At 49.2% G+C, this 57,671-nt stretch carries 44 protein-coding genes (1 of these 44 only partly in view); 14 read left to right on the top strand and 30 right to left on the bottom strand.

All coding sequences use genetic code 11. The features are described 5' to 3' along the window. Positions 1–300: 300 nt before the first annotated feature. Genes WC600_12925 through WC600_12890 form a run of 8 tightly spaced genes read left to right on the top strand, consistent with a single transcriptional unit; the run spans position 301 to position 10,405 of the window. Positions 301–1,599, top strand: a complete 1,299-nt coding sequence (locus tag WC600_12925; protein ID MFA4903632.1) for a pyridoxal phosphate-dependent aminotransferase family protein — start codon at positions 301–303, stop codon at positions 1,597–1,599. Between the two features lie 57 nt (positions 1,600–1,656). Further along, a complete protein-coding gene (locus WC600_12920; GenBank protein ID MFA4903631.1) occupies positions 1,657–2,802 on the top strand; it encodes an ABC transporter permease in 1,146 nt (381 codons plus the stop codon). Next, entirely contained in the window at positions 2,795–3,502 is a 708-nt protein-coding gene (locus WC600_12915) for an ABC transporter ATP-binding protein (protein MFA4903630.1), read from the top strand. Before WC600_12920 ends, WC600_12915 begins: the two co-directional genes overlap by 8 nt. After that, positions 3,499–4,980, top strand: coding sequence for a TolC family protein (locus tag WC600_12910; GenBank protein ID MFA4903629.1), 1,482 nt, complete (start codon positions 3,499–3,501; stop codon positions 4,978–4,980). The genes WC600_12915 and WC600_12910 overlap by 4 nt, the downstream gene beginning before the upstream one ends. 58 nt (positions 4,981–5,038) lie before the next feature. Next, entirely contained in the window at positions 5,039–5,929 is an 891-nt protein-coding gene (locus tag WC600_12905) for an efflux RND transporter periplasmic adaptor subunit (protein MFA4903628.1), read from the top strand. A 10-nt stretch (positions 5,930–5,939) separates the two neighbouring features. After that, the gene (locus tag WC600_12900; GenBank protein ID MFA4903627.1) at positions 5,940–7,076 is read left to right on the top strand and encodes a GNAT family N-acetyltransferase; all 1,137 of its coding nucleotides are present in this window, start codon (positions 5,940–5,942) and stop codon (positions 7,074–7,076) included. Beyond that, entirely contained in the window at positions 7,060–8,814 is a 1,755-nt protein-coding gene (locus tag WC600_12895; protein ID MFA4903626.1) for a hypothetical protein, read from the top strand. Before WC600_12900 ends, WC600_12895 begins: the two co-directional genes overlap by 17 nt. A 19-nt stretch (positions 8,815–8,833) precedes the next feature. Beyond that, the gene (locus WC600_12890; protein MFA4903625.1) at positions 8,834–10,405 is read left to right on the top strand and encodes a B12-binding domain-containing radical SAM protein; all 1,572 of its coding nucleotides are present in this window, start codon (positions 8,834–8,836) and stop codon (positions 10,403–10,405) included. 152 nt (positions 10,406–10,557) lie between these two features. Here WC600_12890 and WC600_12885 read toward each other — a convergent pair whose 3' ends face one another. From WC600_12885 to WC600_12765, 25 genes are all read right to left on the bottom strand, one after another. Continuing rightward, positions 10,558–11,964 (bottom strand): undecaprenyl-phosphate glucose phosphotransferase, encoded by a 1,407-nt coding sequence (locus WC600_12885; GenBank protein MFA4903624.1) that lies wholly within the window; start codon positions 11,962–11,964, stop codon positions 10,558–10,560. A gap of 67 nt (positions 11,965–12,031) precedes the next feature. Continuing rightward, entirely contained in the window at positions 12,032–13,297 is a 1,266-nt protein-coding gene (locus tag WC600_12880; protein MFA4903623.1) for a WcaI family glycosyltransferase, read from the bottom strand. 99 nt (positions 13,298–13,396) lie between these two features. Then, positions 13,397–13,957, bottom strand: coding sequence for a WcaF family extracellular polysaccharide biosynthesis acetyltransferase (locus WC600_12875; GenBank protein ID MFA4903622.1), 561 nt, complete (start codon positions 13,955–13,957; stop codon positions 13,397–13,399). A gap of 35 nt (positions 13,958–13,992) precedes the next feature. Then, positions 13,993–14,871: a glycosyltransferase family 2 protein gene (locus tag WC600_12870; protein ID MFA4903621.1), complete on the bottom strand. Its 879-nt coding sequence runs from the start codon at positions 14,869–14,871 to the stop codon at positions 13,993–13,995. Then, complete coding sequence (locus WC600_12865; protein MFA4903620.1) at positions 14,868–16,088, bottom strand: glycosyltransferase; 1,221 nt, start codon at positions 16,086–16,088, stop codon at positions 14,868–14,870. Before WC600_12865 ends, WC600_12870 begins: the two co-directional genes overlap by 4 nt. 63 nt (positions 16,089–16,151) lie before the next feature. Then, entirely contained in the window at positions 16,152–17,621 is a 1,470-nt protein-coding gene (locus WC600_12860) for a hypothetical protein (protein ID MFA4903619.1), read from the bottom strand. A 1-nt stretch (position 17,622) separates the two neighbouring features. Beyond that, complete coding sequence (locus WC600_12855) at positions 17,623–18,423, bottom strand: methyltransferase domain-containing protein (protein ID MFA4903618.1); 801 nt, start codon at positions 18,421–18,423, stop codon at positions 17,623–17,625. Between the two features lie 60 nt (positions 18,424–18,483). After that, positions 18,484–19,272 (bottom strand): glycosyltransferase family 4 protein, encoded by a 789-nt coding sequence (locus WC600_12850; protein MFA4903617.1) that lies wholly within the window; start codon positions 19,270–19,272, stop codon positions 18,484–18,486. A gap of 444 nt (positions 19,273–19,716) precedes the next feature. Further along, positions 19,717–20,742 (bottom strand): glycosyltransferase, encoded by a 1,026-nt coding sequence (locus tag WC600_12845; protein MFA4903616.1) that lies wholly within the window; start codon positions 20,740–20,742, stop codon positions 19,717–19,719. A gap of 15 nt (positions 20,743–20,757) precedes the next feature. Next, a complete protein-coding gene (locus WC600_12840) occupies positions 20,758–21,957 on the bottom strand; it encodes a glycosyltransferase family 4 protein (GenBank protein ID MFA4903615.1) in 1,200 nt (399 codons plus the stop codon). Beyond that, on the bottom strand, positions 21,947–22,918 hold the full coding sequence (locus WC600_12835; GenBank protein ID MFA4903614.1) for a GDP-mannose 4,6-dehydratase: 972 nt from the start codon (positions 22,916–22,918) through the stop codon (positions 21,947–21,949). The genes WC600_12840 and WC600_12835 overlap by 11 nt, the downstream gene beginning before the upstream one ends. Positions 22,919–22,927: 9 nt before the next feature. Beyond that, the gene (locus WC600_12830) at positions 22,928–24,010 is read right to left on the bottom strand and encodes a glycosyltransferase family 4 protein (protein ID MFA4903613.1); all 1,083 of its coding nucleotides are present in this window, start codon (positions 24,008–24,010) and stop codon (positions 22,928–22,930) included. Between the two features lie 17 nt (positions 24,011–24,027). Beyond that, entirely contained in the window at positions 24,028–25,833 is a 1,806-nt protein-coding gene (gene asnB, locus WC600_12825; protein ID MFA4903612.1) for an asparagine synthase (glutamine-hydrolyzing), read from the bottom strand. A 29-nt stretch (positions 25,834–25,862) separates the two neighbouring features. Continuing rightward, a complete protein-coding gene (locus WC600_12820; GenBank protein ID MFA4903611.1) occupies positions 25,863–26,822 on the bottom strand; it encodes a hypothetical protein in 960 nt (319 codons plus the stop codon). Positions 26,823–27,255: 433 nt separating this feature from the next. Continuing rightward, positions 27,256–28,638, bottom strand: coding sequence for a sugar transferase (locus tag WC600_12815; protein MFA4903610.1), 1,383 nt, complete (start codon positions 28,636–28,638; stop codon positions 27,256–27,258). A 3-nt stretch (positions 28,639–28,641) separates the two neighbouring features. Beyond that, entirely contained in the window at positions 28,642–29,772 is a 1,131-nt protein-coding gene (gene wecB / locus WC600_12810; GenBank protein ID MFA4903609.1) for a UDP-N-acetylglucosamine 2-epimerase (non-hydrolyzing), read from the bottom strand. 20 nt (positions 29,773–29,792) lie between these two features. Then, positions 29,793–30,845: a polysaccharide biosynthesis protein gene (locus tag WC600_12805; protein MFA4903608.1), complete on the bottom strand. Its 1,053-nt coding sequence runs from the start codon at positions 30,843–30,845 to the stop codon at positions 29,793–29,795. 23 nt (positions 30,846–30,868) lie between these two features. Then, positions 30,869–31,768 carry an SDR family oxidoreductase gene (locus WC600_12800; protein MFA4903607.1) on the bottom strand — a complete coding sequence of 300 codons (900 nt, stop codon included), beginning with the start codon at positions 31,766–31,768 and terminating at the stop codon, positions 30,869–30,871. A 72-nt stretch (positions 31,769–31,840) separates the two neighbouring features. Continuing rightward, positions 31,841–33,115, bottom strand: coding sequence for a glycosyltransferase family 4 protein (locus tag WC600_12795; protein MFA4903606.1), 1,275 nt, complete (start codon positions 33,113–33,115; stop codon positions 31,841–31,843). A 520-nt stretch (positions 33,116–33,635) separates the two neighbouring features. Further along, positions 33,636–34,679, bottom strand: a complete 1,044-nt coding sequence (locus WC600_12790) for a glycosyltransferase (protein MFA4903605.1) — start codon at positions 34,677–34,679, stop codon at positions 33,636–33,638. A gap of 142 nt (positions 34,680–34,821) precedes the next feature. Beyond that, a complete protein-coding gene (locus WC600_12785; protein ID MFA4903604.1) occupies positions 34,822–35,871 on the bottom strand; it encodes a glycosyltransferase in 1,050 nt (349 codons plus the stop codon). After that, entirely contained in the window at positions 35,868–36,788 is a 921-nt protein-coding gene (locus tag WC600_12780; protein MFA4903603.1) for an SDR family oxidoreductase, read from the bottom strand. The genes WC600_12785 and WC600_12780 overlap by 4 nt, the downstream gene beginning before the upstream one ends. A gap of 104 nt (positions 36,789–36,892) precedes the next feature. Next, positions 36,893–38,077, bottom strand: a complete 1,185-nt coding sequence (locus WC600_12775; protein ID MFA4903602.1) for a glycosyltransferase family 4 protein — start codon at positions 38,075–38,077, stop codon at positions 36,893–36,895. 139 nt (positions 38,078–38,216) lie between these two features. Beyond that, positions 38,217–38,750: a hypothetical protein gene (locus WC600_12770; protein MFA4903601.1), complete on the bottom strand. Its 534-nt coding sequence runs from the start codon at positions 38,748–38,750 to the stop codon at positions 38,217–38,219. Positions 38,751–38,946: 196 nt separating this feature from the next. Beyond that, positions 38,947–41,061, bottom strand: a complete 2,115-nt coding sequence (locus WC600_12765) for a hypothetical protein (protein MFA4903600.1) — start codon at positions 41,059–41,061, stop codon at positions 38,947–38,949. A 687-nt stretch (positions 41,062–41,748) separates the two neighbouring features. Between WC600_12765 and WC600_12760 the strand changes: the two genes are divergently transcribed. The 6 genes from WC600_12760 (at position 41,749) to WC600_12735 (ending at position 51,895) form a co-directional block, all read left to right on the top strand. Continuing rightward, positions 41,749–43,293 (top strand): radical SAM protein, encoded by a 1,545-nt coding sequence (locus WC600_12760; GenBank protein MFA4903599.1) that lies wholly within the window; start codon positions 41,749–41,751, stop codon positions 43,291–43,293. A 568-nt stretch (positions 43,294–43,861) separates the two neighbouring features. Continuing rightward, positions 43,862–44,863, top strand: coding sequence for a glycosyltransferase family A protein (locus WC600_12755; protein ID MFA4903598.1), 1,002 nt, complete (start codon positions 43,862–43,864; stop codon positions 44,861–44,863). After that, positions 44,860–46,032, top strand: a complete 1,173-nt coding sequence (locus WC600_12750; GenBank protein ID MFA4903597.1) for a radical SAM protein — start codon at positions 44,860–44,862, stop codon at positions 46,030–46,032. Before WC600_12755 ends, WC600_12750 begins: the two co-directional genes overlap by 4 nt. Positions 46,033–46,323: 291 nt before the next feature. Beyond that, complete coding sequence (locus WC600_12745) at positions 46,324–48,984, top strand: hypothetical protein (protein MFA4903596.1); 2,661 nt, start codon at positions 46,324–46,326, stop codon at positions 48,982–48,984. A 212-nt stretch (positions 48,985–49,196) separates the two neighbouring features. Continuing rightward, positions 49,197–50,228 carry an ROK family protein gene (locus WC600_12740; GenBank protein ID MFA4903595.1) on the top strand — a complete coding sequence of 344 codons (1,032 nt, stop codon included), beginning with the start codon at positions 49,197–49,199 and terminating at the stop codon, positions 50,226–50,228. 653 nt (positions 50,229–50,881) lie between these two features. Beyond that, positions 50,882–51,895 carry a hypothetical protein gene (locus WC600_12735; GenBank protein ID MFA4903594.1) on the top strand — a complete coding sequence of 338 codons (1,014 nt, stop codon included), beginning with the start codon at positions 50,882–50,884 and terminating at the stop codon, positions 51,893–51,895. A 434-nt stretch (positions 51,896–52,329) separates the two neighbouring features. On the opposite strand, the gene WC600_12730 is transcribed toward WC600_12735, so the two are convergent. The 5 genes from WC600_12730 to WC600_12710 form a co-directional block, all read right to left on the bottom strand. After that, a complete protein-coding gene (locus WC600_12730; protein MFA4903593.1) occupies positions 52,330–53,058 on the bottom strand; it encodes a methyltransferase domain-containing protein in 729 nt (242 codons plus the stop codon). A gap of 2 nt (positions 53,059–53,060) precedes the next feature. Continuing rightward, positions 53,061–54,044 carry a glycosyltransferase family 2 protein gene (locus tag WC600_12725; GenBank protein MFA4903592.1) on the bottom strand — a complete coding sequence of 328 codons (984 nt, stop codon included), beginning with the start codon at positions 54,042–54,044 and terminating at the stop codon, positions 53,061–53,063. A gap of 412 nt (positions 54,045–54,456) precedes the next feature. Continuing rightward, complete coding sequence (locus WC600_12720; GenBank protein ID MFA4903591.1) at positions 54,457–55,224, bottom strand: radical SAM/SPASM domain-containing protein; 768 nt, start codon at positions 55,222–55,224, stop codon at positions 54,457–54,459. Positions 55,225–55,501: 277 nt separating this feature from the next. Next, on the bottom strand, positions 55,502–57,133 hold the full coding sequence (locus WC600_12715) for a DUF2079 domain-containing protein (protein MFA4903590.1): 1,632 nt from the start codon (positions 57,131–57,133) through the stop codon (positions 55,502–55,504). 127 nt (positions 57,134–57,260) lie between these two features. Next, a protein-coding gene (locus tag WC600_12710) for a radical SAM protein (protein ID MFA4903589.1) crosses the window boundary here: on the bottom strand, positions 57,261–57,671 show its 3' end. The gene runs 1,023 nt beyond the window's last position; the window shows 411 of its 1,434 coding nt (coding positions 1,024–1,434); its start codon lies beyond the right edge, outside the window; its stop codon occupies positions 57,261–57,263.

Raw genomic sequence — 57,671 nt, 5'->3', positions numbered from 1 at the left:
AAAAAAAGCGTTAAGATAATAAAAATCCATTGACGTAGTCCAGGCCTTTGATTTCCCTGGATATTTTTCTAAAAATAATGGATAATTAAAAAAAAGCTATTTTAATTCTCACATTTGCCGATATATTGAAAAAGGGGATTTTTTTTATCAAAAAACGAGATCAAATGTGGTAGGATAGGAACCGTAATGGGGGGAATGGGGGAGCTTATCTGCTCAAGAACACAAATCCCATTGACATTTTCTCAAGATAGCAATAAAAAGGTGTAAACCTACCGGAGGGGGAGGGGGTAGAATACCTTTATGACACTTAGAAACCGCTGCCAACCTTTTGCTCTTATGGTCCAAGACGCCAAGGAACAAGGGTTTTACCCTTATTTCCGGCCCATAGACCGATCTTGGGGCACGGAAGTGGAGGTGTCAGGCCGGCGTCTGATTATGATTGGGTCCAATGATTACCTGGGATTTACTCATGATCCCAGAGTAATGGAAGCAGGCGCCAAGGCTGCGAGTCGGTGGGGCAGTGGCCCCGGGGGATCCCGATTCCTATGCGGCAACTTGACCTTGCACGAGACCCTTGAGAATCGTTTAGCCGCCTTTGTGGGCAAGAAAAAAGCTGTGGTCCACGCCACCGGCTTTACTACCAATCTTGGGTCCATAGCCTGTTTGTTGACACCCCAAGATATCATCGTTTGCGACCGTGAAAATCACGCCAGCATCTTTGAGGGGTGCCAGGCCTCACGCGCCCGGCTGATCCCCTTTGCTCACAACGATGCGGCGGCGGCGGCCCGCAAGTTGGCGGCGGCCCGCCAAAAAAGCGCTAACGGGTGCTTGTTTCTGGTCACTGAAGGGGTGTTCAGTATGTCGGGGGACCTGGCACCTCTGGACGAGTTAGTGGCTTTGAAAAAGAACCATACAGACTTGCTCGTGTATCTGGATGATGCCCATGGATTAGGGGTGATGGGCCGCGGAGGACGGGGGACGGCCGATCATTTTGGGCTCACCTCCGGAGTTGACTTTATCATGGGCACTTTCAGCAAGGCCCTGGCGTCCATCGGCGGTTTCATTGCCGCGGATGACGATGCCGTGCTGGAGTATCTGCGCCACCATTCCAAGCCGCTCATTTTTTCTGCGGCGCTTCCGGCCAGCAATACCGCGACGGTAATAGCCTGTCTGGATATCCTGGAGGAGGACCCGGACCGGGTCACGCGCCTCTGGGACATTACTCGGAATGTTCACGCTGGATACCGGGAGATCGGCCTGATCACTAAGAACTCTAAATCCCCCATTATTCCTATTTACATCGGGGCAGAGGAAAAAGCGGCGCTATTCGCCCGCGATATGTTTGACCATGGCGTTTTTGCTCTGCCTGCCATCTATCCCGCAGTCCCCCGTGGGCAAGCTGTGATCCGTACCGCTTATATGAGCACTCACAAGGAAAGCCAGATTAGCTATGTCCTGGATGTCTTGGAAAAATTAGCTAAGAAACACCGTATCCGGGCTTGTGACTTGACACATGGCGATTCTTTCCTGGAGGAGAGCGGTTTTTCCACTACCTATCCCAGTACCAATGGCACAGCAGTCAGCATGCTGGGGGAGTAATTACTGTAATGTCGGAGGTCGCGTCTCTTGAGGCTTAATGACCTCATGCGGGTTAGTGTGCGCCAAGTGGTTCGTCATCGCCGCCGCTATATGGGGGTGGTGCTGGCTATAGCCTTGGGCGTTGCCGGGTTTCTGAATATTGTCACCATGACCCGGGAGGTCAAGAGAAATTTTAATGAAAATCTAGACCTGATTGGCGGGGTCAACATCATTAGAATTTCTTTCGATAATGCCCGGTCTTACCGGCCCCAATGGTTTCGCGATCAGACCATGTCCGCCCTCAAAGGCCTGGATGGGGTCAAAGAATTGACGTTGACTTCCGCCAAGTTTGCCCGAACCAACTGGCATGGCGAGAAATTTGGCTTCAGCGCCGTTGCGGTGGATGGGGCTTTTTGGCAGGTTCGCAATTTCTGGCCACTCACAGGAAGACTGTTCGGCCTCGATGCCGTGACTGAGCGCAAACGGGAGTGTGTTTTAGGAGAGGAACTGGCCAAGAGGATTTTCGGTGACACCCATGTCAGAGGGAAAACGCTGGAGATTAACCAGGAGATTTTCCTGATAGAAGGAGTATTGGGAGGAGTCACCGACAGCACTTTGGCTAACTCTGTGATCCTCCCCATAACCACCGCCGAAGATCGGTTGGCTGGTAGGCTGCTGGCCGATCGCGCCTATGTTCGTTGCAACACCTGGGATGATGTGGCCACGGTAGCGGCAGCGATTCCCGGCATCGTGAAATCTTGTCAATCACCCGAAGAACTTCACGTCGAAGTGGCGTGGGAAGCATTGAAACGGGTGCAGCAGCTGGCATGGTGGATCGAGTTTTTGATTTACCTGGCGACTGGCGCTACTTTCCTTCTGGGAGGCGTCGGCATCTGGAACGTCATGATGGCCGCGGTGACTTCCCGTACCCGGGAAATCGGGTTAAAAAAGGCCATGGGGGCTGAAGATCGGGACATTATGGCGCAATTCCTCTCCGAGGCCCTTTGTTTGAGCGGTGCGGCGGCCCTTTTGGGGGCCGGGTTAGGGCGCATCTTGATGGAAGTCTTGAGTTATATTATCGGAAGTCGCCCACCGGAAGATCTTTTCTTATTCGGAGTGACCCTGGCTTTTCTGTTCGCAGTTTTGATTGGCGTGGGAGCCGGTCTCTATCCTTCCCTCCGAGCCAGCCGCATGGAAGTGGTAACTGCCATTCGCTATGAATAAGTTAGCCCCTGCCTCACAGGGTAACGGCGCCTTGATTCGAGTGGCCGACCTGTGTAAAACCTATGACAACGGGATCGATCTGATCTATGTGCTCCGCGACATCAATCTAACGGTTTACCCCGGAGAAATCGTGGCGGTCATGGGTCCTTCGGGGTCCGGGAAATCCACCCTGCTTTTTATTCTCGGCATTTTTCTCTTTCCCAGCAGCGGCTCATATTTTTTGGGGGGGCAAGATGTGTTCGGCCTGGATCGCACCGCCCAGGCAGAATTTCGCCGCAACCGCGTCGGGTTTGTCTTTCAGAGCTGCGATCTCTTGGAAAACTCCACTGTCTTTGAGAATCTGGAATTCCCCCTGATCTATGCCGGAGTTGAGCGGAAAGATCGTCCCGAACGAATTATCGCCGCCCTGGAACGGGTAAATCTGGGACACCGGATGCATCACTCCTCCAATCGCCTTTCCGGAGGTGAACGCCAAAGGGTGGCAGTGGCCCGAGCCCTGGTCAACCAACCCCAGGTCATCCTCGCTGACGAACCCACCGGTCAGCTGGATCGCACCCATGGTCACCAGGTTATGGATCATTTTGGGGAAATTGTCAGTGACGGCAAGACCGCCATGATAGTGGTCACCCATGATCCCGAGATGGCAGCCAGATGCACCCGGATTTGCTCAATACGAGACGGCGCACTTTATGAACAATGAGACAGCTTTTCTGGAAACCTCGATGGCTTGTCGTCACCATAGCCGGCAATGGTGCTCGTTCTCTGAACGCTATGGCTAACCCTGTTGCAACGGTACGGGGTCACCGCCACATCCTCCCTGAGTTCAGCCCCTGGATCGCCGTAATCATCGCCAAAGTCTGTATTGTAATAACCGTGCTATTGGTCGCGGCTACCGGCGTGATAACGTGGTGCGGGCCGGTCCTGGGTGCCGAACTGAAACCAGATAGCCAGGTTCTGACCTCGTTAAAATCATTGACTTTTGATGATAGCGTCAGGATCGCCATAAACCAATCTCCTGCTTTTACCAAGAGTTCCGTGGAAATTGACATCAGGCGGATGGACGAAACCGACAGCCGCTATGGAATGGTTCCTCCTCTGACGTTCCGCACATTGTATTATGTCAATCGCCCTGAAAATACAGGTTCCAGGCCTTATAGCCTCAGTTTCTCGATGGATCCATATAATCCGTTTGGCACTTACTACAGCCTCCAGGCTCAAAAGTTGGCCACACAAATGGCAATTTTGGGTCATCTCCAAGGTATTTCTAAGGGTATAGAGAACCTGGGCCGGTATTATCTCAATCTGGACAATTTCAAGAGGCAAAAAGTCTATCAGAAAGCGTTAATTAGTCTGAACCGAGAGATTCTCACCTTTGCAGAAAACCGCTTGAGCATCGGAACGGGCACTTCCCTGGAAGCCAAGGTAGCCCAGCAAGAATTGCTATTGTCTCAGAACGAGCTTGAACAAATCGACCTATCCGAGAAACGAACTTTGGCTGGCTTGAAGCTTTTTTTGGGGTTGCCCCCTGCTGCGGAGTTCAGTCCCGATTTGCGAGACATTCGGCATCAGGTGCTGGGCAACTTCAATCCGGCCACCGCTAATTTGGAGCAAGCCAAGAAAAGCTCTTATGACATTAAGGTTGTAGATATCCAAAAGAAACTTCAGGGCTATAAGATCCTGTTGGCCAAGGCCCAGGTGATCCCCAACCTTCTGTTCAGCACCCAGACTCCCGATCCCTTAAATGCAACCACCGGGAATGGCCTTTACGTAGCCTTCGGACTCGAGATCCCGGTGTGGGATGGATTCAAACGGATCCGCAACATCTCCCGCCAAAAAGCCGTCTTGAAACAGGTTGATGCCATCAAAGAAGAGAAGGAGAATTCTCTTGAGAGCAAATGGTTAACTGAAACGGATGTTATTCAAGCGAGCAGCGTGGCCCTTAAGATAGCCCAATCCAGGGAAGAATTGGCCCGGCTCAAGGCTAACCAGAATGAAGTCCGTTATCAATCAGGAGAGGTCACCCTGCCGGTTTCCTTAGAAAGTCGTAAGCAGGTTATAGCAGCCCAAAAGGAAACATTGGGCGCAAACATGGGGTATGACTTGGCGGTTTTGAAACTCCGAGAACTTTCGGGAGACTTAGGCAATACCTATGTTGATGCAAACTCTTGGCAGAAGTAAGTGGTGGGGAGTGGGGGGCTGGGCTTTAGCCGTCATCCTATTTTTTGGGAGCTTAGGGGTGAGTTATGCCGCTGAAAAAGCGGTTGCCCCGCCTCCCCCCGCTCCCACCCCCGGGGAGTCCGACATAATCTTCAACGGGAAATTGTCCTGTTCCCTGAGACGGCAAGTCGATCTGCCCTTTAAGGGGATCATTACATCCCTGCGGGTGCACTCCGGACAACTGGTTGAAGCAGGCCAAATCCTGGCGACCTATCAACTGGCTCCGGAATCGCGCCTGATGATTCAACAGCGTCTCTCGCCGCCGCAAATTCCCGAAATGGAGACCAAACTGGCCGAAGTGGATCGGGGGCTGGTTCCGTTAAAATCCAAACAACAGGAACTTTCTCAGTTGGTCCAGAAACAGTTAGCCCCCGCCCAGAGCTTGGCCCAGTCCAATCGGGAAGTGCAATTTGCCGAGAAACAAAAGACAACTCTCCAGGAGAAGCTGCAAAAAGACCGCGAACTGGCCCAGCAAGACCGGGAGATCTTGAGTCGTTTGCTGGGCAGTTCCGTAAAGTCCGGCCAGGTTCCTCGGGAAGTAGCCCTGAAGGCACCCATAAGCGGCAATATCATCTGGGTTAATCCTGAAGTCCGAGTTAATGCTGAACTTCCCCCTCTGCCGGCCGCCTTTCAAGTGGGGGTTATGAACCCTATGCTGGTGCGAGGCCAGGCTTTTGAAATTGAGGCACTCCAAATCAAGGTCGGGGATCAGGCCGAGGTGACCCTGGACTCCTTGCCGGGACGAAAATTTCAGGCCAAGGTGAGCCGTATATCGTGGTCTCCCATTGCTAGCGGTACCCCTAGCATAGATCAGCCGGCCTACTATGAGGTTGAGTTAACGGTTCCCAACCCTGATCTGGCCCTGAAAGAAGGTCTGAAAGCTCGCATCGTCCTGCACAAATCCAAATAGAGGCCTATTGATGAGGTTAACCGGGGAGATTACGGTTTCTCCCGTTGAAGATAACGCGGCCTTATGGGAATTTCTCCGCCTGCCCTGGCGGATCTATCAGGGGGACCCATTCTGGGTGCCCCCTATTCTGTCTCAGCAGCGCGCGTTTCTGGACCCTCAGCGCGGGCCTTTCTTTGAAATCGGCGAGGCCCAGTACTTTATAGCCTTTCAAAACGGTAAGCCCGTGGGTCGTCTGTCCGCCCACGTTAATCGGCTTCATGACCAGTATCACGGACTTGAAACTGGTTTTTTCGGGTTCTTCGAGTCCATCCAGGACCAGGATGTGGCTAGGCGCCTCTTCGACGCGGCGGCTGACTGGCTGCGCGAGCGAGGCAAAACCCATCTGGTCGGACCGTTGAACTTTAGCATCTATGATGAGATGGGGTTGCTGGTGGAGGGGTTTGACTCCATGCCGGTCCTCTTTCAGACCCATAATCCCCCTTATTACGAGGGCCTCTTGACCTCGGTAGGGTTTGTCCCGGCCATGGACTGGCATGCCTACAAGATCACCAACCGGAATGTTGACCTGGAGGCGATGGAACGCCAGTATGCTAACATTATGCGTGGACAAGATATAGAGGTCGTGACCTATAATCCGAAAGAGGTTGACAGGCGGGCCGATGAAGTCTTTCACTTGTTCAACGAGGCCTGGGAACCCAATTGGGGCCATGTGCCACTGACCCGGCGACAGTTCGATGAAATGCTGGAACTGGTCAAGCCATGCTTGCGGCCAGAAATGGCCCACGTGCTTCTGGACCATAACCGTGTCGCAGGTTTTGGCATTAGTTTGCCAGACCTCAATCCACTCATCCGCAAATTAAATGGACGTCTCACTCTTTGGGGCAAACTCCGTCTCCTTTACTGGGCTAAGTATCGGCCAGTCCACAAGATCAGGGCCCTCGTAGTGGGGATCAGTCAACCTTACCAGCGTCGACGACTGCATATTGCCCTGATTTTGCGTGGCTATATTCATCTGGTGAAATATACTCCCTGTGAGATGGCCGACTTTTCCTTGGTCCCGGCCAATCTCAAACACTGGATCAAGGTTATCATGGCCCTTGGCGGCGAGCGTTATAAGGTCTTCCGCGTCTTTGAAAAACCCATCTGAAGCTTCAGATCACCAGGCCGGGCGGACCACGGCCCCATGGCCCGAACTGGCAGTGGCCCTGATGTCCGGGGTCATCTTTATTCTGGCGCACTTCCCCGCTCTAACCAATCCTTACATTATCAATGATGATGTTCGCCAGCAAATCTATTGGATGCAGCAGTGGCAGGACCCGGCCCTATTTGTGAGCGACTTCCTCACCGGCTATGCCCGGCAATACGTCCCCTGGGGAGTAAAGGGCCTCTATTGGGTGGCCTCCTGGGGGGTGCCACCGCTTTACTTTGCCAAAATTCTCCCGGGAATACTGTTCATCTGCCTGGCCGTTTGTCTCTTTAAGATCGGGACTGGCCTGGCGGGACGCCGCCTGGGTTGGATGATGGTGGCCGTCTACTGGCTGATGCCCTTCTTCCTGGACAACCTGGCGGGAGGCTTGGCTCGCGCCTTCGCTGCACCGCTCCTGGCCCTATTCTGGCTGGGCTGGCAGGAGGAGCAACCCGGAGTTATGGGCACGGCACTCATGCTTCAGGCCCTTTTCATCCCTTACATATTCATGGTCTCAGCGCCGGCGGTGCTGCTGGCCTGTCTCCTGGCGCGTTTTGGCAAAGACAGTCCCCCGCCTTTCCCGGCTTCAGCAGCCCACTTTGTGATCCTGGGCCTGGGAGCTGCACTAGTTTTCGCCATGAATCTTCAGTTCGGCACCGACGGTTACGGCCCTCTTGTATGGGCCCGGGAGATGGTCCACCACCCCGAGTTTTACGCGCATGGACGTTACCGCATCTTGCCAGAACCCTCGCTCCTATGGGAACTCGTCAGTCCCTGGGAATTCATTCCGCCATTCCGGGAATGGGGCCCGGTGGCTGGCGGCCTAGTCTGTGTGGCACTGTTGGCCCTGACGGTGGTAGGAGCGGGGCGGCGGGATTGGCGCTCCTTGTGGCAACGCCTCAAACCCGCCTGGTATCTGTGCCTTGCCTCCCTGGTCCTTTATTTCCTGGCTCGGCTCTTCCTGCTACAGTTATTCCTCCCCGACCGTTACCTCATATATACTTTGAACCTTTTTTATTGCCTGTTCTTGGCCTTGGGGCTACAAGCGGCGCTCCAGGTGGAGCGCTGGCCCCGCTATCTGGCAGTTCTGGCCTTGGTGGCGGCCGCCAGCCTGGGCGCCTGGCGCCTGGAAGGGGTCGGGCTCAAAGATTACTCGGCCTACCGCGCCCTTTATGACGCCATGGCCTCCACCCCCAAGGATGCCCTCATTGCGGGCCATCCCAATCTGATGGACACCATTCCCACCTTTGCCCGGCGCCGGGCCTTTGCCACCTATGAACTGGCCCACCCCTGGAGCCGGGGTTACTGGGCCAGGCTCAACCCTCGCCTGCATGATTTCTTTCAGGCCTATTATGCCGCCGATCCCCAGGTGGTGGTGGACTTTTGCCGGAAGTACGGCATTGCTTTTCTTATCGTCGATGATCGTCATTTTTCCCCAGCCTTCTTGAAGGGCGGCGACTTTCTCTTTCCTTATGACAGACCTTATGTCCCGGGAACCTCCCGGGGTCTGGCAGAGCAGGATCGGGTTCCCTTTTTTGCCCCGTTTGATGAGCAAATCCAGCAGCTAACGGCCGATCGCCACAATTTTGCCTTGCTTTCCGACCCCAAATTCATTAGCTTTCCCGTAGATCAGCATATCCGCGTTATTGATATGCGCCATTGGTTGACCCAAAACCATAACTCCCACACGCAAAACTAATTCGTGAAAACAGGAAAATATGAAGGTTCTTCTTATCCAACCCACGTTTTTGCCTTCTTTCTGGTCCATGGCCGAAACCTGTAAGCTTGGCAGCCACGAGACCTTGTTGCCGCCCCTGGGGCTCTTGACCGTGGCGGCTCTGTTGCCGGAGACCTGGAATTTCCGTTTGGCGGACTTAAACGTTCGCACCTTAACGGCTGATGACTGGCAATGGGCCGACCTGGTGATGATTAGCGGCATGATAATTCAGGGCGAGGGTATTCTCAGCCTGGTACGGGAGGCCAAAGACCGGGGCAAAACTGTGGTGGTGGGAGGTCCCTATGCTACCTCCCTCTCCCAAGAGGTGCTGGACGCGGGAGCAGATTTTCTGGTCCGGGGGGAAGCGGAAAACCTCATTCATAGCCTGTTGGCAGCCCTGGAGCAAGGGACCCCTGGAGTAGTGATCGAAGCGGCACAAAGGCCGGAGATGACCAGTTCCCCAATACCCCGCTTTGACCTGATCAGGTTTGACGACTATGCCATATTGGGAATCCAAACCTGCCGGGGCTGCCCCTTTGATTGCGAATTCTGCGACATCGTCAGCCTTTACGGCCGCATCCCCCGTTATAAAGATCCCGACCAAGTCATTGCCGAACTGGAAACCCTCTACCGCCTGGGTTGGCGCAGACAAGTCTTTTTTAGTGATGATAATTTTATCGGCAACAAGGATCATGCCCGGGCTATCTTGAAACGACTGATTCCCTGGATGCAGGAACACGGGGAGCCTTTTGGTTTCTGGACCCAAACTTCGGTGAATCTTGGACAGGACCAAGAGATGATCGACCTTTTGACTGCGGCCAACTTCGCTTTCGTCTTTTTAGGGGTGGAGACCCCGGAACCGGACATTTTGCGCGCGGCCGGGAAATATCAAAATTTGCGCAATCCCCTGGGGGAGTCCCTGGCCACGATCAACGCCAATGGGCTCAACCTGGTCGGCAGCTTCATCATTGGTTTTGATGGGGAACAGAGCGGCACTATAGATCGCATCACCCGGTTTGTGGAGGAATATGCCATCCCCTTAGTGATGTTAAATATCCTGGAACCGCTCCCCCACACCAGGTTGTGGGAGCGTCTGGAAAAAGAAGGCCGATTGCTCCACGGCCAGACCAGCGGTGATACCTGTGGTATGGGGTTCAACTACCTGCCCACCCGCCCTCGAGAAGAGATCCTGGCAGAATTCGTCCGGGGTATTGATCGCTTGTATGAACCTACCGCTTACCTCGCGCGCACTTACCGTTACTTCCTCAACATGCGGCCAACCCGGCGAGTCCTGGCATCTCAAGGCCAACCGAAGACGATCTTTAAAACCCAGTCGTCTCAAAGTCCCCCTGTCGCCCTCAGGGTAACGATAACAAAATTATTTACCCTGATAAAGCTCATCTGGCGTCAAGGGATTTGGCCGGCTTACCGATGGCAGTTCTGGAGACAGCTCCAGGGAATTTACCGGCAGAACCCCAGTCGAATGGTGTCATACATCATGGTCTGCGCCTTAGGTGAAAACCTCTTCGACCTGAGGAAAACGATTCTCTTAAAATGGAGCAGACGGACCTAGTCGGTCAGAAGCCCGGTGCAGGGGCCTTTCTCCAGCGATTGCCAATACACTGGATTAGTTGGCTTCCACGCCACCTGGAGGTTCACTAATTTTTTGATAGTGAGGGGAGTAGCCTGGCCGGGGTGAGGTCCTTACGCGAGTGAGATTGAAGCTCAATAGGCGTGACTGTCTTTAAAGCCTCGAAAGATGGTGAGGAGGATAATCTTCAAATCGAACCAGAGAGACCAGCGGCGCAGATAATCCAGGTCGTATTCCACCCGCTTTTCCATCTTTTCCAGGGTTTCCGTTTCGCCCCGCCAGCCGTTGATTTGGGCCCAGCCGGTGAGGCCGGGTCGGACCTTATGCCGTAACATGTACCCCGGAATGAGACGCCGATAATATTCGTTATGTGCCACTGCATGAGGCCTGGGGCCCACGATAGACATGGTGCCCTTAACGACATTGAAAAACTGGGGCAGTTCATCCAAGCTGGTGCGGCGTAAAAACTTGCCGAAGGGTGTCACCCGGTGGTCGTGCGAGGTCGCCTGGCAAATTTCCGGGCCATCTTCACATACTTTCATGGTGCGGAATTTATAGACTATGATCTCATGGCCATCCAGGCCGTAGCGCCGCTGCTTGAAGATTATGGGACCAGGCGACGACAACTTTACCCCCAAGGCGATGAAGAGGAGGAGGGGCGACACCAGGATGAGGATCAGGCTGGCAAGCACCAGGTCTTCAGCGCGCTTGACCCAGCCGTTGACCCCGAAAAATGGAGTTTCCCACAGGGCAACGAGCGGTATGCCGCGTAGATCGGTGAAGCTGGCCGATAACAGGGAGAAAATGAAGACATCCGGTACATAATAGACCGAGGCGGTAGTGTCCTGAAGGGCCTCCACCACTTCCCGGAGGCGGTCTTCGGCCCGCAAGGGTAGTGCCAGGTAGACCATGACGATCTCTTGCTGTTTGACAAACCCGATCATGTCGTCCAGGTTGCCCAACATCGGATAATCGTGGTGATCCAGGTGGATTGTCTCCGTAACCCGATCATCGAAAAACCCCAGGAGGCGCATCCCCAGCCAAGGCGTGTCCACCACATTTTTCGCCAGACGCCGCCCCAAGTCACCAGCGCCGGCTATGACCACAGTGCGGCTGTTGCGGCCTTGCTGCCGAAGCCACCGCAAGCCCCAATATACTTTTAGACGCAGCACCACCAGGGCCAAAGGAACCAGAGGTATCCAGGTGAGGAGAACTTTCCGGGAGAAGTGTTCAGAAGTTTTGGTGAGAAAGCCCAGGGTCAAGAGGATGGCGGCGATCACAATCCAAGCCAGAAACACCCGGCTCACCAGGCGCATTAAATTAGCGCCGCGCCAGGGTTGATAGAGCTGGGCGGCCCGGAAGACCATGATGGTTAAGAAAAAGGTGATCAGGCTAACCGCTTGCCATCTCAACCGAAAGGTTTCCCCATAGGCCCAGCAGACGAGGAACAACAGCAATACCACCACGATGCCGTCCAGGAGCCACTGCACCCGGGAGATGATCCAGCGGTATTCGTTGAAAATGCCTCGCCCCTCCAACACTCGTGACTCTCCTGGCTGACCGCATCTTAGGCGATAACCTTCCGCCCTTACCTTATCTCATCAGCGTCTAATCTGCACAAGCCTTATTCTTTGCCTGGTGCACCAGACCATAAAGCAAATCTTCCCAGGCTGCCATAATTTTATCACGACCCAGCCGGTCTTCGGCATAATTACGAGCTTTAATCCCCATTTTTCTCCTGATATCCCTATCCCCGGCCAGGGCCACGATGGCCTGGGCCAAGGGGCCGGCAGCTTCGGGAGGAACCAGAAGACCGGCCTGGGATTCCAGGGTAACCCGGCCAAGTTCAGTATCCGACAGGGCCGTGGCAATAAACGGTCGACCTGCGGCCAAAATGTTGCCCAGTTTAGAGGGCATTACCAGGTCCGAAGCCTTATGCTTCTGAACCACCAAATGGATGTTGGCTGCGGCCAACAGAAGAGGAAACCGCTCCTGCGATTGTAAAGGCAAGAAACGCACCTGATCAAGTGATAATTTCCGGGCTTGCTCCATCAGACGTTTCCGGGCAGCCCCCTCCCCTGCCAAAATATACCGGAGGCCGGAGTTATGGCGGGTCAGGCTGGCTGCCTCCAGGATAACTTCCAGCCCCTGTTTCTCTCCCATGTTCCCGGCGTAGAGGACTATAACCTCGTCCTTAAACCCCAATTCCTGTCTCAAGGTATTTTTGCGGTTTCCCGGTTTGATGTCCTCCAGGTCGGCCCAGTTGGGCAGGAGATGCACGCGTTCCGGTGGCGCCCCCTTATCAATAATTCTGGCTGCCATGGCCCCGGAGATGGTGGTCACCGCTTGGGCGCGAGTGAAGAGGAAGCGCTCCAGGCGCTCCAGGCAGGCGAGGAGGAGCGGCTGGCGGATAATGGCCAATTCCCGGGCCGCATCCAGTTGCAAGTCCTGGACATGAAAGATAAAAGGAACTTGCCGGCGCCGGGCCAGAAGCGCCGGAACCAGCCCTGATTGGAGCAGGGGACAGACCGCCAGGACCGCATCCCAAGGCCGGGTCCATAGGGCAGGCCACCAGGGCAGACAACTGGCCCCGAAGGAGAGTTCATGGAGCACCCGGCCTTTGCCGGTCACCCGGGTGGGAGCATACAAGGGTGCCCGCAACACCTCCACTCCGTCCAGCCATTCCCGTCGCCAGGCCGGGTGACGGTATGCGGGCGGCACCCGCCAGGACGGATAATAGGGCGGCGCGGTGAGGACAGTGACCGCGTGCCCCCGGGACTGCAACCAGGCGCCCAACTCTCCGGTATAACGTCCGATTCCCACGAACTCCGGGGCATAATTGATCCCGTGAATCAGGAGGCGCAGCCCCATCATTCAACCTTTGCGGGGTGACCGCATCACCTGGTTACTCCGGCCGGTTGCTCCGCCCCAGGCTATTTTCTCCCCTGTCCTGCACGGAATCTTGGACAAGAGTCATGGCCTCCTGGGTTTTATGGGACGACAGGGGTACCCATAACTCACCATCCCCGGGGGCATATCACGAAATACGCTGGAACGGGCACCGATGACCGCATTGTCGCCTATGGTAACCCCGGGGGCCACAAACACATCGGCGGCGATCCAGACGCCGTTTCCCACCGTTATGGGTTGGTGCCTGAGCTTGAAACGTGGATTATGATAATCATGCGTTGCTGTGCACAGAAAGCTTTTTTGCGAAATGGTTGTATGCTCGCCGATTTTTATCGGCGCGATGGAATAAAGCCAGGCATCGTCACCGATGGCCGAATAATCGCCGATCTCGATGCGCCAGGGATAATGGAGCCGCGCCCGAGGACGCACTCTCACCGCCTCGCCAAGTTTACACCCGAACAATTTGAGTAACCAGCGCCGAAAACCGTAGCACGGCACGGGAGAAAATCGAAACAAAGTCTCCTGGCAGCAGTTCCAGAGGAATACAACAAACTTGGGGCGTCCATAGTCAGACCCCGAAGGGTCATAGTCGTTAAGACGTAAGAAGGACTTTGATGCGCTCATGGTCTCCTCGGAAGTGTCTGAAGCTTCGTTCCGTCTCAGGCTGACACATCCTTATATTTTTGGGACATGGGAGAGTTAGGGTCCCGCAATTCCTCCAACTTGAGACTGATCTGGTATTCGTAGAAAGTGTGGAGCAGACAGAAACGAAACCCCATGCGCCCATCCAAGAAGCCCAGCTTAATGAAGTACATCCAGATAAATTTAATCAGACCCCGGGCCGGCAAATACCGATAAGCCAGATTTTTCAAGAACCTCCGGCGTTCCGGCCCCTTGGCCAGCAAGGACGCAGGTAATCCCTGGGGCTGGTGCGGCGCGGTCAAAGTCCGGTAGGCCTCCACGGCCTCCAGACTGGAGTAAACGTTGTGGCGGTCAAAATAACGCTCGATCCCTTTGTAATCATAATGGATGAGCGGGTTCTTCAGATAACCCGGAGGTCCGTCCAGGAGAATGTGTTCGTGGACCAGCCGTGGTTCATAGCGCCCCCGCCCGCGCCGCAACAGACGCATATTCCAGTTGGGGTACCAGCCGCCGTGACGGATCCAGGTACCGGCAAACCAGTTTTGCCGGGCCAGGTAATAGCCGTGGTGTTGGGGTGAACCTGCAACTATGGTAATCTCCCGGGCCAGCTCCGGGGTTACCCGTTCATCGGCATCCACGATCAAGATCCAGTCATGCTTAAAATCAAGGTGGTCCAGTGCCCAGTTTTTATGGGCTGAGAAATTGTCAAATTTTCGCTGCACCACGCTGACACCCCGCTTGCGGGCAATGGTCACGGTGTCATCATCGCTGCAGGAGTCCAGGATTATGCAGTCATCGGCCCAGGAGACACTGTCCAGGCACGCACCCAGGTTGCGCTCTTCGTTCTTGGTGCAAATCAACACTGATATGGGAGTCTTGCAAGAGTCGATGATCATGGCTTCCCGTTCGTGGCCAGGGGAATCTTAAGCCTCAAGGTTTTTAGGCGATGCTGGTCAATGATCTGGGCATAGGCGGCCGCCAGGTTTTGGGCAATGCGGGGCCATTGAAAGCGCTCCTGCACCAGGGTCCGGCCATTCAACCCCATCTGCCGGGCTAACTCCGGCTGGGCCAACAACTCGAGGATTTGTTCGGCCAGGGGACCAGCGTCACAGGGGACCACCCGGCCAGCCCCGCCGGCTTGCACTTCCCGCCAAATATTGACTTTATCGGAAATGATCACCGGCAAGCCCGCGGCCATGGCTTCAATTACGGCGATGCCGAAATTTTCCGAATAGGATGGCAGGACGAACATGTCGGCATCCCGCAAAACCGCCAATTTCTCCGGCCCCAGGAGCATGCCGGTGAACGTGGTGCGGCCCAAAAGGCCTGCCTCACTTAACCAAGCACGGACCTTATCGCCCCACCCCTCATTGTCGGGTCCGGCAATTACCAGATGGACGTCCTGCCGTTTACGGGCGACGGCGCCAAAGGCCTTGACCAGAATATCCAGGCCTTTCTTAAAGTTTACCCGGCCGAAAAAGAGAATGATACGTTTATCGGCGAGTTCGGGATGTCGGACTCTAAACCGGCCCGGCTCCGGGAGCAGGGCAAGTTCAGCGCTGTCGAATCCCAGGGGCACCACCAGGCCGGGGGTTTGGAACGTGAACGGGGAGGCCAGTTCCGCCTCTTCCGCCGTAGTGAAATGGAGGGCAGCGGCCCGGCGGATATTCCGGTGCTCAAACATAATTTCCATGAGGCGTTTGCGCCAGCGGTGCCGCCGGTAAATAAAGGGGTCCAGAGTCCCCTGAGGACGCATCAGATAGGGAATCGCATATTGGCGGCAATAGTAGCCTGCCACCAGGTTGTGGAAGAGATAAAGGGAATGGAGGTGCACCAGGTCGACAGCCGGAATCTTCTGCCGCAAAGCCCGCGCCAGAGGGAGGGAAGTGCCCCAAAAGCGCGGAGGTTGAATGGGAAAATAGTGGATTGCCACGCCATCCCGGTGCACCGGGCTATCCAGGGGCACCGCCAGTTCTTTTGGCCCGTCCTGGTTGGTGGTGTAAATGCTCACCTCATGGCCCAACCGGGCCACGGCCCTGGCCATTTCCCAGCAGGCTTTGGAGGGGCCCCCGTAACGGGGAGCCAGATTGGCAATCACATGAAGAATTTTCATAATTTTGTTGGGGGCTCGATCCTAAATTGGACCCGTGACCATAATCTTCGCCGCTGTGCCCCTTTAAAAATGTACCAACTTTTTAAGTTGTTTCAACTGCTCCAGTCCCAGGATATGACGAGGAACCGCCCGCAGCCACCACACCAGGAGCACAAGAAAGACCAGGGGGGCGAGCCAGGGAATAACTATCAGGATAAGGAGACTCCCAATATAGGGTACCATTTCGGTGGCGAAAAACTTGAAGGAAAAACAACCTTGATAACCCCGCAGCAGATAAGGCACAAACCAGAAAGGCAGGGCCATGTCCCCGATGATCATCGCTAACACGATCCCCGGCAGCCCCCAGTGTTGTCCTCCCCAATAAGCCAGGGCAACGGTGAGAAGCGAGGAGACGGCCAGCATCTTGGAAAAAGTGTGATGCCGGTTGGTGGCCTGCAAGGGATGGCTGCAGGTCAACCAGAAGATGAATTGCGCCATATAGATCAAGAACAGATCCATCAGCGGCTGCTGGAAAGGCACGGTCTTTCTCAACCAGAAATGATAAATGAAGCCCCCGTAGAAATGCAAAATGGTTATAAAGAAAATCGAGCAGATCAGGGTCGATCGCAAGATCAGCCGAAAAAGCAGCAGAAATTTATCAGTATCCTCCTGGGCGTCCAATCGGGTCATCTCTGGCCAAGCAGCATGGGAGACCTGCTCAAAAAAAGAGCGGATCAGGTTGACAATGGTACGCATGGTAGAAAAAAGCACGACCTGGACCGGCCCCAAGATCATCCCCACCACCAGTACGATCCCTTGAATAGAAAAAGCCTGGCTGACCTGAATGAGGAAAAAATGGAGGCTGGGCTTAAGGAAACTCAGGCCTAAGGAAAAATCGGCCCCCTTCAGAGAGAGTAGATGAAATTGCGGGAACTTCCGGTTGAGATCATAGAGGGCCATGGCCGCGATGATTCCGTAAGGAATAATTTGCAGCAGGGCAATGGGGGCCATACCCCAACCCAGCCACAACCCCCCGGCCACCAGCGCAAAACTCAGAAACTGCATGAAGTTGAGGAGCATGACCCCCCGGGGCAGCATTTCCACGGCGAAATAAACCCTTAATAAGATGCCCTGAGGCAAGGAGACGACGAACTGAAAGGCCAACAAGGTCAGGACCAGTATGATCGTGCGGTGACTGGTCTGGCTGATGTGGAGAAAGGCCGCGGGGTTGAAGCAGAAAATCATCGTGAGGAAGATAATGAGCACCAGCAAGGGGATCGCCAGGAATAGGGCCAGGCCGGTGTGTAAAATCTTACGGAAGAGTTCCTGATCCCGGTGCGCGTAGGCCTGGGTCAGGCGATTGCCGATATATGTCGCGCCCCCCATATCCGTTATCGCCAGGTATGCGACCATGGAAGAAAGCAGGAGCCACTCCCCATAGATATCCGTGCCCCAGGCCACCAGGAACAACGGCACCAGCACGATTCTCGAGGCGATATTAATCATCTGCCCCAAGAAATTGGCCCCGATGCCTTGGCATAGCCTTTTTAACATATCAACGGCCCGGTAATGCCTCTTTCGAATGTCTTGGTTTATACGCTTCCAAACAGATCGAAAAATAAGGCCAACGCATCAGACTGGTCACGAACCGGTCGAAGAGCGGCGGCAGAAAACGTAAAGGTAAAATTGTGGCCCAACCAAATAATGGATGCAACTTGGACACTACTCTCTGAATAAAAGTTATTTTCTGACTTAAAAAACCGCTACAGTATGATATATCATCAACTAATAGATTTGTCTGAGCGCAAAGCTCATATATCATTGCCTTAGTATAACCTCTTCTTACATGACCTCCGTCCTCAATTTTAGAAAATGGGCCTTTGTCTCCAGACGTAATAGGACGATAGAAAAAGTTAGGAGTCGTCAGTAAAAGACGCCCACCCGGCTTCAAACACAGAGCTATATCAATAATTAGTTTCTTATCATTTATAATATGTTCAATATTTTCGAAACAGACAGCCACATCAAATTGGCCTAAAAGGTCTTCTCGGCTGGCTAACTTGCGAACATCAAGAACCTCAAATTTGGCATTATCGGCTTTGCATATTTTAGCTCTTTCCCCCGCCAAGCCTTGATTACGCTCATCCCAGCTTAAACCCAATACGTCATACCCTTTCAACGCCGCTCCAATTGAAAAAGCACCGGTTCCGCAACCAATATCAATAAGTGTCTCGCTGTTCTTAGTTTCAGGTAATCTCTTTTTTAACCAGAGCCAACGATCTGTAATCAGAGTGTCGCCATGAATAAAATTCGCACGAAAACCCAATAATCTAACCAGAATAGATTTATCCATCATTTGGCCTCCAATTTTTCGATCGATAATAATAAAATCCCAGACAGCATCGATCTATTCAACCTAATAAACCATTTTTCCTGAATTAGCCAAGTCCGGCCTATCCCCCAATAGTTTATGGTATGCTGCGAAAATTTTCTCCCCATAATCTGACCAAGTAAAACCGGTTTGCACCCTCTGGCGGGCTGACTCCCCCAGCGCGGCGCAAGCAGCAGGATGTTCATAGCAATAAAGGATTTTCTCTTTGAGGGCTTCCACGTCCCGGATTGGCAAAATGAACCCGTCCTGCCCCTCCCTCACGATATCAGCGCCGCCCGTATTTTTGGTACAGATCACCGGCAAACCGCAAGCCATGGCTTGGGCCTGTACCATGGCCAACCCTTCTTCGATGGATGCCAGACAGAATATCGTACCTTGGGAGTAATATTTATACAATTCTCTTTCCGGAAAGGGACCTTGGTGACGGATGGACGGCGAGGCCCATTTGTGCCAAAAAGGCATGATCTCGTCGGTCATTGGGCCGACCAACCACAATTCGGCCCGGGGCAGGTTTAATTCAGCAAACGCCTGTAATAAATAATGAACACCTTTTCTGATGCTGATTGCGCCGCAGAAAATAATTCTGAATACTTTATCGTTTTTGGGGGCAGGATAGAAATTCGTCAAATCAACGCCATAGGGAACATGGATGAGCCTGGCTTCAGATATCCCCTGCTGCAAAAAGGTCTCTTTAACAAATTGCGAAGGTACGGCAATAACATCCGCCTCTTGGTATTCCTGCAATTCCCGCTCGACGACTTTGGGATGCACTACCGTCTTTCTGAGGCCGACCCGGTCATATTCTTCTTCCAATATCCTTCTCTGGTAAAGCATGTGGCTCGAACCCCGTTCCAGCACTGTTTTGGCCCCCAGCCAGCGGGCCCGCCGCAGAGAATAGAGGGAGCAACCGCTTAAGCCCACAAAGATATCGCTTCCGTCCATGATATGTCTCGAGGCATGACGGTCGAATAGTTCAAAGATCATATGTTGCGGATTGAATATGGATTCAGTAAATTTATTAATTTTCCGCCAGGATCGATTATGAATCTCATGAATCAGAAGCGACTTGATATTTTGGGGATTGATCCCATATTTGGCAGCTTCAAATTTGGGATAGCTCGTGATCAACCGGGTAAGAGAGTTATGATCCTGCAGTTGTTTGGCAAGATGGAATAAATGAAAACGCCCCAAAACGCTTATAGTAACTCTCACAAACGCATAACCCCATCATGGTTATATTATACTATTCGGACTCAACTAATTCATAAAGGCTGTTTTTAACATTTTCTGCAAGTTACTCTCGTTGAAAATACCGTTCTTTAGACACCGTGCCCTGCCCTTTTCGGCGATATCTCGGCGCATGTCTTCATTCTCAAGAAGCTTATGGCATTTTTCAATACATTCGGTTTCGTTGCTCCAGTAAACCGCTTCAACATCCTCCTGATATAACTGCAGGTGCTCAGAGGTGCGTTCGGCGCAGAATAGACCCCCGCAATAGGGAATTTCAAAAGTTCTGGTGGTATGCAAATCCCGATTCCCTTTGGACAGAAGCCCCAAGGAAATCTTGGCCAGTTGGATGGCTTTGATATAGTCATCACCATAGATGGCAGGGCCTTGCCAGACGGATTTCAGGATGGACCACTCCGGCGCTTTTTGCCAGCTATTACCATAAATTGCCAGCGGCAGGCCTGCCTCCACCAATGCAACCAGAAACGGGCCTCGTTCGGGCATCCCAGTGCCGATAAACAGGATTTCATGGGGAAAGCGCAGCCGGTCCTGTGGGGTTATTTCTCGCGGACCATCCAATTCATCCACCGCCATGAATACCTGCAAGACCTTTTTGGCCCCCCGGTTGTAGGCTTCAGGCACATTGACCGGCCGCACCACGGCCAACAGATCATAATAAGGCACAGCTTCGAGATATAACCGCCATTTTTTTTTATCCCGGGTGCCAAAGGGATCATCATTATTATAATTAATAATAAGGGGCGATACCTTCCTTAATACACTTAGGACATTACGTCCGATTAATTCTCCGTTATCGACGAAAGTCACGTCGAAACCGCGATTTTTAATAATCGGAGCAAGCCTTTTCTTGAGATAACTTTCGATTAAGGGAGCCCCTGCGTAATATATTAATCTTCCAACAAAATTTTTAAAAGGGAACAGGCTATAAGGATCAATCGCCATAACTTCATGGCCGAGGCGTTTCAAGGCATGGGCTCTTTTTAAGGCGTTGCCGCCATTGGCCCCGAGAAACAGAACGTGCAATTTGTCTTTCATGATTGCCGATTTTACCTATTTCTCTACTACAAATGCCAAGGCTTGCTTAAGGCCGGCGACATCCTCTTCTATGCCCCATGTTTCAATGATTTCCAGGCTTTTTTGACCCATGGCCCGACACTTTTGCGGATCGCTCACAATGTTCAAGAGCGCTTGCCGGAGCCCGTCAATGTCTCCAGTTTTGAAGATATACCCATTTTCCCCGGACCGAACCAGATCGGGGGCGCAGCCCACCTGATCACTCACCACCACAGCCCGACCCGCGTTCATTACCTCATTAATTACCAGACCCCAGGGTTCGAAAACGGAGGGTAACACCAAAACATCGCACAGGTCATAGTACCTGGGGAGCTCGGTCTGATTCTTGAACCCCAGGAACTTAATGGAACGCCAATTCACGGTCCTGGCCCGGGCTTCCATAGTTGCTCTCTGGTCGCCGTCACCGATAAACAAAAGGTAAGGATGGGGTTCTTGAGCCGGATCAGGCGACATCTGCAGGTAGGCCTCCAGCAGGTCGGCGCCGTGTTTCACTTGCGACAATTTGCTGGCATAAAGGATGATAGGCCGGTCTGGCTCAAGCCCAATTTCCCACCGCAGAATCTCCCGCTCCGGGGAGGCCGCTTTGGCTTTATCGCGGAAAAAGCGATTATCCACCGCATACGGCACTGGGAAAATCCTTTCCGGGGCAATGCCAAAAGATCGATAATACGCCGCATTGAGTGTGCCAATGGCCAAAAATCCATCCACGAGGTTCTTGAGCATCAGGAAGAATAATCTCTTTGCCAAACGCTTAAGTCCGCGGCGAGGAGTGCTGAGCAGCGTGGCCTCATCCCGCACCAGCACCTTGAGCCCTCGCATTTTGGCCCAGGCCATAGCGAGCCAATGGAACCAGCGATTATAACCATGGACCCAGAGAATATCAAAATTGACCGGGTTCAGACGCCTGGCTAATCCGTAATTAAAAGGCCTCCAGAACGACAGCCGATCTCGCCTTCCTGCGGCCGGAAGGATTTCATACCGGTAGCCCTCGGTCAGCGGGACATCCCACGCAATGATTTTTCTGAAACAGGGGTCGAAATAGCTTTTCAATGAAAAATCGCTGCAAAAGAACACCGTCAGATCAATGCCGGGCTCCGCGGCAATCCGGCGCAGCAGGGGAGCCTGGTACTGGATCGGATGGGTCACCAGGTAAGCCAAGCGGATTTTAGGCTTCATGCCCTTTCAGGGTTCGAAGTTCATCTTCCACCATCAAGGTGATGACTTCTTTCATTTTATGTTTGGCCTGCCATTGCAAAGTTTCCCGGGATTTCCGGGGATTGCCCCGGCTGATGGCAATATCAGTGGGCCGGAATAAACCGGAATCCGAGACGACATGCTCACGCCAATCCAGTCCCACCCGAGCAAAAGCCGCAGTCACAAATTCCTCTAAAGAATGGCTTTCACCCGTGGCGATCACAAAATCATCCGGTTGTTCCTGCTGCATCATAAGCCACATGGCGTTAACATATTCCGGGGCCCAACCCCAGTCACGCTGGATGGCGATATTCCCCAGTTTGAGTTTCTCCCGGCCTCCGGCCGCAATACGACAAGCTGCGCTCACAATTTTTTTGGTGACGAAACGAGCCGGTCTTAAGGGCGATTCATGATTGAACAAAATCCCGGAACACGCAAAAATATTATAGGCCTCCCGATAGTTGGCCACTTCCCAAAAAGCCGCGGCTTTGGCCACGGCATAAGGGCTGCGGGGGCGAAACGGCGTCTGTTCATCGGCCGCGTCGGCAATATCTCCAAAACATTCTCCGGAACAGGCATTATATAATTTTATGGGTTTCCCGGTGAACCGGATAGCTTCCAGGAGGTTAAGGGTGCCCACGCTAATACTCTCCAGGGTTTCCACCGGCTGCTGAAAAGAGAGGGCCACAGAGCTCTGACCGGCCAGATTGTAAATCACATCCGGCTCCACTTTGATGAGTGCTTGCAGGACGCTGCGAAAATCACTGAGAGCTACGGATTCCACTTCGATCTGGTCACGAATCTTGAGCCGAACTAAATTTCCGAAGGACGATATCTGGGCATCGCGCGAACTCCCGACGACTTGATACCCTTTAGTCAACAGGAGTTGAGCGAGATAAGCCCCATCTTGTCCCGAAATCCCGCAAATAAGCGCCTTTTGCATGAGTTTTACTTAACTAACTTCCCTGGATTTAACCACGTGCGCCAGGATTTGATGGCAGCGTTTCTCAAAGTTCTCGAAGGAGAAATACTCCAGCCCCCCGGGAATGACCCCTCGGGGGCGTCTCAAAGCCTCAAATATGCCGGCTTGAATGTCCTCGGGATGCCGCGGGTCCACCAAGATCCCTAAGGCCCCGCCCCGTAAGGCCTCCCGGCTGCCGTCCAGGGTGCTGCCCACTGCCGGTATGCCGCAGGCCAGCGCCTCTAAAAAGACGAAACCAAACCCCTCACCCCGACCAGGCATCACAAAGGCGTCGGCGAGACGGTAATGGTCGGCTTTTTCCGCCTCAGGGGTGAATCCGGTGAACACTATACGTTCTCCTACTCCCAGCGATTTGGCTTTCGCTTCCAGCCGAGGTCTATCGTCACCATCGCCAACGATCACATAGGCGATGTTGGGGATTTGTTTTGCCAATTCAGGGAGTAACTCCATGATCTCATCAAAACCTTTGTATTTTTCCTCTGCAGACAGTCTGCCCAACGTCATGAGGACGGTTTTGTCTTTGAGATTGTAACGTTCAACCAATTCCATGGACTTGGCACCAACACCATAATTCTTTTGGATTATAGCATTGGGAAGGATATAAAATTTCTCCTGAGTTACTTGAGACCATCGCATAAATCTTTGCTTGGTTATTTCACTTATAGAAATTATCTTGTCCACTTTAGAGAGAAAATATTTTAAGAAAATATTCTTTAGTGGAGTCCAGGCGTCTACGCCATAGATAATTAATAGTAATGGAGCCTTAGTGACTAATTTTGCCAAAATTGCAACTGGAAGTAACTTAATATGACCACAACCGATTAAATCAAATTTCGACCTTTTTATTAATAACTTTAAAACAGCTTTGATATATGACACCCGGCTAGGTAAAGCTGCCACGATATAGGTGAGCTTTGGTGGCAAGATCTCCGGGACCAGGGGCATCAGTCGCGGTACCGCCACAACTTCTTCGATCTTGGGTGTGGAACACAAAGCCCGCAAAAAATCTCTATTGTATTTGGCGATACCCCCAATACCGCCAAAAGCTTCCATGGTAAGGAATAAAACTTTCATAGAGTGGTATGGTGCTTATAGAGGGTTTGGGCCCAGGAACGCCAATCATGGTCCCAATTGGACCCTTTGTGGGAAGAAGCGGAACCCAGCCAGCGTCTTACCGGCACAAAAAACCCCGATTTGGTCCGCTTTAGGACTTCATCGGGCAAGGGGTTCTCAAGCGTTCCGGCCATATCCAGTTTTCCGGGGCGATGCTCTGACGCCAGCAGCGGTACGATCTTTCTCAACAGAGTGATATCCACCAACGGCACCCGGATTTCCAGAGAATGGGCCATGCCAGCCCAATCGGCCACCCGCAAAAGCTGGTTCCGCATATACCATACCATTTCCAGCGCCGAAACTTTCAAAAAATCTGCCGGGACGTTGGGGACGGTCTCTTCCAGGCGGGCCAGAGGTTGCAGCTCTTGCCAGCCGGCCCGAGCCATATCCGGGTCCATTAATGCCGGCAGTTCCCAAGGCATGAATAGCCCCCGCCGCAGGAGGTAGGCGCCGGCGTAGGTGCCACCATATTCCAACAATCCGGCATACTTGGGAGAAGTGAAGTGCTTCAGCCAGGGGGCGGTGACAGTGCGAAACATACGGCCCAACCCTGGAACCACGCTGGGGAGGGAAAGGATTCGGGCCATTCGGGGTATATCGTGAAAACTGGGATAGCCGCCAAAAAGTTCGTCTCCCCCCAGGCCTGAAAGGGCCGTTTTCATGCCTGCAGCCGCCGCTACCTTGGCCACAAAATACATATTGATCCCATCGATCGCGGGCTGGTCCATCACTGCCAAAATCCTTTGGTAATCGCCTTGAAAATCCTCCCCAGTTATCCATTGGGTTTGGTGAATGGTGCCATAACGCGCCGCAATCTTGGCCGCATAGGCGGTTTCATCCTGGCAGGTGCCCCGCAATTCCTGAAACCCCAGGGTAATGGAGTGCAATTGCCCTTGTCCCCGACTGGCTAGCGCAGTGATGGTACTTGAATCCAGCCCCGAGGAGAGAAATATGCCTACCGGGACATCCGAGACCAAATGGTGCGTGATACTGTCATCCAGGGCCTGTTTCAGTTCATCGTGCATCGCATCTCGAGTTATGCCCGAGTCCTTGCCGAGGGCATAAGCCTTTTCGATTTCTCCGGGAATGCTGCAAAAACTTCTCATTTCAGTGTTCCCTAGGAGATCTTTGACCATGGTCGATCCCGCCGGGAGGGCCCGAATTCTCCGGAACAAGGTGTATGGTTCCGGCACATAACCCCAAAGAAAAAAACCAACGTGCCCGGCGGGTTGGGGCTCGGTTTCTACGGCACCTCCTGCCAGCAAAGCCTTGACCTGAGAGGCAAACCTCAAGGTCTTCCCATCATCCGCGTAGTAGAGAGGCTTTATCCCGAAGGGATCTCGGCCCAGGAGCAAGCTTTTCCTGACGTTGTCCCAGACGGCAAAGGCATACATGCCACGCAAATGATCCGTCATGGCCTCGCCAAATTCCTGGTAGAGATGGAGCAAGACCTCCGTATCGCTGTGGGACTGGAAGCGATAGCCCTTGGCCTCTAAGAAAGTGCGGAGTTCCCGATAGTTATAGATCTCACCGTTAAATACCACCCAGACAGACTGATCAGCAGTCCCCATGGGTTGAGCCCCGGCGTCGCTCAAATCAATAATCGACAAACGGCGATGGGCCAACGCTACCCGCCGGTCCTGAGAGATCCATAGGCCACTCCCATCCGGGCCCCGGGATTGCATGGCTTCCCGCATTTTTAAGACCTCGTCCACACTGACGACAGAGCTATGATAGGCGAAGACACCAACGATTCCGCACATAGTTATCCTGTACACCGACACTGGAGCTACTACTTTCCAATACTTTCAGAGACTTTCCTAAATTTCAATGAGTGGAACATAATAATTTTATTAATTATTAAATAACCGCAAAATATTATAGAAATTAGGCAAGTATTCCTTAACATAAAAAATATTTCATTACCATTTTCTTCAATATTAAGCAAAAAGTACAATATATTTCCAGAAAATAACCATAAAAACGTTGGGTACTGTAAAGTCATTTTAACCAAGCTACCCATCATTGCAATTATCATTATAATAATCAATGGTACAACGATCAGAGATAAATAACCAATTTCTAGTTGCCCTACACCAAACAAATTTTTACCAATGTCAATTTGCCTCTTGTCTTTATGATATAAGGCAACTAATATGTCGTCTGTCCACATAAATTGTTTACCAGGCCATAATAGTTTTGGGATTGCACTTTTAATACCCTCCCAAGCAATTTTCCCATTCGTAGTCATACCAGGTTTAGTGAATTGGTGATCAAAAACCAAGAAATTAAATTCCCAGGTTCCAGCTCTCAACTGCACGTTATTGATTGTTGCCTTAAAGTTTAGCGCAGCATTAAATGGATTTTCCATATTTTGTAGTTTTATTTGCCCTACTGATTCAAATATAGGACGATAGGCTTGAAACAGGTTACTAAATAAAAAGAAAGCACAAATTAATCCCAAACCAACTTTCAAATATTTCATTGAAAATATTTCTTTTCTGTCTTCGATGCACCAAAAAATCGCCCAAACTATAATAATACCTAAAAAAAACCTTCTCCCATAGATTGATACGATTGGTACAAATAAAACTGTTATAATTATCCATATATATTTATAATATCCTCGAGATTTTAACAAAGATGCAACTAACCCCAAAGAAACTACAAATGCCAATAATGGATATACTGTTCTTATTGACGTAAACCAATAAGGAAGCTGCTTGCCAATTTGTTTAAAATCATCTGGCATTATATAGGTCTTTATGCCATATTTATAGTAGCTAAATATCGGAAACAGAATTAGTATTCCATAAATTAATAGCAATACTAATTTATTTACACAACTAAATTCCTGTATTAATCTCTCAATTTTCAGAAATTCCCTAACATTTTTAAATAAATGCATATAACTTATTTTTATAACAGCTAATATTAACAATACATGACCAAACACTACTCCAATGACTAATGGGTTACTGTCGCCTAAGTCGAGCCAAATGTTATCTTTCCCGAAATATAAGCCTCTAATAAAAGGATAGAATCCGAAATGAAATAGAATAAAAACTATGTACAAATCTAATACGTCTATATCAGGCCATACCTTCAAAAGATAAAAATATATAACGCATATGAAAAAAAACGAACATATTAATATAGAAATGTTACCTATCATTTATGAATCCTTATCTTCCCTTCCCAAAGACAACTGTACGCACGGTTTTTAAGAGAATAGCCAGATCCAATAACAAGCTAATATTTTTAATATAATAGAGATCATATTTTAGCTTTTCTTGGGTTGTGTCAATGGTTAATCCCTCTGGATACATCACCTGGGCCCAGCCTGTGATGCCCGGTTTTACGAGGGTTCGATAATTATAAAATTGAATCGTATCCATGTAGTCGGTGTGCGCCAAAGGTCGAGGGCCGATAAAACTCATTTCTCCTCGAAGGATATTCAATAACTGCGGCAACTCATCCAACCTTAGCTTTCTTATGATTTTTCCCACCTTGGTTATACGGGGGTCATTGTAGTCGGTCCACACCGGGCCATTATTTTCAGCCCCTTGCACCATAGTCCTAAATTTAATTATCTGAAAAGGCTTGCCTTTTTGGCCAAGTCGCTCTTGCTGGAAGAATATCGGGCCCTCGCTTCCGAGCTTGATTAACAGTGCCGTCAGCAGCATGAGAGGACCGGTCGGAACTAATAAAAATGCAGCCAGGATCAAATCAAGGAGCCGCTTTACCCGAATATAGTAAATCTTGCTGTTATTAATACTCCAATTAAAAATCCAGTTATCCGAAATATATTCGGTAGGTAGCTTCCCGGTGAGAAACTCATAGAAAGTAGGCAGGTCAACAAGCGGACAGTTATCCCAGGATACCTGGATCAAATTATTGGTCAGCTGGGGAGACCTTTCCCGGGACATAGCCATTACCACCAGATTAATCTGATATCCCTTGATTAAATCAGATAAGCGCGAAGAATCTCCCAGGACTGGCAAACCTTCCGGTTGGGTCCCCACCTTCGTCACATCGTCATCCACGAAGCCCACCACGTCAAAGCCGCACCCGGACCTGCTGCAGAGGGAACTCACCAGGTGCCGCCCGGCCTTGCCGGCGCCGATGATCAGGAGACGCTTTTGCAACCGCTGGATCTGGGATATGGCGGAAAAAACAAAGCGCCAGGCGGCCATGAGAATCGAAAAAAACACCGCCTGGATGATTATCATACTGCGGCCTACGTATGCGCCTTTAATGGTAAAATAGAATATTAGGACCACCGCCAGACTGCCGATCCAGCAGGCGATCAGGACGTGCACGATGTTTATGATTTGCCGAAAATCTTTCAGGTAATCGTAAAGATCTGCAATAAAAAGGACGAGAAAATAGGTAACCCCTATCAATAAAAAGATAACCCTATATTGATACAGAAAATCCCACGCCCTGTCTGTGGTATAGGGGTATAACAGGAGGGTAGCGGCCACCGATAGCAGATAGCACCCCGCGTCCCCGGCGATTAACAGCACTTTCCATTGGGAGATATAGAGGCTGAATAGCTTGAACATGAGTTAGGTTTTTTGCCAGACCGTCCGGTTGACGTAGTCGATATAGCTGAGGATAATGCGCAGCACCTTCTGTGAGACATTGTCAACATCATAGTCTGGAACCAGAGCGAATCGTCGTCCCCCGGCGGCATGCTGGGAGGTGACGACGTCAATGGCCTCGAGAACCCGAGGGGCTTTGACGCCACACATGATCAGGGTCCCGACGTCCATCCCCTCCGGGCGCTCATGTGCCTGCCGAATGGTCACCGCGGGAAAACCGAGGATGGAAGACTCCTCCGTGATGGTGCCGCTGTCGGACACCACGCAAAAAGCCTGGAGCTGCAACTTGACATAATCGAAGAATCCCAGCGGCTTTAAGAACCGGATGCCTTCTCCCAGTTCCATGACCCCGGCATCCGCCAATCTCTTCCTGGTGCGGGGATGGGTGCTGACGATGATAAGTTTGCGATACCTATCCGCCATGGCCTTCAAAGTGGCTAACAGGTCACTGAAGTTAGTATCGCTGTCGATATTCTCTTCTCGATGGGCACTGACCACCAGGTAACCCTGCGGCGCCAAACCCAGGTTGGCCAGGACCGTAGATTCTTCAATTTGCTCCCGGTAGTGCATCAATACCTCTTTCATTGGAGAGCCGGTCTTGATTACCATTTCCGGCTTGATGCCCTCCTGGAGGAGATAACGCCTGGCATGCTCCGTGTGAGTCATGTTGATGTCACTGAGATGGTCAACGATTTTGCGGTTGATTTCTTCAGGGACCCTTTGGTCGAAGCAGCGGTTGCCCGCTTCCATGTGGAAAATTGGGATCTTACGCCGTTTAGCCGGGATGGCCACCAGGCAGGTGTTGGTATCTCCCAGTAACAGAAGCGCATCAGGGTTCTCTCGGGCCATTACTGCGTCGGCCTTGCTGATGACGTTGCCGATGGTGTCAGCCACCGTGCCTCCCACCGCATCCAAGAAATGGTCGGGCTTCCTCATCTCTAGATCTTTGAAAAAGATCTCGTTTAACTCGTAGTCATAATTCTGCCCGGAATGAACCAAGATATGGCAAGTATATTTATCCAGTTCGCTCATTATTCGGGATAGTTTGATTATTTCCGGCCGGGTCCCGACAATGGTCATTACTTTAACCGGCATTGCTATTTCTCCCAAAGGAGTTAAGAGAAATCAATATTATTGGCATCGCCTAACAAGCCATGTTTCCTGAGTAATTCCAGGGTATTCTCATAGGTGAGACTCGCATTAGCGGAGCTGAACTCATTTCTTAGGCAAGGGCCTAGAAGGTCTCCCTCCTGGCGCAACTCCGGCAGCATGGGCCTTATGGTATAATAATCGCCTTGCTTAAAACAGCGGTTGGCTTCCTCTTCGGACACCAAGATCTCGTGGATTTTCTCCCCCGGGCGGATGCCGGTGACGACAGTCTCAATCTTCCGTTCCCCGATGAGGGCCCGGGCAATATTGAGCACCGTGGCGCTGGGGGCTCCCGGTATGTAGGTGTCCCCAGGATCAGCCCAGCGTACCGCAGCAAATACGGTATCCACCGCCTGGTCCAGGCTCAAGAGAAAGCGGGTCATTTCCGGAATCGTGATAGTAACCGGCCCGCCATTTCTGATCTGTTCGTGAAACAGGGGGATCACCGACCCCCGGGAAGCCAACACATTGCCGTAGCGCACGCAAATAAAGCGGGTTTTGGGCATCATAATATTGGCTGCAATAAAGATGCGCTCTTGAATGGACTTGGTCATGCCCATAACGTTAACCGGCTTGCACGCCTTATCGGTGCTGATGCCAACCACCGTCTCTACCGGATAGCTATTCTCTTCGATGGCCCGCGCAATATTGTAAGCCCCCAGGCAATTGGTCTGCAAGGCCTGCACCGGAAAGTACTCACAGGTGGGCACTTGCTTCAATGAGGCGGCGTTGAAGACGATGTCCGCGTCTTTGATCACCGAACAGACGTTGGCATAATCCCGGACGTCGCCGATGCGCATCTCCAGGATGTTCATGAAATTGCGGTAAATCACCTCATCGGTGACCACCGATTTGGACAGGTACGCGATCCTCATGTCGTGCTGCTTGGCTTCATCCCGGGAAAATACGATGACCTTCTTGGGGGTTCCCAATTCGCCTGAGAGAATCCGGTTTACCAGCGTCTTTCCCAACGACCCCGTACCCCCGGTGATTACGATTCTTTTATCGGTCAGTATCATTTTTTTTATCCAAACTTAGGTTATTATTTATAGTCGCTTGACGAGAGATAATGCTGATGCATCTCAGCCACCATCTCCGGCCAAGACGGCGGCGTATAGCCGGTAATCTTCCGAAAAGAGGAGGAGTCCAGGGAGCGATCCACCTTGAGGCTGTGATCGGGAGTTATTTCGATTTTCTTACCGTACTGCTTAGCCACCAATTTTAACAAGTCGTATTTAGTAATGGGGACGGAGGAGATGTGATAGAGCCCGGTTAGTCCAGGATCTTCCAACAGGTAATCCTCGATAATTTTCGTAAAGGTTATCATGGGGAAGCCACTAAAAATAGCCCGGGTGAATCCCCGAACCTGGTTTTTCTGTGCCAGAAACCATTCCAATAACCCTAATTTGCCCCGAAGTTCGTGAGAGATGATGGAGGTCCTGACGGTGAGACAACCGGCAGAGGTCACTTCCCCCAGGGCCTTCGTCCGGCCGTAAATATCCAGGGCATTGGCCGGGTCCTCCTCCCGGTAATTGCCTCGGACGCCGTCAAAGACACAGTCAGTACTCATTTGGATCAGGCGAATTCCGGCAAGGCGGCATGCTACGGCAAGGCGATGGGGTAACAAGGAATTGATGGAGATCGACATGACCGGATCGGCAGCCAAGTGTGACTGTTTGACGATGCCGATGCAATTAACCACTATCTCAGGTTTTACTAAAGCCAAGGCATTTATCAAGCTATTAAAATTAAAAGCATCCACATTTCCTAAACATTTATTTAATAAATTCTGAGAAAACCAATGGCCCGCCTGCTCCTGGTCCCTGACCGTGCCGAAGACCTCCAGACCGTCACGGCCCGACAACCAGGTGAACATTACATGCCCTAACGCCCCGCTAGCCCCCAGAACCAAGATTCTTTTAGGTTTGCCGCCCTTCCCCACCGTCACCCTCTTAACTCACTTTAATCTACATTAAATTGGTACCAAAGTTACTTTTGAAAAGCCATAACCCCTTTATCGTATTGGCATCTTCCGCCCTAAAATACCTTTTTCCAAAACTCTCCCCTGGTCGCCCTTCACCTCCTGCATCAGTTTCTCCAACCGGTCTAGAAGCATCTGCCGCTCAAAGTGTCGCTCAAAATAGCCGCGGCCCCGGAGTCCCATGGCCCGGCGCTTTGATGTGGGCAGGTGGTACATTGCCAGGACGTTATCCGCCAGTGCCGCTGAGTCTCCGGCCGGACCCGCAAGACCCGCGTCGGCCTCCTGCACCACCCGGGCACCCTCCCCGTCCAGAGAGGCAATGACGGGCTTGCTACAGGCCAGGTACGACTGCACCTTGGCGGGTATGGTCAGGGCGAAGATCGGTTCCTTCTTGAGGGTCACCAGCAGAGCGTCGGCCAGGGCAAAAAAGCGGGGCATGGTTTCCGGGGGGTGTCTCCCCAAGAGATGCACCGTGTTGCCCAGTCCCCGAATCCCCACCTGGTCTTCAACCCAGGCGCGCCGGCGGCCATCTCCGAGGATTACCCAATGCAGGTCACGCTGGTCTTTGAGCACTTCAGCTGCGCTCAGGATGGTTTCAAAGTCCTGAGCCGCGCCGATGTTACCAGCGAACATCAGGATAAACCCCCGGGGAAGCAGGGATCGTTCCGGCGCCTTGGCTTCCACTTGCACCGGGCGGTAGAAGTCTTCGGCGGTGTTGGGAAGATAGACGATTTTTTCCCTTGAGCCGCCATACTTCTCGATGGAAGGGAAAAAGGCCCGTGACTGCGCCAGCATGAGATCGCTGCCGCGATAAATCAGTTGCACCAAAAGGCCAACCAGACCCAGGAGAAGACTGGAACTGACCGCTCCGGTAGCGGAGAGGCTTTCCGGCCAGAGGTCCTGCACCCAAAACATGATGGGAATATTCCTGAGCCTTTTTAAAACCAAGGCCGGCAATCCCACCGTCACCGGCGAGGTCTCGAACACCAAAATCAGGTCAAATGACCTGGGGAAATACATCGGCGCCAAGAGACAGCCGCACAGGGCAAAGGAAAGAAAACTTAAGGTCAGCCGCAGCTTGCCGCCTTGGCCCCGGGGCACCCGGGGCACCCGCCGGATCTTTATCCCCTGGTAGTTCTCCTGACGCCTCTTGAAGATACCATAACCAGGGAAGAATTTTCCCTCCGGGTAGTCAGGCACACCGGTGAGGACTGTAACCCGGTGGCCATTTTTTATCAACCCCAGAGCCAGGTCGTTGATGCGAAAGTTCTCCGGCCAAAAGTGGTTGGTAATGATCAGGAGATTCATCTATGTTTTAAATTGTTCTGCTAAGTGGTTGCATTTAGTGCTTCCCCATGGTCATGAAAAATTGGAACCCAGGGGATAAACTTTGGGGTTACGGGCTTCATTGTGGACTTTGATCTGGGATTGCCCGACCCTTTTGCTACTGCCCTTTGCTTGCTGATGTTTCTGACCATAGCCGAGATCATGCGGCAATCTTGCCCCCCCTGGCATACGTGCCTGGGAACTCTCTCCTAGCCGGAGAACGTTCCAATGTGATCCTGGCGCCTCTAGCGATCTCCCAGCATGGCCCACTTGCACTCCGGCTGGATCACCTCATCCCAGCTTCCACCATTAACGATCAATTATAAATCCTATCTTGCTTATTATCTCTTTTTATATCTTAAGGTTAACCAATTTTCCATAAATCTTTGCTGCATTATCCTGGGGCGAGGATATCCGCTTCTATCCATGAAAAAGACTTCCGCTAAAAACTGAAAACCACGTAACCTGAGCACCGTATTCCCTGGTCTTCATTTGGGGAGGGTCATTTCCAAACACTGCTATATTTTTTATTGGCTTCCTGAAGTCCCATCAATGTCCATCCCATAATAGCAAATTTATATAAACTTGATGAATATAACAATCTATATTTATTAGTTTTTTGAAGCCAGTACTCGATAATAGTAAGGTTAAATGGATTGAGAGCCATTCTTAAAATAATTTTCATAACCATCAACAATATGGGATCTTTTAGTTTATTTATGGGAACTAATAAACTTATCCAGGTATTATCATAGCACCCCGGATGTTTGTTCAACATTATTTTGAATCCTTCCCGCGCCGCTTCAATACGTTTATTCTTATATTTTCGGAAAAATACTGGATCGTTGTGGTATGCTCTAACTGAAGCACCAAATATCAATCTTACCCCATGGTTACCCAAACGAATACCGTAATCTGTATCCTCACCCCCATAGAACTTGAAGGTAGAATCGAATAACCCGACCTCCATAACCGTACTATACGGTATTGAGGCTATCCCGCCAGCAAAATATCTGGGTGATAAATTTGATAAATCTATTTCTGCCATTTCTCTTTTCGTTCTAAAACCTAAATATCGAGACTGAGCAAAATAAGCAATGTTGTTATTGTCGGTTAGATGTTTATAAAAACTCAAATTACCAATTACTACAGTTTTTTCATCCGGGTATTGCGCGTGGTAAAATAACATTTTTTCAATAAAATCAGGTTCAGGTATGATATCGCAGTCGAGAAAAATTATATATTCACCACTAACAGTTAGAATACCAGAATTACGTGCAGAGGCTAACCCTTGATTAACTTGATGACGTATGTATTTTAAATTTGGCGCAGTCTGTATAATGTTATCAATGTAATCTTTTGTACCATCGGTAGAGCAATCATCAACTAGTATTATTTCATATTTATCTAATTCAATTGATTGGTGGAATAGCGCTGTTAAACACATTTTTAATGTTTCTAATCTATTATAAGCCGATACAATAACACTTGCGTATAATTTCCCAGATAGATGTGACTCGACAATCTGCTCACGACTTAAAGCCATTTCATTACTCGCAATAGGTAAATTATTTTAAACGTTGTTTCCGGTAGAAATTACGTAGGCTGACAAGGAGAGACCATGCCAAGTTAGCTTAGTAAAGCTTAAAGCCTCCCAGGTTCCTTAGAATTCTCAAGACCTGTTAAATTCAGCTTAAAGCTGAACCATCAAGAGTTTTTAGAATAACCTCGAGTCTCTTCTCGTAAGTGTGATCGCGCAGAACGCGGGAGCGGCCCCGCTCTATTATTGCCGCCCGTCCGGACGGATGGGAGAGATAATATTCAGTTAATTCACGCAATTCACCAGGGGAGGAATAAGCCACAATTTCACGCCCTACTTCAAAATGTTCTTCCAATCCCGGAACATTGTCCACCAGCTCAAAGCCACCAGCAGCCAGGATTTCAAACGTCCTTGTATTGATTCCGCCAAAGCGTGTTTGCGAATGATGCACATTAGGGCATATCTTAACCAAATTATAGACCTTGGCCGCATTGGCCGCGGTGATCCGTAGACCTCGCCAAGTGCCAGAGGGAAATTCGCAAAGTTCCGGTGCCGCCTCCCAGCCGCTGCCCCACAAACCAAGATCCAGCCCCTTCATTTGGCTTAACAATACGGCGCGCTCTGGATAGTACACTGCGACAAAACCGACCGTGCAGTTGAGCAAAGGATAATCGGATGGATTGAGTGACTGTGGATAGAATGTGGTTTGATCACAGGCACAGGGAAGATACATAACGTGCTTGAAACCGCGTTCTTTAAGGTTAGCGACACATTCTTTATCGAATGCATACACTATATCAAAAAGTTCAAAATGCCGCAAAAACGACGGGAAGCGAAACGGATCATCAACCCACCAAGAGACTAGGGGTATTCTCAAAGTTCGCAGAGTTACAAGACTCTCCCAAGAGATTGTCTCACCTCTAAGGATCACTATGGCATCAGGCTGAAAAGCACGAGCTGCAGCAATCAAACGACGGTTCATTAAGACAATCTGCGCCCGTTTTACCTGGTTAAGTCCCACCCTTAGCCCCTTCTGCAGGATGGGAGGTAAGCGCTTCTTTGCCTCGTCCTTCAGATAATTGGAGTCACCATCCAGGTAAAAGAACAAAGCCACTTTGTGGCCAAGAGCATCAGCAGCCCGCCCCAAACCTTCAGTCCATCCACCTACCCATCGAGGGCCGACAATGAACAGTCTCATAATATGGTTATGCGCTCGGCTTTCATCTTTAACAGGCCATCTCTAACACCAACAGTTTTCACCCCCAACTGGGTTTCCATTTTGGTCGTATCGAAAGAGGTATCTTGGGGACGAGGGGCAATCTCAGGAAAATAAGAATCCGGGACTGGTGTAATCAATCTAGCATCCAAGCCAAAAACTTCTGCCGTCAGCAAAGCGAACTGGTAAAGTGAAACATGATCCCGTCCAGCCGCATGGTATATGCCAGTTCGATTTTGTTGAATTAATGCCCATATGACATCTGCGCATGAGCACGCCGGAAGAGGTTTGCTAAATACATTATCTACAACCTTAATAGGCTTGCCATTTTCCAGGGAACGCAACCACCACACTACGGGGTTATCGCGCTCACCTGGGTATGGCCAGCCATACATCAAAATGGGACGAGCGATGGCCCAAGGCATGCTACTTTTACGAACAACATTCTCGGCATCTACCTTGAGTTGCCCGTAGAAGTTGATCGGGTTTACCGCGGTAGTTTCGGAATAAGGTGGCGTACGCCCATCAAATACAGCATTCGATGAAATATAAATAAGTCGAGACTTGAAGATTTGGCACAGCTCAACAACAACCTCTGTGCCACCTATATTGATTTTTTTAGTTTCTTCGCGGTTCCGTTCAGCGAAGTCAACGCTTCCAATCGCGGCTGCATGAATCACTACATCAGGTTTGGCCCATTCAAAAACGGATCGCATCTTCATTCGGTCTGACACGTCCGCGGCAAGAACAGAAAACGGAAGAGATACCGGCAAAGAACGTTCCGGAAAATAAACTGAGAATCCCTGTATGTTCTTGGGAGCGGACCTTTGAATGGCAACGCCAAGCAGTCCCGTACCACCGGTAATCAAAACCCGCTTAACTGTTGGTGAAATTGACAAAATTTAATCAACCTTTCTTGGTTTAAGCTGTTTTGCTTTACGAGTCTGCAGGCCCTACAGCTTGGTTGGCGGTGTTAATATATTTTTCCCGATATTACAATATGTTATGCCATTTGGCCAGGATATTCTGGTCCGTTTTTAGGCAACATTGCATAGAGTGCTTTGATCTGTGCATATACCTGCGATTGCGAAAAATGTTCATTGAAGCGTTTCACTGCATTTTCTGCATAATAATAACGCAAATCACTATCTCCAAATAATTTGATAATTTCAAGATAAAGGGTATCCAGTTTTTCCACTTTTAGCACGATACCACTTTTAAGGTTTTCAATTTCTTCTGTAATGCCGGCAACCTCTGTCGCAATTATGGGTTTGCCTAACTGCATCGCAGTCAAAACCACGAGAGGCATATCCTCATATCCAATTGAAGGCAGAATAAAAATATCTGAACAAGCAATATAGTCAACATAGTTATCCTGATAGCCTGTAAATATGACATTCGACAACTCGTTCATTTCGCAATATTTTTTCAGTTTATGGTAATCCTCTCCATCCCCCACCAGGAATAGTACTAATTGTGAATTAATACCTGGGTAAAGTTCTTTAATTTTACGTAATGCGTTAAGAATGTATATCTGCCCCTTTCGTTGAGAAAGAAATGCTACCTCACAAAGAATAAACTTATCAGCATCAATATTATGCAATTTGCATATTGCTTCTTTAGATGTAACAATTTCAGGGTTTTCAATCGTATTATAGATTTGCACCAATTTGTGGATGTCAAAAAATCTATTTTGTGCAAGGGACACGGACGCTTCCCTTGAAGCTGTAATGAAGTAGTTGGCATACTGATTAATTTTTTTATCGATCAACTTATCAAGCAGGATACCCTGTTTTGCAGCCGGATTATTAATATGATAGATAATTTTATTAACACCAGAATGTTTAGCAGCAAAAATCGCAGTTTGACAGACAAATGATGCCGGATACCCCCCGTTGTTCACATGAATCATATCAGGCTTAATTCGGCTAATTGTTTTTCGTAGAACGAAATAATCGTAAAGCGTATAAATACCAATTTTGTACAATAACCAAAAAGGTATTTTAATAATTTTATTTAGTAGGCGATTAGTTACTATCTGGTTCAATCGATGAAAAAATGTGACATTGGACAGAAGTGAAAGCGGAATGGCCTTCACTTTTTTAGATAATTCTCTATTGACCCCATTTTGGTAAGTTTTAAAATAGCGATAGGCGAAAAAGACTTCTAAGCATGGTTCTTCAGCCATGTAGTTCAAAAGATTAATGATATTCCGATCGCTCCCCCCATATATATGACAATCGGAGAAATAGAGTATCTTATTCTTCATTTCGTCGATATATCAGGCCTTACAATTGAGGGAAAACGTCGATGCTAGTGACCATGAATCATCTTTTTAAATTTGTCAAATAAAATGTCAAATCATCTAAAGGATAAAGATGACTTAAATATGTCTCGTATCGCACAGGCCATCTATTGGCGAAGAATATCACAATTGATTTAATAAAACCATTCTTAAGGCTCTCATTAAAAACTACCTTATTTACGTTAAATCTTACTTGTGTATATTTATATAATTTGCTGATAATGTTTTCTTCTTCAAAGTAAGCGAACGACTCTGCCGTAAAAAAATGCCGATGGGTAGGATCAATATATGCCCATTTCGAGCGAAAATAAGGGACTATAATTTTTATAGATGCCCCCACCTTGCTTATCCTGGCTAATTCTTCCATAACCAAAATTACATTATCGAGATGCTCAATTATATTATCTGCAATAATCTCATCAAATAACGAATCCTCAAATGGATACGGTACGCTATTTAAATCGTGAATAATATCGGCGTCCGTTAATGGATTCAGATCAATTCCTACGGTACCGGGCTGCTTTTTATTACCACAGCCGAGATCGAGAATTTTCATACTTTCGCCACTGCTGTCCGGTAGAAATTATTTAAGATCGCAAGTAAAACCGCCCTATGGCAGCCAATCAGTGCTATAGTGTTGCAGTGAAAAAACCTAGCATTGAAGTGAGTTATGGGGCTTATGGTCCTATCGCACACCCATGAGTCAACTGTCCCACCCCAGCCTACCCATCAATCATTACCTAGCCACCATCCTACTTCCGGCCATCTTCCGCTCCTCTTTGGGTCACTGGATTATCACCCACCTCTCCAAGAAAACCTGATCCAACTCGAGTAAAAAAGCTTGGTTCTATGCTAAAAATCATGGCCAAATCGTCTGACCATACTAACTTAAACATATTGGGCTTTGCCAGAATCTTAGCAAGATCGCTCGGAAATGGCTTATAATCGTACCATCCTTCATGTTGAGCATAGTCTCTCCCAATAATGAGGTAGTCAGCCTTTCCTTGTTTTATGGGAGATAACCATTCCTCTAACTTTGTACCATAAGAATCTCCATCGTAAATGACTCTGTTTGAAAACTCCTTGCCATAAAAGCCATATGGGCGCAATCCTAAGAGGTAAATAGTTTTTCCATGTATATTTTCGTATATCCACCGGTATACTGAGGTATTTTCATTGTAACCCGGCAAATCACCGGGTGGTCTATAAAAGATAATCTGGATAAATAACGTAATGAAGACCATAAAAACTGAAATCACTGACAATAAACTTCGAGACATATTTAGCCGATACTCTTTGAAAGCTTTAACAGAATTGTAGATGTAGAGAGAAGCAGCCAAAAAGCCGATTATGATCAGGGCCCGAAGATTCCATGCCCAACGTGGCTTACCTTCTAATCCGCCTAGCAACGGGATAACCAGCATCGCTACCGAACCCAGACCCAATAAGACACAAGCCAAGACCGTCCCACGCCGATAAGTCCAGTAATTCGGTTCCTTCAACTGAATCGCGTCATTTTCCACCTCCGTCTTTACGAAAAGGCGCAAAAATGTCGCAATGCCCATAATGATAACCAGGGGAATAGTTGCCGACGCATATCTTAGATGCAGATAGCCATCCCAAGCCCCAAAGGGGGTTAACCAGAATATAACGATCGACGCGGCCAGGGTATAATTCACTACCCTCATTCTGAAGTCTTTATTATGCCAACCCACCCCCATGATTAGACAAAAAACCATAGATAGCGTAAAGAGTATGTTCTCCCGGCCGGTTAGAAATAAACCCAGGCCCCTGTGAAGATTAAAAATAATAGATAAGTCAACCCCAGACGGAGGGATGGTTCCAAGCATAATTAATGGCCGAATATACCAAAAACCTGCTAAAAGTAGGATGCATAAACCTACGACACCCATCGAATACATTATGACTTTCTTAGCAAAACTATCCTTGAGCAGTATTACGAGAAAAAAGACGGCATATAATAAGCCGTGAGGTTTGATGCCACATAATATGCCTAGCGCAATACCTGTTAATAATACGTTTTGCTTAAAAGATTTACTTGTTGACGTCTCGGTTATACATTGCAAAAGAAAACAAAGCGCCGCCATAACGAAAGCACTCATAGCAATATCATTTTTGCCTACTTCATTGAATTGCATATCCCAAAGAGGTGGGGAAACCAGTAACATCACTGTCATAATCAAATAAGCGATTATCTCTGTGCCAGATAGTGCTTTCCCATCTTGAAAACATAATATATGGAGAATAATTCCAGAAAAAAATATAAACACAATAGTAAAGAAGAAGTGAGTCGGGTATACTAACGCATCGTTTCTTAAAAAAACGAAACCCCATGAATGGATCATTTCACACCCCATGGGGTAGTGCGCCCAGAAAGTAGTCCATAGTGAACCACTCTGAATAGCGTTAACTAAGGTAGGAAAGTGATATGTAACAACATCCCATGGCAAAGGCGAAATGTAATGAAGTGCTATCCTGTGCCTGATTGATTGCACCACAAAGATTAATATCCATGAAATTGAGCAAATGGCAGGGACAACTACAAGTAAAACTTCCAATGAAATTGGTCTGGCGCAATATTCAATTGAATAATAATTAAATCCATTTGATTTACTATCACGTTGCCATCTTAATGTAAAGACACTTATTAAGAGTGCGACAAGTGCAAAATTAAATAATAAATATGGGCGTAGAATTCCTAATGCTCCCGCTATCGTAGGCAACAGGTAAAGCAGACCAGAAACTATAATAATAAGTGCTGAACTTCGGTTGTTGAAAAATACTTTGCTAAGGATATACGCAGAGATGAATATTGCTGTAAAGGAGGTCATCAATAACAGATACATAGATTACAACCTTACCCTCATAAACCGAGATTATACCGCATCAATAGCTGTTTCTGTACCAACCAGGTTTAGGAGCCTCTACCGGATAGTAGTGATTTAATCAGATCAATTATAGCATATTAATCAGAGCAAAAGCAATAATCGCATTCCCATATTCCGGGCCTACTGGGCCCTAAGCGACCACAAGCTACCTGCCTGGTGTCTTCAAGCTCCGCTGCAAGGAGGTGTCTGGGGTCTGAGGGTGTGGTGTGCCCAAAATTCAGGGCACCATTATTTTTCAACGAAATTTATGATACCATAACACCGATGAGAGGAGTTGGCTTGAGGAAAGGCACCTCTGGGAGATTCTCAACGAAACCAAGAGATCCCCAAAACCATTTTTTGACCCCGTGGCCAAGCCGTCGGCATAATCTCAGTTAAGCCATGATAAAAGGGTTATGGAATAGAAATTGAGGGATTACTGGCAACTATATGATATAATAGGCATAATCGGTCTGGGGTTTCACAGGGGCTCCTTAGTGATGAGGGCCGATGGTCCGGCAGGATTTTAACCGGACGATCAGGATAGATTTCCAGAGGGACCAGATATCCTCTGAGGGCGGATTTATTCTAATCGAGGATTAAGCAAAGTGGCACCAAGATCGGCTTGACCGTTAACTCGCCCACCAATTTGTGAGGACAGCCGGCATGAAGAGTCTGACCAAACCTAACGTGATTCTGTTTTATCCTAAAACCGGGATGGATTTTGGATCCACCGTGGCGCCGCCCCACAGCCTGCTGACTGTTGCCGCGCCGTTGGACCAGGCGGGTTACCGCGTGACTATCCTGGATCAGAGAACGCAAAGAATCACCGAGGAAACGCTTCAACAGTTAGTCTCCGACGACTTGCTCTGTTTCGGGGTGTCGGCCATGACCGGCACCCAGATCAGACATGCCTTGAGGTTAACCCGTCTGGCCCGGCGGTTAACTGACGGACGGGTACCCATCGTTTGGGGTGGGCCGCACCCCACCATCACCCCGGAACAGACGCTGGCCAACGAAAATGTGGACATTGTCGTGGTGGGCGAGGGTGATGAGACCTTTTTCGAACTCATCCAGGCTCTGGAAAATAAGGGAGACCTGAGCACCATCAGGGGTCTTTTTTTTAAGAACGGCCATAAAATAGTCAGGACCGAGCCCAGACCTTTGGTGAACCTGGAAGACCTTCTACCGGTGCCTTGGCATCTGGTCGATGTCGAAAAGTACATTCACCGGGATATGTATGTAAAAAGCCGTTCTCGAGTTTTGGACCTGGGACAAACCAGCCGCGGCTGCCCTTTCAGGTGTGGGTTTTGCAGCAGCGCCAGCATCCGCGGGCGCCGGTGGCGGCCCATGTCGGTGGAAAAAAGTCTAGAGATGATCGTCAGGGATGTCCGGCGATTCAAGCTGGACGGCTTCTGGCTCCGGGACGATGAGTTTTACATCGACCGGAAAAGAGCTTACGAAATCTGTCGCGGCATGGTCAGGGAGAAATTGGACGTCAGCTTTTATACCTCAGGGACCCGGGTAGATGTTTTCATGAAGGCCACGGATGAAGAACTGATTATGCTCAGAAAGGCTGGGGCGCATACCCTCAAGTTTGGCGCCGAGTCCGGCTCTCAGAGAATCCTGGACCTGATGCGCAAGGGCATCAAGGTGGAGCAAACCCTGGCCGCGAACCGGCGCTGCGCCCAACATGGCTTTGTCCCGGCCTTCGCCCTGGTAGTCGGCTATCCCACGGAAACCTTTGATGATATCAACAAGACCATTGATTTAGCCTACCGCCTCAAAAAGGAGAATCCCCGGGCTCAACTAGAAACCATGGCCACCTTTACGGCACTGCCCGCCACTCCGAGTTTTGCCCTGGCCCTGGAGCATGGCCTGCGCCCGCCAGAGACCTTGGAGGGATGGAGTGATTGGATTTTTGACGATTATGACCTGGAGGGCACCAGGATACCCTGGTTTAATCGCCGTCAGCGCGTTTATATCGGCAACGTTTCCTATATGAGCATCCTGGCCAACGCCCTCGGCAACGCCGTGGGCAGCATCGCCTCCCCTCCCCTTAGGTTTCTCGCCCGGCAGCTGGCCCGACCGGTCAGCTCCTATTTTCGCTTCCGCCTCAAGAATAAACTGTACTGCCACGTGCCGGAACTCAAACTTGTCCGTTATCTTCGGCACAAGTTCTTCTACCAAAGCGATTATACGGTTTCATGACCTCGGACCACGACCCCGCAGGTACTAGCCCGGGGGGCTTCCCTTTCTGCGCTCTGGCGCGGCTTTTATTTTTGCTTGGCTCTGCGCCATTCTTTTTGGAGAACTTGCTTGCACTGTTAAATCCAAGCCTTGATGATTGAAGTCCAAAGAGCGGACAACAAGACAGCAAACGCATAAAATGGCAGAACTTAGACAGAAAATTCGGCAAAATTCCGGCCACCGGTTTTGGGTTTAAGCTCCCGTATTCAGGGTATACCTGTTGACAACGCCTGATAAATTGGTAAAAAAGAAAGGATTATAGTTTTTTCCTTGCCGAACTTAGGTGCTTCCAACTATCCGCAGGTTAGGTGGCAAATACCTGCTCTCTCAGAGGTGAACTGTTTTCTTGGGAGCCGTGTGAGAGAGAATTGGAGGCATTGACTCGAAAAGGAATCGGCAATATTAGTTCTTTCTCAGCCGAATAATAAAATAATTTCTTTGTTGAAACTTGATACTACCACCATCTGCTCAAGACAGCGACAAGTATACAAATTTGGGGTGATCTTTTCAGATCTTTGAGGATATTAACATGCCCGCTAATGGAAAGAAAAAGATTCTGTTAATCATCCCTATTTATGAGCGCGCCTCTGAACTCACCAGTCTTCTCTCCAGTATAAACCGACTAAGATTGGACAACCTTGAGCTAACCGTGATTGTTATCGACGATGGCAGCCCTAACCCAATTTCGTCCGCAGTGCAGATTGAATTAAAAAATGCCACACTCTCCTGGTATCGTCATGAGGTTCCTTCTGGTCCCGGCTATTGTCGCAACCTTGGGGGACAGATTACTGAGAGCGATTATCTCTGGTTCTTGGACAGCGACACCGAAGTCATTAAACCCAATGCCCTCGTGCACATGGTCGAAGTGCTGGAAGCCGATGACCAACTTGCCGGGGTGGGTGGGGTCATGGAGGAGTGCGGGGGTGTGCTGAAAATTCAGGAGTTGAAAATTTTACCGAATTTCAACTTTCTGTACCGATCATTCCTACCTGATGCCTATGGGCCAACTTATGTCGACGGTATCGGTACTTGCAACCTTCTCATAAAGCGCCATGCCTTCCAAGGCGCCGGTGGCTTTATGGAGCAACTGAAGCGGGACGAAGACAACGACCTCTGCCTCACCTTGGGCGGTATGGGGTACAAATTTTACCAGGACGCGGAAACCATTGTCTGGCATAAATGCAGCCAGGCTGGCCGGCAAAACGGCACCTTTGCGCACTTTCGAGACCCAAAGCTCTATTTGGACGACCTTTTGCAGACCCGCATCATCCTTGTTGCCAAACACGCACCATGGCGTCTGTCAATTCTGGCTTTACTTGACTTATTATTTGCGCCCATGATTCTCTACCGGATGAAAACCGGGTGGTATGGATCGAAGCGCCCAATAATGGCGGTTCCCGATAAGAACCGGCTGACGATAGTCAGCTTCCTTTTGGTCAAAAGTATTAAGTACTACATGCTGGGCTTCAACTTTTTCTTTCGTAGCCTCCTCGGGTTACGAAAAGCTCCAGACCATATTATTATGCCGTGAAAAACCCGTTTTTTTCAAATGCTTCACTCGCTGAACGGCTATACCCGGTTATCCTCAGGTTTCCGAAGGTTCTGAAGGAGAGCTTGGCCCGCGGCATCGCCCAATATGTGCGTCATAGGCTAATAAACCGGGGCCTTCCCGAACGTTTGACCATCTTTGTAACCGACCGCTGCAATCTGCGCTGTTCCCACTGCTTTATCTCAACCACCAAACAACGAAAAAACTGGGAGATGGGAATCCCCGAATACCGCCTTTTTTTCGAAAAGTCCCGGGGGGTATTCTCCCAAGCATTGCTCACCGGCGGCGAGCCGACTTTGCGGGACGACCTGGATGAAATTTTGCTTCTGGCCTCCCACGCTGGAGCAATCCCCGCCATAACTATCTTTACCAACGGGATTCTCGGCGGCCGTCTTATAAAAGCGGTAAGCCGGGCGCTCACTGCGACCCCCCTGCGGCTTCATTTCCAACTCTCCATTGATGGCCCTGCCTCGTTTCATGACGCCAACCGGGGAGTTGCGGGGGCTCTGGACAAAACCTTAGAAACGATTAAGTCTCTCAAAGATCTGAAAAAGGCGTGGGTCGGACGAATTGGTCGGGTGACGCTCTGCACCGCTATCTCCAGAACGAACTTAGCCGATCTGCCTTCTATAATAAATAAAGTTCGGTCCTTGGGGGCTTTACACGCGTTTACCTTCGTGCGCTCCAGCGAAACAGGAGTTTTCAACCTGAAAAAGAATCACCTTGCCTCGAACTTTGCACCGGTCGGGTTCAGAGATTTCCTCACGGTGGAGGAAATGGACCGGGCCTTGCTCATATTGCATCAGCATCTCTGGTGTCATAAGCCCAATAGCCTCTTTTATATGAACAACCGGAGGATACTCGAAAATATTGTCAAGAGCCTAAAGAAAATGAAACCGCAGGCCGCGTGCTTCTCGGGTGTGGCCGATCTTATCCTTTTGCCTAACGGAGACGTAGCCCGCTGTGAAATGCTTAAAAGTTTTGCTAACCTAAAGGATTACCATTGGGACCTGAAAAGCTTAATTTTATCAGAGGCCTATCAAAGACACCTGAAAGAAACAAAGGGGTGTTGGTGCATCCATGACTGTGCCATCGGGCTTGGTATGATTTATGACGCAAATCACCTCCTCCGCCTTTTTGATCATATTTAATCAGTACTGCCCCGGGGTCCTTAGCTCCACCGCAAAGAGGTGTCTGGGTTCTGAGGCTGTGGTGTGCCCAAAATTCAGGGAAACATTAGTTTTCAGCGAAATTTATGGTACCATGGCGCCGATGAGAGGAATCGGCTTAAGGAATGGCGCCATTAAGAGATTCTCACCGCAGCCAAGAAGTCCCCAAAACCATTTTTCGACACCGTGGCCCAGGCGGCGGCATAATCTCAGTTAACTATGGTGGATGCTACCCAACCCGTTGTTATTCCTCCTTCTGTAGAGCGAGAGCACATGTTCCTGCTCTTCCTCCTTCTTGCCCTGTTTTATCATTTTAACTATCTTCTCGGACCCTATGCTCTGGTACGCATTCATGACACCTTTGACACTGACTTTCTGCATTACGTGACCCAGGGCAAGCTTCTGCTTAAATACGGTTTTTTTGGGTGGTATCCCGATTTGGCTGGCGGTATGCCCTCCTTTGCCAGCTTGCACCCACCCTATTATCTCCTTTCCCTGGTTTCAGCCTTTTTGCCGCTTTGGCTCACCTACGAGATCCTTTGCGTGGGTTTTATGGCGCTTGCCGGTTACGGCATGTTCAGGATGTTGCAGGTGTTGTTCCAAATGGACCGGCGGATAGCTTTTTTTGGCGGCATCTTATTTGCTTTAGGGAATGCTGGTGACATAACAACCGTCATTAACGAGGTGTTCAATTATTTATTTCCAATATTTTTTGTCTGGTCGATAGAACTATGCCAGTACCGTCTTAATATTTTTCATAAGAGCTTGCGAATTTTTGGTCTTTTGTTAATTTCAATTTTATCATATTCTGTACTCACCTTACCATTCTTTCCAATACTGCATTTGGCGCTGATAGTAGCTTATGGGCAGCCTCGGGAAAACCTCAAGCGATTAGTCCTGCAAACCATACTGATATGGACCGGCTATGTTCTGCTCTTTGTTCCCTACATATATGCCCTCTATGACTATATTCCCTTTGCTCACAGAACGTACAACTGCGCATACCACGGCTTTTTTAATTCTCTCCGCGATTTTGCCTATATTTTCGCGACCCAATTACTTGTGCTCCCCGCAGCACCCTTGTTTATTTGCGGACTTCCATTACTGCGCTCTTCTCGCAATTTTCGACGTGCTGCTGTTCTGGTGGTCATTTATATGGGAATTGTTACATTCTCTTACTCTCCCTTTAAGTGTCTTCTCGCGGATACTTTTTTGATAAAAATGGATCTAACGAATTTTAGGCAACCTCTTAATATTCTTCTGAGCATCTCGGCGGCGCTGTTTCTTGCAGAAACTCTTTCCTTAAGGCTGGACCGCTTATCCATCCTGGCCTGTGTCATTGCCTTTGCTGCATTGTTCCTCCCCATCCCATACTCCAACCCATTCATCGGAATGAGCGTTTTGGTTATGGGTTTGAGCTTACGTGCAATAATCCGGATAGGTAATTCCCCTGAGATCTCAGCTTGGCAAGATTCTTTACCTGCACGGCTCTTGTTTATGGGCTTTGTCATTGCCTTGGCTGCCATGGGCATGGCGTCGAAGCAATCCGATTTTTGGGCTTGCCAGCCCTATGCCAGACTTTATAATAATCACCCCGAACTCAACCTTTCCCCTCAAGAGGGTTCCGCCGCGGTTTTTCGCGTTGGCACCGTGGATGTTCATCCCGGGGTGGCGCAGGCTTACGGGCTTGAAACCATCAACGCGAGGGGCGTGCTCTTCAACAAATATTACAAGCAATTTATTAAGGCGATAATTCTCCCGCAACTACAAGACCCTGAGGACGAAAAATTCTTTGACTCGTATTGGGTTGACCTCTACCTCGCCACGCAGAGTTCCAGTGTGCACCCCCCTGATCAAAGACCAGTCACCAGCTGGAACATACCACTGCTTCTTATGATGAACGTCAAATATCTTATTGCGAGACAACCAATCGTTGGTATTGAACCATTTACCGATTTGAATCAAAAAATCGATGGCGTAGGGCTTCCGTTTAAATTCCTCAAAAATACCAAGGCGAATAATTTATTCAAAATGCCCTTATACTTGTACCGCTTCAAGGAGCCATTTGCTCGTGGTTACCTGGTGAAAACGCCGGTAATACTCAGTGACCGCCAAGCGGTCATGAAGCAGCTTATTAACCAAAGTACCGCTGAACTGCGCGAAAAAGTCTTTTTTTCCGCCGAGGATCTTACCCAGCGACCTTGGCCGGAGAGTCCCCCGACAGCGACTGGCATCGCCGATGAAAATCCGGACCTTATTGAATACTCGCCAGACCGTTTAGTCTTTAAAGGAAATTTGAAATCACCGGCTTTTTTGGTTATTACCAACAACTATGATCCCCACTGGTTTGCCTGGGTGAATGGCCAACCTTCGACCGTATATCGTGCCAATCTTGCCTTCCAGTCAGTTATTATCAATCAAACAGGCCCTTTCATCGCGGTGTTGGAATACCATCATCCCATTATCTGGTGGTTACACCTGGTATCCCTCCTGGGAATTGCTCTTTTTATAGCAAGCGCTTGGTATATAAATAGTGCAGGAATTTCCCCTAAAACCATGCCTCCGGCTGGCCCCTATCAAAAAAATCCCCTGGAAAACATATCCATCCAAAAACGAGCGCAGAAACGATATCGGCGGCTAGGGCTATTGGGGGGAGTAGGTGCGTCACTCTTATATGCGGCCTACCTCATTTATGTTGTCCTGGCAGCGCGTCGCTTGCCCAATTCGGCGCTCCTTGCAAGTTTGGGAAGAAATATCTATCAACTGATGGTGTTACCGATAGTCGGCATCTTGCTGAGCATCTGGATAATTATCTATGAGAGACATTGGCACCTTGCCTCAACAACTTCTCACCTGGGAGATTCACCTCTACCTAACGATCTCTCGGGGAGAGAAAGCCCGTCTCCTCCCCCGGGAGGGAAAAAACATCCTTAGTGTAGAAGGATGTTGATTAACCGAGCTATGCGAGGGAAATTTACCTTGGCAGCGGCATAGACTCGGTCCCTCAAGGGTGATAAACGACAATGAAGACTCTGTATGCCAAAGAAAGGAGACGTCGCTGTGGTTAGAGGCGGAGAAGCCCGCAACCCGATAGACGATTCTCCGGCTGATGTTGAGATTCTTGTCGTTCAAGTGAGGCATTCTTTATGAGTGACCAAATGCACTTCGGTGCGCCAGCCATCGTGTTTGACCTGGGTGGAACTCATCTGAGAGGAGCCACTGCCCCAGCCGGTGGCGGGCTGATCAACATTGAGAAACGAAAAGTTCGCAATTTTTTGGATGGTAGCTCTGTAACCGAGGTTTGGGACAGTATCATTGATCATATTGTGTCGTATGTATCTGCCTTCGGAGGCAGCCTTCCTCCCCAAGCGCCTGTAATGCTTGCAGTGCCTGGTCCGGTTCGAGGGCGGAGGATATTATTGGACGCTCCGACGCTGGTGGGCCACAAAGGTGCCATTCCTGACCTCAAAACCATCCTGGAGGACCGCACTAAGCGCCCGGTGTTCATTCTAAATGACGTATCGGCAGCGACATGGTATTTCAGCGAGAAGGTGCCGGACGATCGATTTCTGGTCATCACCGTAAGCAGTGGTATCGGCAGCAAGGTGTTTGATCGCAACCACCCATTAGGGGTGATGGATGATGTTGAATACTGCGGAGAAATTGGTCATGCGGTTGCTGGTGACTTTCCAGAGCGAATCCGTTGTGACTGCGGTGGCTGGAACCATGTTGGCGCGATCTCATCCGGTAGGGGTATCTTGCGTTTAGCCAAGTTATGTGCCCGGCGCGATCAGCAGAAATTTAATAACTCCGCGCTTGGGCGGTCGGTGAACGGGAACCCTGAGTATCTCACGAATGAGGATCATATCGCCCCAGCCGTAATGCAGGGAGATGAATGGACCTTACGCGTCTTAGAATATGCCACTCGACCGCTCGCCCAAACCATATTAACTATCTGGCTTGCCATAGGACTGACCCGTATCATCTTGATTGGCGGCTTCGCACTTGCCGTGGGGTCCCATTACACTCGAATCTTGGAGAATGAATTGCAGAAGTTATCCGATTACAAATTACTCCAGGAGGGTGTCGGCGGGATGGTGACCTTGGGGCAACCCGATGAAGAGGCCTGCCTGATTGGAGCTGCCGTATACGCTCAGAAGGAGAGTCGTGGCGCCTGAGTGGGTTGGCTCCGGTTTTCTGGGACACCGAATTGGGCAATAATTCAGTGACCCAGGAGGACCGAAAGCTGGCCAGAGAGCAGGAGGCGCTTGGCTCAGCCGGGCAAACGGAGTCCGAAGATCGTCCTGGAACGCCGATTGCCTGGGCTGGCATGTCTGCAAACAGGGCGCCCACTTAGCCGCCCTGGAGCCCATTTCCCAGGGCCTGATGTCCACCTACGGTGTGGTAGCGGCATACACCGGCCTGTGGGCCTGGACCTGCGAATAGACCACGAATGGCAGGGTGTTCCAGAAGCTTCAGGAGGGGAGAGCGGCGGTCGGGCTCTTTGTGGACTCCGACAATCGAGAGTGGCTGACGGAAAAGAACGGCTTCCTCAGCCCCTGACAGGCCAAAGCCCAGTGGCTCGACCAAGCCTCACGCAGCCAGGGCGGCTTAAAAAACCCGGTGTCCAGGAAACCGGATGTGGCAAAATATAGCGGACCGTTTCCGGCGCCAACTTGCTGGGCGCACTTGAAGAGCGATTCTCAAGCGCTCTCCGAGCTGACAGACGCTGGCTGGTCCTGTGGGAGCATGGGGACTCAGAGAGATAAGACGGCTCTTTGCTATATTGAGGCGGCCTGAACGATCAAGAAAAATAAACTGGAAGAGATTCATGAAAAATTTATCATTACTATTGATTTCACTTATATTAAGCCTGATTATTCTTGAGTTTTCCTTGTCAAAATTATTGCCGCGATTTAATCCATCCTCTCAATTCGCCTTTTATTACAACCCAGATGGCGTGGCTTTGGGGCCCAAGAGCTTCAGAGGACACCAAGCCGACAATTCCGGTGATTTTCATGTGACTATATCTATAAATAAGTATGGTTTCCGGGATATTAAGGATTTTTCAACTTCAACGTATCACGATATCTTTGTTGTGGGTGATTCGTTTTCCTTCGGCGATGGTGTAGAGGAAAATGAACGATTCTCTAATTTAATAGAATCAAAATTAAGAATACCAGTTTTTAATATTAGTATCCCTGGCAACTTTAATGATTATGAAAAATATCTTAAATATGCCCAGGCAAACGAGGCAAAGATAAAGAATATTATTATTGGCGTTTGTGTTGAAAATGACCTTTGGGATTACTCCAGCAATAATGAAAAACAGAACCCCTATAAGATTTCCGAAAAAAGGGCATCAATATTAGTTGATATTAAAGAATATTTAACTAAGCATAGCACGACGTATTTTACAATTGCATGGATTGTGAAACACAATGTTTATCTCAGAAATTTATTTATAAAATTAGGATTAATATATGACATTCCAGAAGTTCTTAATAAGTCATATTTTAACGAATCAATATTAAATAGTTCTGCATTAAAATTAAAACAAATCTCCAATGGATTTAAAACAATTGTTTTAATCATTCCTTCTCGAAGTTTATGGTTGGGAGATAATAAGGAGATTGAAAGCGCCGTCCATAATGAATTTGTCCGTTTGGTGAGAAATCAGGGGCTTGACGTTATCGATATGCGACCAATCCTTGAAGCCAGTGGGAACCCGTTACAATATCATTTTCCCAATAATGGCCATTGGAACATTCAAGGGCATGCGTTGGCTGCTGAGGCAATAACGGTGCGTATCAAGCAAACCGGGTTGGGGCGGCATAATCCTTGAGATCAGCAGGCTCTATTTGCGATGAATGTGGGTCGGGGATTTCGCTTGCGGAACATGCGCAACACTCGTCACTACCTCCTCCTCCCCTATGATGAATGTCTACTTCATCCTTGTTTAGGTGTTATGGTTCTTGTATGTATGATTTACTCGCCTGTAGAGGATAGGGCAACGCTGGGGAGCGACCCGAGCGTCGGCACAGGCGGCCATACGGAGGGGCAGGGCTTTTTCGCTCTGCCCTTTTTGCTTCTGCTCCTCAGGTGGCCCCCAAAGCGAAAAACCCTTTGCCCGATAGAGTATCACCACCGAAGAAACTCATTCATACCATCTCTTTCCCTATGAAAAACAGGCAGATGATGGCCTTGACAATTATCTCAAGTCAACCACTTTTTTATTACAGACAGAGGGCAGGGGGCAATCATTTCAAATAAAAGAGATTAAACTTTCCTCCCCACGCATAGAAGCGAAAGACCAAAGGGCAAGGATACGAACTTCAACAAATGGCCCTCACCGGAAAATAATCCTGCCAGCATTCGGTTGATAACCGGTGGGTACACTTTTAGATCGTCAGCGTCCGCCATTCCGAGAAATCTCTGCATCATCCGCACCCCAGAAATAACGGGAAACATGATGCAATTAATGTAGCTTACCCTTATAATATTGTAACCCGCATTAATCAATATGGTACGCAGTCTTTCTATAGTGTAGCGGCGCTTATGATGATGTAAATCGTCGTGTCGGCTCCAGAGTGCAGGGAAGGCCGGGACCGTGATTAAAATATAACCCCCCAATTTTAGCCTCTGGTAGAGCCTCTCCAGGGCTACCTGGTCCTCACCCACATGTTCCAGAACATCCGTCATTACAATAAGGTCGAACAGTTGCCCGGCAAGTGGAATTTCATCCGGCAAACTTCCTGGCAGAATTGTTCCAATTTCTCGCTTACGAGCGTATTCTCTTGCAGTATCATCGAGTTCCACTCCATAAACGTTACCAAATTTTGCTAATAAAGGTAAATTGCCTCCCGTTCCGCATCCCATTTCCAATATTTCTGCGTTCTTAGACAATAATAATTCGTTTAAAATTTGTTCAACAATAAACCTTCTGCCAATAAACCACCAGTGGATATTTTCGATGGCCGCAGTCTTATGATAGACATCTCTTTCCATAATCAAATTTCTTCATCTTTATTGAAACCATAACTTTGGCTCACAATATAGAGAGGCCTTTTTTTGGCTTCAGAATAAACACGACCAAGATATTCGCCAAGGATCCCTAAACTGATCAACTGTAATCCTCCAAGAAAAAGCACCGCTACCATGATGGAGGCATAACCTGGAACGTCATGTCCAAATATTGTCGTCCTAACGACTAAGAACATTGCATAAAGAAATGAGAGTAGCGAGATTATTATCCCCAAATAACTCCACATCTTAAGTGGTGAGGTGCTGAACAACGTTATACCATCCAGCGCAAAATTCCAGAGTTTCCAAAAATTCCACTTGGTCTTTCCAAAATGACGCTGCTGGCGGTCATAAGTTATGCCTATCTGCTTGAATCCTACCCAGGCAAACAGACCCTTCATAAAGCGCGTCCGTTCCGGTATCTGATTAAGGACCTCCACGACCCGCCGGTCCATCAAGCGAAAGTCTCCAGTGTTCTTGGGGATGGGAGTTTCGCTGAAAAGATTTATAAATCTGTAGAATAAGTTTGCCATCAGGCGTTTCATAAGGGGTTCCCCATAGCGTTTTCGCCTCACGGCATAGACCACGTCATATCCTTCACGCCATTTGGCCAAAAGGTCCTTTATGAGTTCCGGCGGGTCCTGAAGATCACAGTCTATGGGGATTACCGCGGTGCCGCGGGAATAATGTAAACCCGCGGTAAGCGCCGTATCTTTGCCGAAATTGCGAGAAAGATTGACTACTTTGATGCGGGAGTCCTTTTTGCGGTACTGGAGCAACTTCTCCAGAGTGTTATCGGTGCTGCCGTCGTTGACACAAATTATTTCATACCGGCACTGGAGTTGATCCAGGATGGGCTCTAACCGTTCCAAGAGATAATCCAGATTTCCTTCTTCGTTTAACATGGGCACCACTATGGATACCTCAATCTCCAGTTCCTCCGGGAAACTTGACCTTTTCTCCGGCATCATCAGTCCTCCTCTGAGCAGGCGCTACACGAACTGGGCATTAATCTCCCGCGCTCTGCCTGTAAATGGCGAACTCGTCTATCTCGGTCAGAAAGACATACGTGACCAGTAAGTTACACAATATGGCCTGCCTCCATGGATTACACCAGAACTTGAGACTGCCGCAAAAATGCCGAGTGCAAACAGTTTCACGGCCTATGTTATGCCATTTGACCAAGATAATCTGGTCCGTTTTTTGGCAACATTTTACGATGTATTCGCAACAGGCTCAATTTAAGTTAGAGTTGGGACCAAGTCAAGCCAGAGATACTGGCTGATGATGGCTAATCTTGCAGTGATACCGAAGGAAAATGACCACTCGACAACCTAAAGGAAGGTCAAATCCAAACCTTATTAAAGAATGATGTCTCAGAAATTAAAGACCATTACATTTTCGGCATATCGGAACGTTATAAATTCCAGACAGAACATCCAGTCGGACTTTTCTATAATTGGAATTGGTCCATATCTCATTTATGCTCTTTTCCCGAACATTACCTAAATTTGTGGAGGATAGGTAATCATTACAACAAAGAATGGCCTTCCCCGTATAATCAATCCACATGGTAGAGACTATCATATAACAATGTGGCTGATAAATCGGTTTTATCGTGTCAACTAGGCCGCCTCTGTTGTTCAATATCGCAGGATTTGCGTAGTTATGGTATCTCACAATTTCTATATCTGGACATAGTTTTGCATCAGAATCCATGAATGTATTTTTCCATTTGTCATCATGCTGTGATATCCTAAATCGGGTAACGCCCGCTTTTTTGAGTTCCTTATAAGTCTTTTCATTAACTAAATCCCCATTACTGTATATAAGGATTTCAGATTTGGGAAGTTTTTGTCTTGCATATTTAATCAATTGTGGCAGTCTTTCATCTATTAAAGGTTCATTAAATAGTCCCGGAGAGATTGACCCTGTATAGTTCATTTGGGCCAGATCATCTATGATTTTATTCCACAATTCAATCGACATCAAATGATTGCCGCGGGAATAATTGAAATTGGGACAGTATGGGCATTTACGGTTGCATGCTGTGGAATTTTCTATACCTATTACAGTAAGCTTATCGTAATATTTGTGTTTGGCCAACCACTTGAAATATCTTAGTGTTTCCATTATGTCTTTATACTGCATGCGATAGACCTTCCTGTTATCAAATGAGAAGATTGTTGACAAGATTTTGCGGCAACTTTAGCCACCACAGTCAAAAAATGGTTTTGGGGGCCTCTCTCCCCGAGTCTAACCCCGACAAGTTTTCTCTATTTGTAGCCAAATCGTATTATGAGAAGTAAGATAGCACAATCTTACGTTAGAAGAAATCGAGAATTGCCTTCAGGGTCGACTGAAAAGCACACCCATCGAGATCTATCCAGGGTTCTTTTATTATCTTAATGTGCAAGATCTAAATCGTTCATTTTGGGTTAATCCATCCCCATCCAAGCGTCGATTCCGGACAAGGCAGTCCCGCACTTTTCTTTCTTTTTAAAATCAGCACACGTTCGGTATCCACGTTAATTTCATGGGAAGCCTTCACATTGACCAGTTCATTCTCTATACGTTTCACCATCTCGGCCGGTAGAGCAATTTGAGTGCTGCTGCTATAGGTTTGCCCCCTTTTAATTGCCGCTTCTATACCCTCAGAAGCTTCTATTTTCGTATCAAAAAAAGTCTGATCCGCATCTTTTTGGATGACCAGATAATCCGCGGAATCGAAATAATCCGGGAACCGCCACACATTATTGCGTGAAGTCATAAACGCATCTAATCCTTGATTTGTCCAATACGAAATTCCCGCTTCTTTCGGCAAGGCGGCAATATGGCTCAGAGTGCTTTTATTTGTTTCCATTCTGGCAATGCTTTTTGCATCAGCATGAGAGTGAAGGCGCTTTAGCAGCCTATAGGTGTCTCTGGGCAGGAAAAGCGTCATGCAGATAATCACGGCCGCGGCTATCCGCACCACCGCTACCGGGCGGAATTCGAGCCTTGACGCGATCAGCAGAAGCGCTAAAAAAGTACAGGCCATTATGGGCATGTAATGTTGCCCGCCGGAGAATGTCACCACTATGAACCAGTGACTTGCCGGTGCAATGAAAATCAGGCCGAAAACCTTTTTCCATTCGATTTCTCTTCTGAAGTTCGAAAATAGCGCCATTACGGTCAGCGCCAGGACAAGGCCGATAGCAAACGGCCCATAAACCTTATAGCCCGACAGCGGCAGCTTGCCGCTAAGCAGCATATGAAGCTTGGCCAGAGGATCGGAAATGTGTTGCAGGGTCAGACCATACCTGGCCGCGGGATGGATGACAAAGACCACAAAAGCCAGATAGGCCGCGGCGCCCAACCCCATCCACAACGCCATTTTACGCAATCGTTTTTCAAAAATGAACAGATAGGCGCTGAAAGAAAACGTAAACATTATCAGGTCTTCGGATACCCCGCACAAAAGTACTCCGGTAATCGCCAGAAGCAGCCGGTTGTCCCGCAGGAAGAAGTAGTAAGCCGCCAGGATAAGCGGCCCGCTAAACAGCGCAAATAACCCTTTATAGGTAATGACCCCCATACTCGGCAGGACGGAGAAGAACGCAACGCAGACAAGCATATAGGACAAAAACCTGTCTTTACTTGAACACATGCGCCGCATGATTAACCAGCCGATTCCCAAGAATCCGGCCACGTTAAACAGAATGGTAATCAGGTAAAGACCGTTTACGGTGGGCATGAACTTGTAAGGCCACAAAAAGAGATAAGGCGTGAAATTCACATGGATGCTGAAGGAATGCGCATAGGGAAACGGGTTGTGCAGGATACCGTCGCCGGCTTGGCGGTAACTCGAGGTCTGCAATGGCCTTCCATGGGTGAAGTTATAAGCCAGCTGATTATAATACGAAATATCTCCCCACGAGTCGTCGCTCAGGGTAGAGTTAACCCCATAGAAAAAAGCGGCGATATATACCGTAAGCAAAAGCAGCGCCAGCACTGCCACGGCAATAATCCAGCGCCCCGGGTTTGTGGTCCATCGGAAAATATTCGGCGGAAATTGCATCTAACGTTATCTCCCAGGAAAGATCGGCGTTTGCAAGTAACACCTCCATCTTCTCAACCAAATCATGGACGTGTTCTTTCGCCCTCTATCGAAGAATGTCCGTCGAGATCTCTTTTTCGTCTTTGGTTTAAATTTTGTTCTTGGCCATAAATCGTATATATTCCAAACCTGTCTTAAAAAGGTATTGTATTTCTTTTGCACTTCTGATCTTGCTCAGGCTTTTGATCAAATACCCGGGACTAAAATAATATTGGTTGATAAATTTTCGCTGCAGCCTCACCAGTTCGAGCGCCGAAAAGTTTGCGGTATGCCAACCCGGCGTTGCCCCTATCACCTGAAAATCGCTCCAGTTTTTAGTATTGATATATCCTCTTTCTTCCATCAATCGATATACTTCCGTACCTGGATATGGAACGATCACGGAAACCGCGATTATGTCAGGGCTTAACTCTTTGATCAATCTCCAGGTAGCCTGCACGTCATCATAAGTTTCATCCGGATGGCTGCCTATCATAAAAGTACATTCAACGATACCGAT

The organism is Desulfobaccales bacterium (assembly GCA_041648175.1).
Taxonomy (GTDB): domain Bacteria; phylum Desulfobacterota; class Desulfobaccia; order Desulfobaccales; family 0-14-0-80-60-11; genus 0-14-0-80-60-11.
Note: the sequence above shows the minus strand (reverse complement) of the source record. Positions and strands in the feature narration are given on the sequence as shown.

What these genes read in the sequence shown, in the direction of transcription:
- WC600_12740 (MFA4903595.1), top strand. Translation starts at nt 49,197, where the DNA reads ATGAGTGACCAAATGCACTTCGGTGCGCCAGCCATCGTGTTTGACCTG.
- WC600_12865 (MFA4903620.1), bottom strand. Translation starts at nt 16,088, where the DNA reads ATGAAAATTCTTCATGTGATTGCCAATCTGGCTCCCCGTTACGGGGGC.
- WC600_12735 (MFA4903594.1), top strand. Translation starts at nt 50,882, where the DNA reads ATGAAAAATTTATCATTACTATTGATTTCACTTATATTAAGCCTGATT.
- WC600_12755 (MFA4903598.1), top strand. Translation starts at nt 43,862, where the DNA reads ATGCCCGCTAATGGAAAGAAAAAGATTCTGTTAATCATCCCTATTTAT.
- WC600_12845 (MFA4903616.1), bottom strand. Translation starts at nt 20,742, where the DNA reads ATGAAAGACAAATTGCACGTTCTGTTTCTCGGGGCCAATGGCGGCAAC.
- WC600_12770 (MFA4903601.1), bottom strand. Translation starts at nt 38,750, where the DNA reads ATGAAAATTCTCGATCTCGGCTGTGGTAATAAAAAGCAGCCCGGTACC.
- WC600_12870 (MFA4903621.1), bottom strand. Translation starts at nt 14,871, where the DNA reads ATGATCATCGACTCTTGCAAGACTCCCATATCAGTGTTGATTTGCACC.
- WC600_12795 (MFA4903606.1), bottom strand. Translation starts at nt 33,115, where the DNA reads ATGAATCTCCTGATCATTACCAACCACTTTTGGCCGGAGAACTTTCGC.
- WC600_12815 (MFA4903610.1), bottom strand. Translation starts at nt 28,638, where the DNA reads ATGTTCAAGCTATTCAGCCTCTATATCTCCCAATGGAAAGTGCTGTTA.
- WC600_12830 (MFA4903613.1), bottom strand. Translation starts at nt 24,010, where the DNA reads ATGGAAGCTTTTGGCGGTATTGGGGGTATCGCCAAATACAATAGAGAT.
- WC600_12790 (MFA4903605.1), bottom strand. Translation starts at nt 34,679, where the DNA reads ATGGCTTTAAGTCGTGAGCAGATTGTCGAGTCACATCTATCTGGGAAA.
- WC600_12715 (MFA4903590.1), bottom strand. Translation starts at nt 57,133, where the DNA reads ATGCAATTTCCGCCGAATATTTTCCGATGGACCACAAACCCGGGGCGC.
- WC600_12765 (MFA4903600.1), bottom strand. Translation starts at nt 41,061, where the DNA reads ATGTATCTGTTATTGATGACCTCCTTTACAGCAATATTCATCTCTGCG.
- WC600_12910 (MFA4903629.1), top strand. Translation starts at nt 3,499, where the DNA reads ATGAGACAGCTTTTCTGGAAACCTCGATGGCTTGTCGTCACCATAGCC.
- WC600_12890 (MFA4903625.1), top strand. Translation starts at nt 8,834, where the DNA reads ATGAAGGTTCTTCTTATCCAACCCACGTTTTTGCCTTCTTTCTGGTCC.
- WC600_12925 (MFA4903632.1), top strand. Translation starts at nt 301, where the DNA reads ATGACACTTAGAAACCGCTGCCAACCTTTTGCTCTTATGGTCCAAGAC.
- WC600_12730 (MFA4903593.1), bottom strand. Translation starts at nt 53,058, where the DNA reads ATGGAAAGAGATGTCTATCATAAGACTGCGGCCATCGAAAATATCCAC.
- WC600_12835 (MFA4903614.1), bottom strand. Translation starts at nt 22,918, where the DNA reads ATGCAAAAGGCGCTTATTTGCGGGATTTCGGGACAAGATGGGGCTTAT.
- WC600_12805 (MFA4903608.1), bottom strand. Translation starts at nt 30,845, where the DNA reads ATGATACTGACCGATAAAAGAATCGTAATCACCGGGGGTACGGGGTCG.
- WC600_12840 (MFA4903615.1), bottom strand. Translation starts at nt 21,957, where the DNA reads ATGAAGCCTAAAATCCGCTTGGCTTACCTGGTGACCCATCCGATCCAG.
- WC600_12855 (MFA4903618.1), bottom strand. Translation starts at nt 18,423, where the DNA reads ATGATGGATAAATCTATTCTGGTTAGATTATTGGGTTTTCGTGCGAAT.
- WC600_12900 (MFA4903627.1), top strand. Translation starts at nt 5,940, where the DNA reads ATGAGGTTAACCGGGGAGATTACGGTTTCTCCCGTTGAAGATAACGCG.
- WC600_12875 (MFA4903622.1), bottom strand. Translation starts at nt 13,957, where the DNA reads ATGAGCGCATCAAAGTCCTTCTTACGTCTTAACGACTATGACCCTTCG.
- WC600_12915 (MFA4903630.1), top strand. Translation starts at nt 2,795, where the DNA reads ATGAATAAGTTAGCCCCTGCCTCACAGGGTAACGGCGCCTTGATTCGA.
- WC600_12880 (MFA4903623.1), bottom strand. Translation starts at nt 13,297, where the DNA reads ATGATGGGGCTGCGCCTCCTGATTCACGGGATCAATTATGCCCCGGAG.
- asnB (MFA4903612.1), bottom strand. Translation starts at nt 25,833, where the DNA reads ATGTGCGGAATCGTTGGTGTCTTCGCCTATCATAGCTCTGTCGTCAGT.
- WC600_12820 (MFA4903611.1), bottom strand. Translation starts at nt 26,822, where the DNA reads ATGCCAGATGATTTTAAACAAATTGGCAAGCAGCTTCCTTATTGGTTT.
- WC600_12860 (MFA4903619.1), bottom strand. Translation starts at nt 17,621, where the DNA reads ATGTTAAAAAGGCTATGCCAAGGCATCGGGGCCAATTTCTTGGGGCAG.
- WC600_12720 (MFA4903591.1), bottom strand. Translation starts at nt 55,224, where the DNA reads ATGCAGTATAAAGACATAATGGAAACACTAAGATATTTCAAGTGGTTG.
- WC600_12775 (MFA4903602.1), bottom strand. Translation starts at nt 38,077, where the DNA reads ATGGCTGAAGAACCATGCTTAGAAGTCTTTTTCGCCTATCGCTATTTT.
- WC600_12725 (MFA4903592.1), bottom strand. Translation starts at nt 54,044, where the DNA reads ATGATGCCGGAGAAAAGGTCAAGTTTCCCGGAGGAACTGGAGATTGAG.
- WC600_12760 (MFA4903599.1), top strand. Translation starts at nt 41,749, where the DNA reads ATGAAGAGTCTGACCAAACCTAACGTGATTCTGTTTTATCCTAAAACC.
- WC600_12785 (MFA4903604.1), bottom strand. Translation starts at nt 35,871, where the DNA reads ATGAGACTGTTCATTGTCGGCCCTCGATGGGTAGGTGGATGGACTGAA.
- wecB (MFA4903609.1), bottom strand. Translation starts at nt 29,772, where the DNA reads ATGCCGGTTAAAGTAATGACCATTGTCGGGACCCGGCCGGAAATAATC.
- WC600_12745 (MFA4903596.1), top strand. Translation starts at nt 46,324, where the DNA reads ATGTTCCTGCTCTTCCTCCTTCTTGCCCTGTTTTATCATTTTAACTAT.